Here is a 51481-nt window from a genome sequence, read left to right on the forward strand (position 1 = left end):
ACAAACCTGTTGTTGCTCCAAATTCAAGTATCAAAACGGTAATTGTAGAAATATCTGAAAAAAGACTTGGTGTAACCGCAGTAGTTGAAGACGAAAAAGTTATCGGAATTATTACCGATGGCGACATCCGAAGAATGCTAAACAAAACCGAAACTATTGCAGGATTAACCGCCAAAGAAATCATGACGGTTAACCCAAAAACCATAAAATCTACCGATTTGGTTAGCGATGCTCTAAATATTCTAGAAGACTTTTCGATTACACAATTGGTTGTTGTTGATGGAAATGAATATAAAGGCGTGCTTCATTTGCATGATATTTTAAAAGAAGGTATCGTATAATGGCAAAAAAGAATAAAAACGAAATGTCCTTTTTGGATCATCTGGAAGATTTAAGATGGCTATTAGTTAGAAGTTCGGCTGTAATTGTAATTATGGCAATTGTAACTTATGCTTTTAGCGATTTTATTTTTGATGATATCATTTTTGGACCAACGCATACTGATTTTATTACCTATCGCTTTTTTTGCGATTTAGCTCAATCACTTGGAGTTACTGGAGATATTTGTGTAAATGATTTACCTTTTACCATCCAAAACACTTCCATGGAAGGACAAATTAATGTTTTCATTTGGACGTGTATAACTGCAGGATTTATTCTCGCGTTTCCTTATATATTGTATGAATTATGGAAATTCATCAGTCCAGCATTGTATGAAAAAGAGAAAAAAGGTGCCATCGGTTTTATAGTAATGTCATCTGTGTTGTTTTTTCTTGGTGTGCTTTTTGGGTATTTTGTCATCGTGCCGCTTTCCATCAACTTTGTCGCAACATTTTCAGTAAGTAGCGTGGTAAAAAACGAATTCAATTTAGATTCCTATATAGGTATGATAAAAACATCGGTTATTGCAGCAGGATTGTTTTTTGAGTTACCTATTATCATTTACTTTTTAACCAAATTAGGATTAGTAACCCCAAATTTCCTTAGAAAATATAGAAAATATGCCATTGTAATTGTGCTAATTGTTGCAGCAATCGTTACACCACCAGATGTGGTAAGCCAAATTACAGTTGCTATTCCAATGCTTATTATTTATGAGTTAAGTATATTTTTATCGGTATTTGTAGAAAAAAAGAGATTAAAAAATGGCTGATTTAGTACAAGAATTTAACGATTATCGTTCAAAAATGAACGAAAAATTATTGGCAGATAACAATTTAGTTATCAAAAGAATTTTCAATTTAGATACTAATGCTTATGCCGAAGGCGCATTGGATGTAAAAACTAAAGAACTTCTCGGATTAGTAGCTTCTGCAGTTTTACGATGTGATGATTGCATCAAATATCATTTGGAAACCAGCTATAAACATGGCGTAACCAAAGAAGAAATGATGGAAAGTATGGGAATTGCTACCTTAGTTGGCGGAACGATTGTCATTCCTCATTTACGTCGAGCTTATGAGTTTTGGGAAGCATTGGAAGAAAATAAATAATTGTTAAAGGGTTGATTTGGTGATTAGTTTATTTGTTACTTTGCCTAAAATCTAACTTTCTAAAAATCGGAACATCAAGATATGAAATTAAGAGCTGAAAATTTAATCAAAACCTATAAAAAACGAACGGTTGTAAAAGGAATTTCGGTGGAAGTAAATCAAGGAGAAATCGTTGGGTTGCTTGGTCCAAACGGTGCCGGAAAAACCACTTCGTTCTACATGATTGTAGGTTTAGTAAAACCAAATTCGGGAAATATTTATCTTGACGATAAGAACATTACCGATTTTCCAATGTACAAACGTGCGCAACATGGAATTGGTTATTTAGCTCAAGAAGCTTCGGTTTTTAGAAAACTAAGCATTGAAGATAACATCCTGAGTGTTTTGCAGTTAACCAACCTTTCTAAAGCCGAACAAGAAGCAAAAATGGAAAGTTTGATTGACGAATTTAGTTTACAACATATCAGAACCAATCGTGGTGATTTACTTTCGGGTGGTGAACGTCGTAGAACCGAAATTGCTCGTGCCTTGGCAACCGATCCTAAGTTTATTCTTTTGGACGAGCCATTTGCAGGCGTTGATCCTGTTGCCGTAGAAGACATTCAGCGAATTGTAGCGCAATTAAAAAATAAAAACATCGGGATTTTAATTACCGATCACAACGTTCAAGAAACTTTAGCAATTACCGATAAAACCTACTTAATGTTTGAAGGCGGAATTCTAAAAGCCGGAATCCCAGAAGAATTGGTAGAAGACGAAATGGTTCGAAAAGTATATTTAGGTCAGAATTTCGAACTTCGTAAAAAGAAATTGGAGTTTTAATTTCAAGAGAATAGATTTTTAGAGATTATTTCAATATGCAAAATCCATCTAAAGAATCATTAGAAGAATGGCAAAAAAATCCAAAGTATTGGAAATGTAAAGGTTTGTTCTATTACAACAAAGAAGACAAACGACTGATTGTTGACAAACCTAATCCTAATTATGGGACAACATTAAACTTTGCCCATAAAAAAGCCTATTTATTTTTGATTGGAATGTTGTGCTTTTTTGGATTTGTTATTATTATGATTACAATGGCTAAAAAATAAAAATTACTTTAAACTTTACATTTGAAATGAAAAACATTGACAAAATAAGTTTAGAAAAAGCCTACAATCTATTTGAAACAGGCAAAATAGATAGTCTTGAAATTGGAACAACCAAAGGTTTACAACAAATTCATCACCATTTATTTGATGGTTTATATGATTTTGCCGGTCAAATTAGAACATTGAATATTTCAAAAGGCGGTTTCCGATTTGCAAATTCACTTTATCTGAAAGAAATTTTAGAGAAAATTGAACAAATGCCCGAAAGAAATTTTGAAGAAATCATTTCAAAATATGTTGAGATGAATATCGCTCATCCATTTATGGAAGGCAACGGAAGGACAATGAGAATTTGGCTAGATTTAATTCTAAAATCAAGATTAAAAAAAGTTATAAATTGGCAATTTGTTGGTAAAGAACTTTATCTTCAAGCGATGGAAAGAAGTCCAATTAACGATTTAGAATTAAGAACATTACTCATTGCTAATCTAACAGACGAAATTGACAACAGAGAAATTATCTTTAAAGGAATAGAACAATCCTATTACTATGAAGGTTATAAAAAAGAAAACGACGATGAATAAAAAAAGCTTCCTTAAACGGAAGCTTTTTTGTTTACTATATTATTGATTACTGAAAGTAAAACATAAATCAAGATTATCAGTGGAACAGCCACAATTTGAAGAAAAATCAGCATCAAAACTGAAATGGCTAAAAAGAAAATCTGCAATTTATATTTAGCAAAACTAAAATTCTTAATCTTTAAAGAAAACAACGGAATTTCAGCGTTCATGACATAAGCACTTAAAAAAGTTAGTGCTATCAAAAACCATTTACTATAAGAAAAACCTAAATCAATTTCATTATGAAAATAATCGGCTACTAATGGCAAACTAGTAAAAAACAACGCATTTGCAGGTGTTGGCAATCCAATAAAACTATCGGATTGTCTTGTATCAATATTAAATTTTGCTAAACGATAACAAGCACCAAGTGTGATGATAAATCCTAAAAAAGGTAAAACAATATTATGCCATTCTAAAACCAAAAAAACTCTTGAATTCAACAACATTTGATACATCACATAACCTGGAACAACTCCACTAGTTACCATATCGGCTAATGAATCCAATTGAACACCAAGCGGACCAGCAACATTGAATTTTCTAGCAAAAAATCCATCAAAAAAATCAAAAAATATACCCAAACTAACAAATAAAAAAGCTAATTCAAATTCAGCATTGGAGACAAAAACTAAAGCCACGCAACCACAAAACAAATTAAGCATCGTAAAGAAATTGGGAATTAGGGCTTTGATATTCATTGGTTACTTGTATTTATTTTTAAATTTTTACAAATTTAATACAATATGTTAGAGCATTCTACGTTTTATATTAGAGATTTTTATATGATATTTGTAAAAAGAAAAATTGCCTTGAAAAAAACACTGCTTTTACCGCTAATTTTATTTAGCATTTTCACTCATGCTCAATCAGTTAGGAAATATTCTAATGAGTTTATGAACATTGGTGTTGATGCTGCTGCATTAGGAATGTCGAATGCAGTTACGGCTTCAACTGGCGATGTAAATTCGGGTTATTGGAATCCGGCAGGTTTATTTCGAATTGAAGATAGCGAAGCAGCGTTAATGCATGCCAGTTATTTTGCTAATATTGCCCAATATGATTATGCGGCTTACGCCAAAAAAATTGACGACCGAAGTGCTTGGGGAATTTCATTAATTCGTTTTGGAGTTGACGACATTTTAAACACCACCCAATTAATTGATAATCAAGGAAATATTGATTATAATAGAATTAGTCTTTTTTCTACTGCCGATTATGCCTTGACGTTTTCCTATGCTCGAAAATCGCAACTAAAAGAAATTACCTATGGCGTAAATGCCAAAGTTATCCGGAGAATTATTGGTGAATTTGCCAATTCTTGGGGTTTTGGAATTGATGCTGGTTTACAATATCAAAAAGACGATTGGCAGTTTGGTGTTATGGTTCGCGATATTTCTACAACCTACAATGTTTGGGCAATTGACGAAGATAAATTCAACGAAATTAAAGATGCTGTTGTAGGTCAAAATCAAGAATTACCCGAAGATACCGAAATTACTTTACCCAAAGCGCAACTTGGAATTGCCAAAAAATTTGAATTTCATTACGATTATACCTTATTAGCTGCTGTAAATTTAAACATGCAATTTGCTAGAACCAACGATATTTTGGCTTCTGATGCGGTAAGTATTGATCCAGCCATTGGGTTTGAATTTGGTTATACTGATTTGGTTTTTCTTCGTGCTGGCGTTGGAAATTTTCAAAATGTAGAACAAATTGACGGTTCAAAAAAAGTAAATTTTCAACCTAATATTGGTTTAGGATTTAAGTACAAAGGCATTCAAGTGGATTATGCCTTAACCGATTTGGGCGATCAAAGTGCTGCTTTGTATTCCAATATATTTTCGGTAAAAGTGGATTTAAGCATTTTCAGATAAAACAATATGACCAAAAAAATACTCTTTATCCTTTTACTATTCAGTAGTATTTCGTTTTCACAAAACCCAAAACTTTCGCCTACAACCGAAGTAAGTATTTTTACCTGTGGACGTGGCGATCAATTGTATTCTACGTTTGGACATACGGCTTTACGAATAAAAGACACTGAAAATCAACTGGATGTTGTTTACAATTATGGCACATTTGATTTTAGAACAGAGAATTTTTATCTAAAATTTGTGAAAGGCGATTTGCAATATTTCATGACAGCAACTTCGGTAGACGATTTTATCATGGAATATCAAATGGACGAAAGAGAAGTTATTGAGCAAAAATTAAATCTTCCGTTAGAAAAAAAACAACAGCTTTTTGATAACTTGAATGCCAATTTATTTTCAACCGAAAAATATTATACCTATAAATTTATCGATAAAAATTGTACCACAATGGTTGCCGATAAAATCAATGGAGTATTTGAAAAAAAATTGATTGAAAAAGTAGATGATAAATCGATTACGTATCGCGAGTTGTTATATCCTTATTTTGATGATTATTTTTGGTACAAACTGGGAATTAACATCATTTTTGGTGCAAAAACCGATGCTAAAGCGGAAAAATTATTCTTGCCAGTTGAACTTTTAAATAGTTTAGACCAAGCAAAAGTGGATGGAAAATCATTAGTTTCTGAGAAAAAAGTAGTTGTAAAAGGTAGCAAAAAATCGGTTTCGTTTTCTTTTTTCAATAGTATTTTTGTAGTTATTTCGGTACTTTTATTTATCGTTTTAATCAATAAACGATTTATGTTTCTAAGTTATCTTTTTGTTTGTGGAATTTTGGGAATTTTTCTTTGCTTGGTAGGATTGTATTCGCAGCATCAAGAAGTTCTCTGTAATTATAATGCGTTATTATTCAGTCCATTATTTGTGCTTTTACCTTTTATAAAAGGTCGTTTTTTGAAGAAAATAGTAATGTTAAACCTATTTCTTTTGTTGATTTATATAGTTGTCATCATCACAAAACCTTATTTGGTTTTAATGATACCTTTTGTAGTAACAAACCTATATATTCTGCTAAAATTGAAGAAAAAAAGTCAAGAGAAATTATTGACCTCTGTAGAATAAAACGGTACTAAGCGTTTTAAAGATGATGTTGAAATCGAGAAAAAGACTTCGATGTTTGATGTAATACAAGTCGTATTGAAGTTTTATCAAACTGTCATCAATCGTTGCTCCATAAGAATAATTAACTTGTGCCCAACCAGTTAATCCTGGTTTTACAACGTGACGAGTTTCATAGAAAGGCATGACTTCGGCAATTTCTTTAACAAAAACTGGTCGTTCTGGTCGTGGACCAATCACTGCCATATCACCTTTTAGTATATTGATAAACTGTGGAAATTCATCCAATCGTGATTTTCGTAAAAACTTTCCAAATGGAGTAATTCTTGTATCGTTAGTCGTTGCAAAAACTGCTCCATTTTTCTCAGCATTTTTTATCATCGTTCTAAATTTTACGATTTTAAAAACCTCTCCATTTTTCCCAACACGTTCTTGAACATAAAACAAACTTCCTCTATTACCAATTAGGTTTCCTATGATAATTATGGGCAAAATTGCAATTCCAAATGCAATTCCTACTAATGAAGTTAATATTTCTAAAAACCGAACTGCAAGTAAGTATAAATGGTTTTGATTACTTCTGCTAAAGGGGAAAAAACGATAAAAATCTCTAGAAACATACTGTACAGGAATTCTGTGCGTTATCGATTCATAGACTTGAGTATATTCTCTAATAATAAAACCATTTTCTAACAAATAGATTAATTCATTGTATAAATCAACGGTAATTCCATCTGTTTTTTGAGAAGCAACTACAATTTCAGAAATGGCATTTTCTTTGACAAAAATATCTAATTCGTTAATTGGGATAACGCTCACCGAAATATTTTGAAGTGGTTTTGCACTACTATCAGAATTCACAAAACCTAAAACACGATAATGTGGATCAACCGTAACTAAGCCGTTTATTAACTCTTCGGCTTGGTCTTGGTCACAAACTAGAATTACTTTTTTCAGAAACCTATTGGATGCAAAAAACTGAAGATAAATCATTCTCCAGAAGAAAAGCGCTCCAAAAATAGCAAAGAAAAAAATTAAAATTTGAAGACGATTATTAGGCAAAACAGGTGTGTAAATTGGCGTTAACAAATACAATAATACTGTTGTTGATGACGTCAATATAATACTTTTTATTACCTGAAATTGATTACTCGCTACTTGGAGATTGTACATTTCGAATACAGAACCAAAGAACAATAGATATAAACAAAGTACAATAGTCCAATAGTAATTGGTTGTCGAAATATTGAAATAATCAAATTTAAAAACTACTCCAACAACATAAAGAGCTAAAAACACGAAAAAAACATCAAAAATTCTAAGAAGAACTTTTCTTTCTGAAACTTCAAAATGTATGTTTTTATACTTTTCCACGTTGTTTTAAAATCAATTATTGCACAAAAATAACCATTTATCTTGGGTTATTTCAACAAAGATTTCCACTCCTTTTTAACAATTTCCCAATCAAAATTATCAACCATTTTTTTGGCACCTAGACTCAAGCTATTGGCTAATTCTTTCTCCTCAAAAAGTCTGTCAATTTGATGAACCATATCTTTTAAATCATCATCAGCAACTAATAAAGCAGTTTGATTATGAGTTAACAAATAAGGAATTCCGCCAACATTGGTTGAAATAACGGGTAAACCCAATGCCATGGCTTCAATAACGCTAACTGGCGTATTATCAAAATGAGTAGTATTTATAAAAACATTGAAATCGGTTGAAAGAGTAATCCATTCTTTTTTTGACAATCTTCCGGTGAAAGTAACCTCAACGTTGCTTTCTTTGGCAAATTGAACGGTTTCTTCGAAGCTTTCATCCTTTTTTGGTCCAACCATAGTTAGAATAGCATTAGGATATTTTTTTTTGACTTCGATTAAAACCTTTACTGCCAAAATTGGATTATAAATCTTAGCAAAAGAACGAACCCAAAGCAGTCTTGGATAATCATATTCTCTTGATTGGAATGGATAATTATCTATTTCAATGGTGTTTGGAATGTATTTTACATTGGTATATCCTGCTTTTTGAAACGTTTCAAATAAATAACGTGAAGGCGCAATATTTACAAACGCATTTCTAAAAATTAACTTGGACAAATAGTGATTATTTTTCAATCGATTAGGCAAATCACCTCCGTGCAAATTTGGAATATAATTTACATTCAACAATCGGCAGATTTGTGAAACAATCACAGCATACCAAAAATTGGATGTGCTGTAAGTATCAATTAAAACATAATCTACTTTTTTGGAATGCAAAATTGTCTTGTAAAACATATCCAACATTCTGGCTGCTTTGTTTTTTTTTGAAGAAGCAAAATATAGCTTAAAACCTTCTTTTTCTAACAAAGTTCCCAATGTTTCAATGGAAGTTACTGTTAATCCATGGGAAGATAATTTATTGCCTATGTATAATATCTTCTTCATTAAAATAAACTTTTAATAGTGACAACGAGTAAATGAAAGCTGGCGCAGCAATTCGCATCGCAGCATGATTGATGGTTAACAACCAAAAAATTAAAAAGCTAAATAAAAATATATTCTGCTTATTATTGAGGTATAAAATAGCTGGAGTAAAAAGCAATATTAACAAAGCCATTATTCCAAATGAACCATGTTCTGCTAAAAGTCTTGTAACCTCATTATGGGAAGCGGCTTTGATACCAGTAGTTTCAAATCGCTCTTCTTTATTTTTTCCAACACCAACACCAAAAATTGGATTATCTACAAACATTTGGATTTCAGTTTCCATCAACTGTTCTCGTCCCGATAATACACTTGCCTTTTCTTGTCCAATTGCGTCTTGATTAGCATAACGCTTATTGATCATTCCGCCTGTTTGAATAGAACTATAACCCCAAACAGCAATTCCTAAAAACAATGAAGCTACTAATGCTATGTTTATTTTTTGTTTTCCGTTTTCATTAATTCTACTATACAAGAAAAACACAAGTATCAATATCATTAATAATCCAACATAAACGCCACCTCTTGAAAAAGTAATTATTCCTCTATTAGAACAAATAGCAAAAAGGATAACGTTTATAATCAATATTTTTTTTGTAGAAGAATTTAAAAGAATTTGAACAAAAAACACAAACATACCCAATCCTAAAATTGTAGAAACTTGATTAGGACCAAAACCTCCTGAAGTAGCAAAATTTGAACTGGTGTTTGTAATTGTATCTTTAAGGTTATCTGGTGTATATAAAAACAAATAGGTTATTAAGCTAATTATAGGAAATCCAAGGATAGTAATTATATTTTTTATTTGATCAAAACTTATAACTCTTTTATAACAATACAATGCTGAAAAAAACAAAGTTACTTCACCCAATAAATTAAATGCTATTGCTTTTCTAAAATCGGTATCATAATTGAGTGTTTCTGTAGAAATAAATATAGCAGGAACTAAAAGCAATAAAAAGACAACATAAACGAAAGCTTTTTTATTTGTACCACTGTAAAAAATTCCTAGTATCATATAAATAATAACGGAATATTTTCCAAACTCATGTAGAAAAACACCTTTGGTCATCCGCAAAAAAACCTCCAAGCCCACAATATATGCTGAAAAAAACAATACTTCATTATTCTTATTATTACTTCTAGCAATATGTATAACGCCAAAAAGAAATGCTACAACACCATATATTTTAGAAAGAAAAGGAACATAAAAAATTACTATTCCCAAAATAATATGAAAAAGGATAAATGGAATGTAAAGTGATTTTTCTTCTTTCATTGGTTCTTAAAAAACGGTATTTTCAAGTTTGGATTTGTAATTTTCAAAAGTAAACAATTCCGCTACATTAGTTCCTTTACTAGATATATTCTTTAAAAGAGTTTCATTTTCGGTTACTACACTACATAAAACATTTGAAAATAAATCTGTTTCAACTAAATATCCATTTTGATTGTTTATATAATGAGAAATACTTCCAACATTAGAAACTATTGGAATTGTTCCATAACAACAAGCTTCTGCTATTACTTTTGGAAAACCTTCCGATTTTGATGGAAGTAAAAAAAAGTGAGAATCAGCTAAAAGTTGATGAACTCTACCCGATTCAAGAAAGCCATGAAAATTAACTTTATCACCAAGAAAAGAACTCAATTGCTTATATTTTTCCAAATTTTTGCCATCACCAACAAAATGAACTTTATTAATTTTACTTAATGGAATATGTTTCAAAGCTTCTATTATTTCTGGAACTCCTTTTGCTTCATTCAATCTTCCCACAAAACAAAAAGTAAAAGGTAAATGAAATGATTTAGTATTAGCGATTTCTTTTCCTCTTGAAATATCCTGTTCTGACAAACATGGATTTTCAAATGACAAACAATTTTTAGGTTGATTGTCCCAAAATCCATTTATAGTTACTTTACACTTTGCTATATTTTTTTTGAGCCACCATCTTTGAATGCGATAAGACAAAGGCGGATTTTGTTGTTGCCAATTTCCAGCATATTTAACCCAAAAAGTATATTTTCTTGGGAGAAAGAAACTAAACAAGGGAAGCAAAAATAATCCCATACTTGTAGGAAGTCTGAGTTGTATTTCTGTTGCATCTTTAACATTGGTTACAACTCTATTTATGATAATTGGAATTTTAAATAAAACACCTATTTTACTCCAAACCGTTATTCCTCCATAAGGAGGAATCGGAACAAAGCGAATGTTTGTTTTAATATAAGGTAAAGAACTTTTTGGTGCTTCAGAATGATACAAACAACCTATATGAACTACTTCTTCCCAGTAATCCGCCAAAAAATTAACTTCATTAATGGTTGCACCCCAACCCACAACTTGATTGTTTTTATCTTTATAATGCTGTGTATGAGAAATAATAAGAAGTTTTTTACGCCTCATTTTCTATTATTTTGATATACTTTTCAACGATGATATTCCAATCAAATTTTTCGCTCCATTTTTTTGCTTGCTCAGAAAAAACAGAATAATTAGCCATAATTTCAGAAATTGCTTTTTCTATTTCTTCAGGATTATGTTGATTCACTAAAAATCCAGAATATCCATTTTTAATTGCATCTGAAATCCCTGAATCTTTTGAACCTATAGCTGGAATTCCTAATATATTGGCTTCAAGAAGTGCTATTCCAAAACCTTCAAAATCATTTTTAATATGCTCACTCAACATTACAAAAATAGAACTCTTAGCTAACATCTCATTTTTTTCAACATCTGATAAAGCACCATAAAATGTAATATTTTCCAAAACTTCTAAAGACTTTGCTAGTGCTGTAAATTTTTCTTTCTCTGTTGGAATTCCAACACAATGGTAATGAATATTTGGATATGTTTCTTTTAAAAAAGATAACGCATTAATCATGTTTTGTTGTCCTTTTCTAAACGTAAGATTCCCTACTGTTATCAAATTCAAACTCTCTTGTTTATTCACTTTAATGTTTGAGAAATGACTGACTTCAATTCCGTTGTTAATCACTTGTATTTGCAGTTTTGGATTTATTTCCAAAGCATTTTTCTTTGTAAATTCTGAAACTGCAATTAACGAATCAAATCGCTGCAAACTCCATTTTGTAAACTGCTGTGAAAAAAAACCTCCAGACTTAAGTTCTGAACCATGAAGTACTGCAACACATCTTTTACTTGAAAAAAAAGAGCGCAAAAATGCGCCTAACCACAACGAAAATTTCCCGGAACAAAGTATTATTTGATTTCTCTTTGCTAAATAAAATGCCTTTTTAATTCTATTAAAATAAGTCCATTTATTTCGTTTAATTCTAAAAATTTTAAAGGATTGTTTTTCATCAAATTCTATATCTTCAATTTCGGAACGATGGTCGGTTACTACTGTAACTTCAAAACCTTTCTTTTTTAAATATTTTGACAAAAAGTAAGCATGATTACCAATTCCACCAGGAAGTGGAGGAAATTCAGAAGATAATACCAGTATTCTTTTTTTATAATCTATCAACTTTTGCTCCTACTTTTAATTTTTCACTCGCCAAACTCCATGATTTACCAACTTGAAACAAAATTAAAGGCAACAACAATGGTAAAACAAGAAATGATAACAGTTTTAATAATTTACTTTTTTTAAACTTATAAGGTATAAAGGAAGGGAAAACATTTACCAAAATCATGAAAACGCTATTTCTATTTCCAAAATATTTTCTAGAAAGATATAAAACACTTGGTACTGGTCGTGGTCCAAAAAGTTTTTTTGGTCGCCAACCATCCCAACTTCCCATCTGTCTTAATCCGCCTTGACTAACTTTTAAATGTATTCGTTTGGCTTTTGGATTTGAAATGTTTTTATATCCATTTAAGTAAGCACGAAGACCAAATTCTCCATCGCCCATTCTTTGTTTTTCAAATTGTAAATCAAATAAACCAATTTTTCTAAAAATATCTTTTTTAAGTAAAACATTTCCTGTATCCAATTGATCACTCCATCTAAAAAAACTATAATGAACAGGAACTTCTGCTCCTATTGTACTGATGGATACTCCACTAGACAAATCGGCATTAAAAAAATCTAATGTTTTAAGATGTTGTTCTATCCAATCATTTTCTACTAGAGAATCGTCATCATAAAGTAAAATATATTCTCCTTTTGCTGATTTTATAGCTTCGTTTCGTGCTTTCCAAAGTGCTTTTTCTTCTTGATACCAATATTTTAAGTCAAGTTTCCAACCTTTATAAAATTCTTCTTTGAAATTATCGGTTTGATCAACTACTATCACTTCAAAATTTTTATAGGTTTGATTTTCCAAATCCCTAAAAACATCTTTTAAATATTCATATCGGTTTAACGTTGGAATTACTACAGAAATCAGCGGATTTTCTTTAACTAAAGTGCTTTCAAAACTACTGTAATCTTGATATTGAATAAAGTTTTTTGAAAAATTATTTCGCTTTGCTTTTTGAGAATTCAAGAAACCCGAAATTTCTTTAAAAGGATTTTTTAGAGAAATTAATCTAAAAAACAATATGTAAAAAACCCAAGCTTTATGATAGTTTTTCCGAACAAAACGATATTCATCCTGCACAGGCAATTTACATTTTTCCCAAACATCTATACCTTTTTGTTCTTCATCTGAAATAAATCCTAATTGAAAAGCTCTCCAAGCCAAATCTCTTTCTTGTGCTTCTTGACTTTTATAACTTATATCTTTTTCTAATAAAATTTCATGCTTGTGAAGTGTTTCTTCAGTGGGGAAATAAGAAAAATTCTTGGTCGATTTTAAATTAAAATACCATATTGGCTTTATATATTTTAAAAAACTAAATATCATTTTTTATAAACTCAAGTATATTTTTTACAGAAAGGGTTTCTTTCCATAATTTTCTGTTTTCAATTTGCATTTTGACAAAATCTTTATCCTCAATATTCTGATGAAACTTTGCCACAACGTCTGCAATTTTTTTTCTTTCTTCCCATTCAACCCAGACTACGTGTTTTTTCCAATCAATAAAATTATCAAATGGAAGAAGACAATCCGTATTAACAAAAACAGGAATTCTTCCCATCATTAGTGTTTCGTACAAACGTACTGAAAAATTTCCGGCTCCACGAACACATACTACATAATCGGAATTTTTAATATTATCATAATATTCTAATGTAGTTTTAGTGCGTTCTTGTTCTGTATTGGCTCCAGCTCTGTAATTTTTACGATAAATAAAATTGGTTTTAACTTGATTAGATTGCTCAAAAGAGTGCAACAATTTTGCCCGCTCAAATGCCGAAGCAAACAATGGTTCATAATCTTTTCGGAATGGTTTTTTAAAAAATCGTTTTATATTTTCTTTTAAAAACTTTAAATATTCTTTATTTTTTTTGACAAAAGAAATATCGGCGTGACCACAAAAACCAATAACTGGTAATTCGCTTTTGGTTCGAACATCAATTTCTTTTTTATTATAAATTCGTTCAAAATGATCAGAAAGAGAAACGGGAAAACCTTTATTATTAGATGATAATTTTGACTTAAAACCGCCCATTCTAAAAAAAATAATGTTTTTAAAATGTCCAAAATCCGAACCAAAATCGCCTGAAACATATCCAACCGCTTTTATGTTTTGTGCTTGACAAATTGAATTTATTTCAACTAGCTGTGATTTTGTATACGTATTTATCGGTTTTGGTATCAAATACACTGCTGCGTTAGAAATTTCATTAGTGTATTGATAATCATTACTTATATTCCAATTAGATTTCTCTTCAGATTGATTTGTCCAACCTTTGCTTGACCAAAAAGGTCGAGTTATTACAAACAAAGTCTTTTTGTTTATCTTTTCAAAATCGATATTTGGAATAAAAATTAGCATTTTTAATTTTTAACATAAACAGAATTTTCTCCATTCTCTTTAACTAATTTTTTAGCCACATCATTAGAGATAAACAATATGTTGGTAATTATTGCTTCTCGAAGTTTGTTCTCGTTGATTCCATAAAAATTATAAGGAATATAATTGAAACTTCTCAAAAAAGAAATGATTTCTTCCATTAAACATTGCCCCTCATAGGTTGGGATTAAATTAACTTCGGAAAAAATAAAATCAATTTTATTATTTTCTAACATTTGCTTGCATCCTTTTAATGCTTTTAACTCATATCCTTCGATATCTAGTTTAAGAATATCAATTTTATCAATATTGTTTTCTAAACAAAAATCACCAATAGAAATAATTGGCACATTTAATTTTTGGTACTTTCTTGCTAAATTCGATTTATGAAAATCATTTGGCTCTAGAAATGAAGATGTTCCTGTATTGTTGTTTTTATAAAATTCTAAATTATTTTTTTCATCTCCAATTCCAACATTATTAACCGAAATGTTTTTATTAGTTTCAACACTTTTTTTTAATTTATTGAAAACAGAAGGATTAGGTTCAAATGAATAAATTTTTGAAGATTTAAAACGTGAACTAAGTTGATAAGTGACATAACCTATATTTGCTCCACAGTCAAATATTACGTTGGGTTGGTGCTTTAATTTTTCATATAAAAATACTAAATCATCATACTCATTTTTAGTAATTTTTCTTTTCTCTCTAAGCAACCTCATTTTAACTCTCCTAAAGAAATTTTTTCTGAAAATAAATCGGGTAAAAATATTTTTATAATACATAATTCTAATTATTGATAAAATTCTATAAATCTTTCTTTTTGTTTCTCCAAACTAAACTCATTTTGAACTCTCAAAATAGCTTGTTCTTGAATATTTTTTTTTTCGGCTTCTGGTAATTGTATGACTTGCTTTATTTTTTCAAAAAGCAATTTTGAATTTTGTTTAGCCACTACAAAACCGGTTTGATTATGTAACACATTTTCGCTCAAACCTTCAGCATCAGAAACTATACATACCAATCCCATGGCTTGGGCTTCAAGTACCGCATTACAAAAACCTTCCTGAATACTGTATTGTAAATAAATATCGGTTTTTGACAACTCTTCTTTAATTTCTTGCGGTGATAGTTTTCCTGTAAATGTTACATTTTCAGACAATCCCAATTGATGCACCGCAAAAACCAAGCGTTCTTTTTCTATTCCATCACCAATCATAGTATAATGAAATTGAATTCCATCAGTTTTCAACAAAGCTAAGGCTTCAAGTGTATATTCTAAACCTTTTATCCAATGTAATCTAGCGATGGTCTTGATTTGAAGAATTCCAGTAGATTTTTTTATTATCAATGCTTCAAAAAGATTTATATCAATTGCAGGAGTAATTTTTGAAATATTTGCTTCTGAAATACCCTTTTCCTCCAAACTTTTTTTCATTCCATCAGACAAAACATGATACTTTACACTTTTAGAAGATAATATTTCATAACAATTCTTATTTTTTTGCGGATAAACATAATGGTCATAACCTCTAAAACTCACTGCCATTTTTGCTACTATGGCTTGAGCAATATTTTCTCTTTCTATAGCCATAGTTCCAAAACCAAAATGCAACCAATCTAATTTTTGAGTTAATAAAAATTGATTTGATACTATACTTTTGAAGTTTTTTATAAAAGAAACATTATCTTTTTTATTGAATTTATACAACCTGTAACTTCTCTTGGGATTTATAAAAATCATCTTTAAAAGTTCCAAAAGTAAATTCCAAAGAACTATAATTTTGTTTCCATTTAATTTTGGAGCTTTAACAACAGTACAATTATGATACTTACTTTCGGCTTCAGAATTGTTTACAAATAAAATAACCGTATGTCCATTTTGTTGTAAACCAACTATCTTATTCTTAAAAAAAGTTTCAGAATAAGAAGGAATATTAGGCAAAACAAGTCCTATCTTCATTGGTTTAAAACGGTTTTATACAACGAAATCATATCGTTAATCATTTTATCTTCGGTATGATTTTTATTGATGGTTTCCTTTGCATTCGAAATTATGTTGTTTTTTTCATTTTCTGTAAGCTTCATTATTTCGAGTACTGCATCGGCTATTTTTTGAGAATTTCTAACAGGAACAATAAATCCATTTTTCTTGTGCTGGATCACTTCATTCATTCCACCACAATCAGTTGATAAAACTAAAGTTCCTAACTGCATTGCTTCTAAAACTACATTTGCAATTCCTTCTTCAACGCTTGGCAATAGTAATAAATCCGAATTGTTCATCATTTTTTGAACTTCTGAAAAAGGAATATTTCCTAATAAAACAACATTATTCTCAAGCTGATAATTCTTTATTTTAAACAATAATTCTTCTGAATTTTGTCCACCAATAATAGTGTATTTTACATTAACTCCATGACTGACCAATATTTTTACAGCATCAATAGAATAAGTATAGCCTTTTACCCAATGGTTTCTTCCTACTGAAATGATTTTAAATTCACCTCCTTCATTTTCTTCTCTTGGATTATCATTTTTAATTTCAGAAAGTCCACTGTAAACCACTTTTATTTTTTCAGCAACTGCGCCATATTTTTGAGCTTCTAATGAAATTGCTTTGGAAACGGCATGAAAACCATCAACTTGTGGAAAATACTTTCGATAGATTTCAGCTAATTTTGGATCAAAAATTGGAGAATAATTTATATGAACGCCTCGAAAACTTACAACCAACTTAATACCAAATTGTTGCACCCAATACCAATCGGAAATACTTTTTGCCCATTGAATATGAAAAACATCAGGTTTATACCAAAGAACTGGATAATACTTTATTTTGGACAACGTTTTGTTTTTTGTGTTTTGATTTATAAATATATCAAGTGTCTTTTTATCTTTTCTATTAAACAAAAACAAAAGCACGCTATATTTTATCAATAGTAAAAATTTAAAAAATCGATTATCCGAGTAACTTTTTACAAAAATTGATTTACTTTGATAGTTTACTTTTCTTTTTTGATAACCAAACAAATAAACTAAGTAATCGTTTTTTGACATACCTAAAATAAGTCTTTCAATAAAAACAGTACTTGGTATTTCACCCGAATAAATTGCTATTTTAACTTTTTTACTCATTCTTTATTTTTGAAAAACAATGAAAGTGTTAACAGCATGCTAACCGAATGCGAATAATAAACATCATCAATTGTTTTAAATTTTTGATAAAAATCTTTAGTAATTGTTGAATCTAAAATATCATTCATTTTAGGATTATTGAATAGCCAATTTTGCAATTGCTTTTCATTTTCGGCTCCTAAAAACTGTAGTTCCCAATTTCTTTGAATAAACTTTTGAGGATTAATAGTTCTTTTTACTTTATCAAAAATTCTATAAGGTAAATTATAAGGCGTTTTATTTAAATGATAATTGTACAAATTAAAAGGCTTTTGACTTTGCCATGTTATCTCTGCTAATTTCGAGTTTCTCATTTTCAGATATTCAATCTGAATTTGCCTTTTGGCTAAATATTTTTCGGGAACAGTACAAATAAATTCACACATTCGGTTATCATAATACGGAAGTGAAATTGGGCGCTGACTTTCAAAAATAGACAAATTTGTACTTGTCCATCTTGGTGCCCAATACAAACTTTTGAAAGCTCGAATTTGTGCATTGGCACTTTCGGGAATATTGATTTTTACTAATAAATCCTTTAGCCTTTCGTATAGATAATCTTTAAAATCTCCTTCAATATTCCATGCTTTCCAAAGCGAAGTAGCCAATGCTAAACCTCCTTTTTTGAGTACTTTTTTGAGTAAAATTTCAACTTGATTTTCTACCGATAAATCATCTGGAATTCCCATGTCATCAAAAAGTACATCGCCCCAATGTCCTAACGAAAAAACATCACCCATTGCCGCATATTTTTCGATAAAAGCCATTTGCCTTGGATGTGTAAAATCGGAATAACAGCCGTTAATTTTGGCTAAATCTTCAATTTTATCCCATAAATAGCCATTCGGAATTTTCCAATTATGAAACGGAAAACCGCAAACTTTTGCTATTCTTTCAGAATATTTGGTTTCATCGTGTCCACCTGAAAAACTGTAACTATACGAATTTACATCTGCCTTGATATGATGGAGTCCACACGCTTGCGTTCGACTATCCAAACCTCCTGACAGAGCGAGAATTACTTTTTTGTTTTCGGATTGTTCTTTTAGAATTTGTTCAAAAAGAAATGCGAATTCTTCTGTAATTTGTTTTAAAGAACGTTCTTTTGGATTGTAAAACCATTTGAAATATTCTTTTTCTGAAATGATTTTATCGTTTTCGATTTTATATTCCGTAGCCGGTTTTAGTGCTTTTTGTTCTACAAAATAAGAGTCGTCATCCAAAAAAAAACCCAAAGCCGAAAAAACACAAATGGCTTTCAGGTCAAGTGTTTTTTGCTCTCCTGTAAAAATTACTTTTGACGGAATTATGTTGGTTTTAATTTCTCTCATTTATTTTTTGACTAATGACAAATATAATTTTTCGTGTTCTGAAATAAATTTTCCCATTGAAAAATTTTCAATGACATAACTGCGTAATTTTTGGCTTATTTCCGTTTTTTCGTCTGTTGTTTTTTTATAAAATAAATCGATTTTTTGAGCTAATTCGGAACTGTTTTTTGCTTCAAATAATAATTCTTTAAAATCTTTTAAAACAAAATTTATCCCTGTAATATTTGAACCCAAAACCGGAACTCCCATACTCATTGCCTCAACCAAAGCCATAGGCATTCCTTCTTTTCTACCTTCGTTTAAAGTTGGAATTACATACAAATCGGATTTTGCTAAAAACGGACGAACATCATTGTGTTTTCCTAAAAAACGGATTTGATTTTCTTTGTTCAGTTCTTTTACTTTTTGTTTTAGTTCAGTTGCATAATCGCTTCTGTCATCACCTAAAACAGTAAGATTTATATTAGAATTATTTAGTTTTAAAACTGCATCTATCAGTAATTCAACACCTTTTACCGGAACTAAATTAGCAACCGTTATTATGTTTAATTTTTCCGAATTTGTTTTTTTAGAAAAATGTTCAGGGCTGTAATATTCGGTATCCAAACCCAAAGGAATTAGTTTTTGCTGTTTTTTATTTGGAAAATAATTTTTCATTTCTTCATTTATCGTAATTATAAAATCTGAAAGATAACTTCTGATTTTCCAATGGATATTTCCCCAAGTCATCGCTTTTTTTGTATAAACAAATTTTGCTCCTCCCAATTTTGCTCCCAAAACTTCTGTCCAGTCACTGCTCCAATGCCACGAATGAACTACATCAAACTGATATTTTTTAATAAAATCTCTATAAGGTTTTATTCTCTTTAAAATGGTTAAATAAGGTTTTGGTTTGCAAGTTGTTTCGATAAGATGTATCGGAAATCCTAATTTTTCAACTTCCTGAAAAAAAGTTCCTCTGCTGTGAGAACAAGCAATGTGAACTTCAAATTTTTTCTTATCTAAATTTGCCGCCAAATCATACAAAACCTTACCACTTCCGGCAGTATCAAAATTAGGAATGGTATAAAGGATTTTTAGTTTTTTCATTTGCTTATTTAACCATTTAAGACATATAAGTTCATATAAAATTTATTTTTTCACAAAACGTTTAACTCTGTTTTTCAGGTAGTTTTTCCATCTTTTATCTGTAGGATTTTGGAAAAAAGCACATAAAAAAGGAAATATAAAATTCTTTATGCTTTTTCCTGAAAGTTCCATCAGATGTTGGGTTGTCATTGCAAATTTGTAATCTTTTTTTGTGATGAGATTCGGGTATTCGTATCTGAAAGAACGTATCAGTTCTCTTGCTGCTTTGTGTTGCTTTTCTTTGTGTGTAGTAACGGAATTTCTATCTACTCTTCTGTCTAAACGGACTAAGGATTCTGGAATTCCGTAAACCTCTGAAACTAACGAAAAACGTAAAAAGTAAGACCAATCTACAGAAATACTCGGATAGTGCTTTGAAAAATACAAACCATTATCTGTATGAACTGATTTACGGAACATCATACAACTATTAGCAATTTTACTTTGCTCTCTGTACATCCACAAAAAAAGTTCTTTGTTTTGAGGATACTGTTTTTTATTTACTAAAAGTCCGGGAAATCGAGAAGTAATTTTGTCTCCATTCCAAAAATCTGCAATACCCGAAACTAAACCAATACTCGGATTATTGTCTAAAATTTCTGTTTGTAGTTTTAATCTTTCGGGATAATAGAAATCGTCTTGCTCTGCTACTGCTATATATTCTCCCGAACTGCAGCTTACAAGCTTGTTCATTGTAGCTCCCAATCCCATATTAACGGGATTTTCGAGAATAACCATCTTTTTAAACTTATCCCGATACTGATTTAGTATGTTTAGCGAATTATCTTTTGTCCCATCAATACACACCACCAACTCAAAATCCTGAAAAGTCTGGTTGACCAAACTATCCAACGTTTGAGGCAAAGTGCTTTCGCCGTTGTAGATGGGAAGTACGATTGAGAGTTTCATAAATCATTTATTGATTTGTAAAAAGAATTCACTTTTTTAGGCAAAATTTAAACCATTTTTTTATATAAATCTATTAGTCGTTCTATCTCTTTTTCTGTAGAAAAATTATCATTAACAAAATCAATAGCTTTTTTTGAAAAAGAATAGTATCGTTCTTTGTCTTTCCAAAGTTTTATGGTTTCATCAGCAAAATAATCAATTTGATTGTAATTGTTTACAATTATAGTTTCGCTTTTAATCCCTGCTTCTGGCAAGCCTCCTGAATCAGACACAATACATGGAATTCCTCTAGATTGTGCTTCTAAAATTGTTGTAGGAAAAGCATCTGAAAGACTGAGTTGAATCATAAAATCATATTCAGAAAGTTTTCGCAACAAATCTTCATTTGCAACTTTTCCTTTAGGAAATACGCAATTATTTAAACCTAAACAATCTATTAAATAATATAATTCTCCTAAATCATTTCCATCTCCATATATATCAAACTCAAAATCAATATTTTTTTCTTGAAGAGCTTTTGCAAACTGTAAAGTTCCTTCAATGTTTTTTTCCCATGTCATTCTGAAAGCAGAAACAAGTTTTAGTTTGTCGCCGTTTGGGTATTTTGGTTTTGTATCAGATGGGTTTCCAAATGAAATAGGAATAACAACTATTTTTTCTTCAGAAATACCCCATTTGGTAAGATATTCTTTTTGATTTTGACTCATCACCACAAAAACATCTACCAAATGTGATTTTTTATTATAAAATTCTCTCCAAGATTTGCTTATCCAAGGTTTTATATAAGTATCTCCGCCTCTTAGTGTAATTATAATTTTTGGTTTATTTGGTAATTTTTCAAAAACTAAAAGTTTCCTCCATAAATAGCTGTGTTGAATGTGAACAATATCAAATTTTGACATTATCTTACTATCTAAAGAAGGAAATTTTGATACTCCTAATTTATATTTTAAGCGTTGTATTTTGTCTTTAAATCCATACGAAACCACATTGTAATCCGTTTCTGGACTTTTGGAATAAGTAAGAGAGGAAACAGATTGCTTTTCACGCAATTTCTTTAACAATACCAATAGATACTTTTGGTACGTTTGCGGATAATTATCATATATGTAGAGGATTTTCATAATTCTTTAACCGTAATCAATTTAAATCTATATGAACTCTTCTTTAAGAAGAAAAAAAAGATTGTGTAAAAAAATAGTCTAACTTTATTTATAGAGGTCAAATAATTAGCCTCATATACATGTTTAATTACAAATAAGTACTTTTTATTTTCTAAAATAGATTTTAAATCTGTTAAAAGAAGCTTTACATACTTCATGTATCCTAATTTGTTTTTCTCTTCCCTAAAATAATTCATTATTTTTTCGTGAACCAAATATGAGGATATTAATTGTCTCCCATCAATATCAGTATGAGAACTTACAGATAACTGATGTTTCCTTACATAAAACAAAATTTTTTTTTCAGTATGACAAATTTTTATATTTTTTCTTTGAATAAAAAAATTAAAGAAAAAATCCAAATCTTCATTCCTGCTTAATCCTTCAGAAAAACGCAGTTGTTTGAGACAACTTTTTTTTATTAAAAATGGTAGAGGTGAAAAGTTTATTTTATTATCAATCAAATCATTAATGATATTACCGGAAAATGATATGTTTGATACACGGTTTTGAATACCATTTACATCAAAGTAACCATAACCACAAAATACAATATCTGCATCAGGTTGTTTTGTAATAATATTCATTTTTTCAAAAATGAAATTTTCATCCATAACATCATCACTATCAAACCAATTGATATAATCTCCCTTGCTTAGTTCTAATCCGTAATTCCTACACGAACCAACTCCTTTATTGAAAAAATGTGGTCTATGGTAATATCGAAAACGACTGTCTTTTTCAACATATGCTTCTACTACTTCATCAGTATTATCAGTACTTCCATCATCTACAATGATGCATTCCCAATTTGTGTAGGTTTGTGCCAAAACGCTATCGAGCGTTTCGCCTATCAGGTGAGCACGGTTATAGGTTGGAATGATTATGGAAACGAGAGGTTTCATCTTTTAAACTTTACGAAATTTTAAAATAATTCTTTTAAAAATTTTATTAATACTATTTTTCAATACCGATACTTTCCAACTTATCGGGTTATTTATTTTTAAGTATTTATTTAAAATATAAAACTCATTTAAAAAACATAATTTACTAATTTTCTGAAAAATAGGATCTTTATATATAATCTTTAAAGATTCTATCAACTCTTCTTGACTAACTGATATTTGGTGATAATTTAAATGATCTTTTATAGATTGAATATTTTTAATTGTTCTTAAAAACCCCAAATGAATACCATGTATAGGTCTTTGAAAACTTGCTAATAACGATTCGTCAAAATCAAAAGCGATTTTATTCATTTCATATAACAATTGTTCATCTCTTACAACATCTTTCATTATTTCATCTCTATAGACTTGATTGTTGAGTATTTGACAAATAATTGGATTTATCTTTTCAAAATATTGCTTTGTTTCTACAAAATGAAGTCCTGATAGCCGATTTAAAATTACCCCTTTATCATTCTTCCTGACCATATTTGAAAATGGGACTTTAAAATCCTTAATTTTTCTAACATGTAATTCTAACAATGGTTCTTTTTCGGGCAAAATTAATATGTCAACATCTCCATAGTATAAATAATCAAAATCAATAAAATACTTGTAATCAAATAGCCAACGAAATAAAGTTTTCGTCCCTCCTCCCCTGATTTTATAATCATTGAAGTAGTCTAAATTTTGAAAATTAACCGGAATTATCTCAAAGTTCACAAAACCATTGGTCTTTATGGTATCAAGACATTTTAAAACTTTATTGTTTAATGATTTATCAATAAAAACTTTAACATAAGCTTCTGGATAAGTCCTCCCAATTGAGTATATGTAATATGGTATGTATTTCTGATATGATCCAAAAATAAATGTTGTAAAGCATAGTTTTTTCATTGAAATAATAGAATGTTTTTTAAAAGCTTTTTAATCGAAAATCTACTTTTATCATTAGCTTTTATCTGTTTATAAAAAAAATGTTTGTAATCTTTCACTAGTTCGGGGTAATTTTTTTTTACCATTTTATAAACCCTCTGAATAGATGATTCAACGAAAGGAATTTCATTAACTTGATATCTTACCTTCAAATATCCATAAATTAACTGCCAACTATATATACTACTTTCAACTCTACTCTTATCTTTTAATAAGCTTAAATTATCTTCTCCGTTTAATCTATACCAAACACTTGATTCTTCACAATAAATAATTTTTTCAATATGTGAAATTATCCTTACCATAAATTCTGCATCATCATTATTAGTTAAAAATTCATTCCAACATCCCGCTTTGCCAATTATTTCTTGTTTAATTAAATATGAATGAATTGGTAAAAATCCTCTAGAGTCTTTCATTGCATCAAAAAACATATAACCATCATCAAATTCGTTATATACCTTAAAGTTATCATAGCATTTTTTTACATTTATATTGCTAAAATTCCCCCATTTACAAAAAGCAATACAAAGACCTTCTATTCTAATCAATTTATCAATCTGCACTTCAATCTTATTATCATCCATTAAATCATCAGAATCCAAAAACTGGATATATTCTCCATTAGCCAACTCCAACCCAATATTCCTACAACTACTTGCTCCTTTTCTTTTATTAAAATCTCTTTTATGATATTGAAAACGACTGTCTTTTTTTACATATTCTCCTACCACTTCATCCGTATTATCGGTACTGCCGTCATCTACAATGATACATTCCCAATGGGTGTAGGTTTGTGCCAAAACGCTATTAAGCGTTTCGCCAATGAGGTGCGCACGGTTGTAGGTTGGAATGATTATGGAAACGAGTGGAGTGTTCATTTAAAATGAATATGATTTAAGATGTTTTTCTATACGATAACTACCCCTGTTTAAAAAAACAGATAATTTCCCAAAACAATAAATTTGAAAAGAAAGTTTTTTGTTCAATTTTTTTATTAAGTCTGGCAAATTATCTAAAATATACTCTGCATTCTGTTTATGGTTATTTTCGACAGCTCTGAAAAATAAATCTAATAATCCTTTATAGTAATAATTTATTAAAAGTTTGTTTTCTATTTTTATGCTCTTTTTTAGATTTTCAACAGCAATAAATGTCTGTGATTCTTTATACGATTTAATATATTTATTATTACTATGCGTTTTTGTCTGTTCGTGCTGCCTATATAAAAATAAAGGAATGTTGATGATTTTGTATTTATCTTCAGGAAGTTCAAAAAACAATCGGGAAAACAGTTCTGTTTCCTGTCCTCTGGTAATCTTATCGGAAAAAAGCTCTTTATCTGATAAAAAATGTTTTTTTATTAGTACAGAAGGAGTTAGTATATGTGTCTTCCACATAACATAATCCTGAAATAAACAAGAATTTACTTTTAATTCAATATTCTCTTTTGAGTTATCATTAGAATTCCAATAAGATCCCGAACATATAACAAAATATAATTCATCTGTAAAAGCCTCAATCTTTGCTTTTATAAAATCCTCCAACATCAAATCATCACTATCAAACCAATTGACATATTCTCCTTTACTTAACTCAAAACCGTAATTTCTTGCGCCGTTTCCTCCGGGTTTGTGGGTTTCGGGACGATGATGGTATTGAAAACGTTTGTCTTTTTTCACGTATGCTTCTACTACCTCGTCGGTATGATCACTACTGCCATCATCTACAATGATACACTCCCAATTGGTGTAGGTTTGAGCCAAAACACTATCAAGTGTTTCTCCTATTAAATGAGTGCGATTAAAGGTTGGGATGATTATGGAAACTAATGGAGTATTCATTGAATTTTTATTCTTTAAAAAGAATAACTTTCTTTGTGTTTAATTTGTTTCAAATATAAGAATTGTGAAATACTTTATCGTGCATTAAATTTTTATTATGGTGTAAAATTCTCTTTTACTTATCAATAATTTGGATCAACGTTTTAATTTTTTCATGCACTGCTTTTCTTGAATATAAACTATATAAAATATCTCTATTTTGAGTTGCAAATCTTTCGTTTAAAGGGTTAAAACTTTTTTTGGAAACCTGGCTTGTAGAAAAAACTTCAATACCTATAGATTTATAATATTTATATACTGGACTTTTTTTGTTAAGAAAAAGAGTCGCTCCTAAATAACCTGAAATAATTATATTTCCAACTCCTTGTTGTCTGATATGATTAAAAATCAAAGTTCCACAACTTAACAAAATTTGATTGTATTTTTCAAGAGGCATAAAATCTATCAATGGATGAAAATTAACACCAAGTAATTCACGTCCTGCATTCAAAACATGATTTTTGTAATTTTCATTTCCCCCATAACTTAAAGGAACATAAACGATTCTATCTTTCAAATCTAATTTGGACAATTTTAAAAAAACTTCAACATGGTTGTTGGATGGATCAGCTGAATTGCCTACTAAAATATTAGGTTGATTTTTAACATTCTTATCTAATTTATCGTCTAACAAATCTTCAAGACAGCCATAAGTAAATGGAGCATACTTAACTTTTGAATTGATTTTTTTTACTAATGAAAATTCCGTTGGTACAACTGGTACGACAAAATCAATTAATTGAACCGATTGATAAAATTTTGTATTAAAAGTATTATCAAGTATTTTGTAACTTTTTAAATTTACTTTTCTAATTAATTTTGAATTTTGAAATAACAAAAACGCGAACCAGCTATTCAGTATTTTGTATTTAAAATTTGATTTAATTTTTAGAAACGATTTAGTTTTAGATTGGTAAATATCTTTTTTTAAAAGAGACCAATTACTATACAAATCATATCCCCATATAAACCATACTTTTTTTATAATGGGTAAAATTTCAATAACTAAATTTTGTTTGTCTTTATCTAAAGCATGAAAAAACACAACATGATTTAATTTGGAATTTATAAAATCTAACAATTCCTTTTTTTCTTGATGTAATGATAAATCTATTTTTTTGACATTTGTAGATTTAACATAATGTAATGAGACATCACTTCTTTTGATTATGAAGTAAACAGATTGATTTGGAATAACTTCCTCAAACAATTTAATACTTGGATCAATAAACTTATCATCGTTAAAAATATGAATAATTGAAGTTGGCATTAAAAATAATTAATTTAAAGGTTCTAATTCTTTGATTATTTTAGCTGGAATACCTACAACCAAACAATTATCAGGCACATCCTTAGTTACAACTGAACCCGCTCCAACGATCACATTTTCTCCAATGCTTACTTTTGGTAAAATTGTGGCATTTGAACCTATTTGTGAATAATTACCAATATTGCAATTACCTAACAATGTTGCTCCGGGTGATATTTCAACAAAATCTTTAATAATTGTATCATGCGTTATAATAGTATTAAAATATATTAATGCTCCCTTACCAATTTTAACATTATTAGAGATTAAAGCATTTGTCATAATATTACAGCCATCATCAATACAGTTTCCAAAATGACCAATGTGTGCATTAGGACTTATAGTACTTGTAAAAACACCTCCTATGGCTTCAAATTTTACAACCAACTTTTTTCTTAGAACAGGATTACCAACACCTATTGTAAATCGATTATCAACTGTTTTAAAATAATGAGCAGCAGCTTCCTTAGTTTTCAAAACTGGAAATTGTTCGTATAATAAATGAGGAGTATCTTCATTCACATCATCATAAAATACCAAATGATCCAGTTGGTTCAATTGATGTAAAACCTCTAATACTTCTTTTGCAAATCCTTTAGCACCTACTAGAATCATAAATTAGCATTTAATATGGAAACTATCTGTTGTAAATTATTTTGATCTAGCTCAACAAATAAAGGCAAACAAAGTATCCTTGAAGCTATACTTTCGGAAACTGGCATAATCGTATTATCAATATATGGCAAGGTATTCAGAGACGGATAAAAATAACGTCTTGGAAAAATCTGAACTTCATTCAACGCTTTTTGAACACGTAGTAATGTAGTTTCATCTTTAAAAATAACGGGATAATAACTATAATTCCATTGCGTATTTTCTCTTATTTTTAATGTTTGAATTTGTGTTAAGTCTAAATTTTCATTATAATAATCAACCACTCGCTTTCGCTCTCTTAAAATAATTACCATATGAGACAAAACAGCTAATCCCATTGCCGCTTGTAATTCAGATATTTTACCATTAATTCCTAATCCATGAAATGCTAACGGTCCATTATGTCCAAAATTATGGCTATAAAATAATTCATGCTGTAAAGTTGTATCTTTTGTAAACAATGCGCCTCCTTCAGCAGTGTGAAACAACTTTGTTGCGTGAAAACTACAGGTACTCACATCTCCATAATTAAAAATAGATTGATTATTGTAGGTTACACCAAAAGCATGAGCGGCATCATAAATTACTTTTAAATTGTATTTTTTAGCAATAGCTTCAATAGCTTCTACATGACAAGGGTTTCCATAAACATGTGTTGCTAAAATACATGTAGTTTTTTCAGTGATAGCGGCTTCAATTTTTGTTTCATCAATTGTTAAATAGTCTGGATGGATATCTACAAAAATTGGTGTACAGTTTTCCCAAACTATCGCAGCTGTTGTTGCTACATAACTGAATGGAGTAGTTATAATTTCGCCTCCAATTCCTAATAATTTTAATGCTATTTGAATAGGTACTGTACCATTATTTGTGATTAGAATATGCTCAACGGATAGATATGCTTTTAACTTATCTTCCAACTCCAATATCAATTCTCCACGATTTGTTAACCACTGGTTGGACCAAATGCGTTGCAATTGAGCTTGATACTCTTCTATGGATGGAAAAAAAGTTTTTGTTACGTTGATCATAGTTTTATTTTCTTCTTGCTAAACACCAAATACCTGTTATCATTTGACCTTCGCTAAAATTAGATTTTGTAGTTGCTAAATCTTTCTTCATTAAATATTTAACTAAAGGGAGCAGCAAAGTGGAAAGTAATTTTCTATGTTTAGATGGACAACCTCTTCTTGCATACAATGCTAACATGGATGCCATACTACCATGCCAATTATTGAAACTTTCTAAATTAATAATTTCAAAATTATTATCCTCTAACATTCTCTTTAAAGAAAATGGTGTATATCGGTACTCATCATTTGGTATATCGTGTAAAGTCCATAAAAAGGGAACTGTAATTAACAAATTTGCATCCTTTTTTAACAATCTACTTAATTCTTTTATCGTATTTTCAGGTTTGGTCATGTGTTCCAAAACCTCAATTAATATTGCATTATCAAATGTCGAACTTTCAAGTGGAACTTCAAAACCATCCCAAAAAAAATCGGGCTTTAGTGTTTTTTGATATATTGGATTTTCAATATCAACACCAACATAACTTGTAACACCTGAGTTTTCTAATATTAATTTTTTATAAGGCATTGTTCCACAACCCAAATCGAGAAGATTTCCATTTTTAAATACATTTTTTGAAATTCTTTTAATCAATTCTTTCTTTTGGGTTAATGGATAATAAATATCCATATTTTCTATTGTTAATCTATCGATATTTCTCATCTTAATTTATTAATCATCCATTTTAATTCTGGTCTAACTACACCTCCAATTTTACCAAACCAATTCATTTTTCTTTCTTCAGTTTCAACTGCGCTCCATGAAAAAACATCATCAAGATCTATTAGTATTTTAGATTGATTAACAAAAATTAATCTTAATTTATACTTCAAATCGTTTAAAAAATTTTCAGGAATTTCAAACAATGCATCATAATTTCCTACTTTAATATTTTCAACATCAGATATTGAGTTTAATATAAAAATATCATTAAAATCTTTCAACACAAGACTAAAATTAAAGGCACTCAAATCAGACAAAACATCATAATTTATCTTAACAAATGTTTTATTCTCAATGGAAAAAAAATTGTCTGAACATAACTCTAGTTGGTTAATCACTATTTTATCCGAACTATACAATTGGTCTAATTCTTCTTTTTTATATATTACTTTTTCAAAAGATTCTTTTTCTAAATAATAATTTACCGCACTTTCGGCATCACTGCTAAATACTACTTTTCCATGCTCCAAAACAATCCCCTTTGTGCACAAACTCTTCACCGCAGCCATATTGTGACTAACAAACAAAACGGTTCGCCCTTCATTTTTTGAAATACTCTGCATTTTACCAATGGCTTTCTTTTGAAACTCGGCATCACCTACAGCTAGTACTTCATCTACTACTAAAATTTCGGGTTCAAGAAATGCAGCAACAGCAAATCCTAATCGAACAGTCATTCCGCTGCTGTAGCGTTTGGTTGGCGTATCAATATAGCGTTCGCATCCACTAAATTCGATAATTTCATCTAGTTTTGACGTAATTTCTTTTTTGGTCATTCCCAAAATGGCACCATTCAAATAGATGTTTTCTCTACCGGTAAGTTCTGGATTAAATCCAGTACCTACTTCGAGCAAAGACGCAATTCTACCACGCGATTTGATAACTCCAGTGGTTGGCGAAGTTACTTTGGACAAAATCTTTAGTAAGGTAGATTTTCCTGCACCGTTTTTACCGATAATACCCAGAACTTCTCCGCGTTCTACTTCAAAATTAATGTCTTTAATTGCCCAAACATAATCACTATCGGCTTTTTTTGTTCGGTCGTTTACTTCTCCTAGTTTTAAATATGGATCTTCTTTACCTCTAACTTTATGCCACCATCTATTGAGATCATGGCTAATAGTTCCTGTTCCAACTACTCCTAAACGATATTGCTTAGAAATATTTTCGGCTTTTAATATGATATTCTTATCAGACACTTTCTCAAAAATTATAAATTATACGGTATCGATAAAACTTTTCTCCGTTCGATTAAAGATTACCAATCCTATTAGAAAAACAACAACCGTAATTAAGGCTGTATAAACTATTCCAAACCCTGAAACTGAACCTTTATCTAATAATAAATAGCGTGAGGCTTCTATAACATAAGCCAATGGATTGTAGTCTATTAACCAACCCAATTGTGGTAGTTTTTCTCTCATTAATTCCATAGGATACATTACTGCTGATACATACATCAATAATTGAACTCCAAAAGTTACTAAAAATGATAAATCCCTATATTTAGTTACCATAGAAGATATTATCATTCCTAATCCTAAACCTAAAATACCCATGATAATGACTAAAAAAGGAAACAACAAAACTTTCCAATCCAGCACATTATTCATTCCGTTTAATAAAAAATAAACATACACACTAAAAAAGATTAGTAACTGAATACCTAATTTTATCAAATTAGTAATAACGGTAGAAATAGGCATAATTGCCCTAGGAAAATAAACTTTGCCAAAAATGGATGCATTTTTCTTAAAAGTATCCGAAGTTTCATTTAAACAAGCTGTAAAATAATTCCAAGTGATAATTCCAGCCAAATTAAATAAAAACGGAGGAATTCCACCTGTTTGAATTCCGGCTACTTTGTTGAAGATAATAGTAAAAGTAATAGCCGTAAAAAGCGGCTGAATAAAATACCACAATGGTCCTAAAACAGTTTGTTTATAAACAGTTACGACATCTCTTTTTACAAATAGAAATAACAAATCGCGATATTGCCAAATTTCTCTTAAATTCAAAGAAAATAAACTCCTTTTTGAAGTTATCTCATACAACCATTCGTTTTTTTCGAACTGTTTATTATTCATATTTTTCCTTGATTTTACTACGATTTCAAAAGTAATTCATTTTACTAAAGTGGCAAATTTATTTATTTGGAAACTTTTGTAAATGTTTTCTAGCAAGTAAAAACAAAATATCGCTGTAAAAAATCTACTTTTGTACTACTTATTTTAATGAAATGCTATCGTTATTTAAACAGAAACCCGTTTTAAAAGAATTAATCCCAAACCAATTTGTTGATATTCATTCGCATGTACTACCAGGAATTGATGATGGCGCAAAAACGATTGATGACACGATTTCATTACTTTCCCAAATGAAAGAAATGGGCTTTGAAACCGTTATTACAACGCCGCATATCATTACAAATATTTGGAACAATACTGAAACTTCTATTCGAGATAAACATATTGAAACATCAAATTTAGTTTCAGAAACGATTGTAGCTACTAACTTTAAAGCTGCCGCTGAATACATGATTGATTCGTTTTTTTTAAAACGTCTTGCTTCCGAAAAATTACTAACTATTAAAGACAATTATATTCTGATTGAAATGTCCTATCTCAGTCCGCCTATTCAATTATATGATATTTTATTTGAAATTCAATTAGCAGGTTACCAACCTATTTTAGCACATCCTGAACGTTATTTGTTTTATCACAACGATTTTAAAGAGTACGAAAAGATAAAAAATTCGGGATGCTTATTTCAATTAAACTTATTAGCAACGGTTGGTTATTATGGAGAAAAAACAGCCCTAATTAGCGACAAACTTTTACAAAATGATTTCTATGACTTTGTTGGAAGTGATATTCATCATCAAAATCATGTTAAAGCTTTTTCTCGAAAAGTTAACGTTAAAAATGTAACCCAACTTGAAAGTGTTATTCAAAAAAATCTATTTTTTTCGGAATAGTTTCTCTTTCAACGTTTTTACCTCAGGTTCCACGCCATAGCCATAGCCATAACCATACGCGTAACCATATGATTTTTTCAAATCGGTGTCGTTTAATATCAACGATAAATTAGGTAATTTCTTTTGTTGGTATAAATCCTCAATAAAACCAAGCATTCGTTTATCAAGATAGTTCGCTCTAATGACATATACAAAGGCATCAGCATGTTTCGCAACAAGCAATGTATCAGTAACTAAACTAACCGGTGGTGTATCTACAATAATATAATCGTATTCTTTTTTCAAAGCGGTGAAAAGTTCATTGATTTTATTACTACTTAATAATTCAACAGGATTCGGAGGAATAACTCCCGATGGTAAAGCATATAAATTATCAAATTTATCTACTTTAACGATGTAATCATGTATATCTTGATCATTTTTGGCTAAATAATTAGTTAATCCGTTAGTTGGTATAGTAATATAATTATTCAACTTTGGATTTCTAATATCCATCCCTATTATCAATACTTTTTTAGCGGTAAGTGCAATAGTTGCAGCCAAATTAATAGATATAAAAGTTTTCCCTTCTTTTGGAATAGAAGATGTTACAAAAATAGTTTTGCATTGATTTTCAGCCACATTACCTAGTATAAAATCAAGATTCGTTCGAATCATTCTAACGGCTTCCGCAGAACTCGATCTACTTGCTACTTCTATAATTTGATCACTACTTTCGGAAGCAGGAATATCACCCAAAAACGGAATAGTCACCACTTCTTCTACATCTTTTCTATTCTTAATTTTTGTATCGAGTAAATCACGAATAAAGATGATTAAAAACGGAATAAGTAATCCTGCCATTAAAGCAGCAATCCATATTATGCTTCTTTTTGGAGAAACTGGAAATTTTGATGCGCTTGCTGCATCTATAATCTTTGCATTTGGTGCCGTTACTGCTAATGTAATCCCAACTTCTTCTCTCTTTTGTAACAAATAAAGATATAAGGCTTCTTTTATTTTTTGTTGTCTGTCAATTATCTTGAATTCTCTTCCTTGGCTTGGAATACTAGAAATTTTGCTGTTAATTAAATTATCCTGAATTCTTAAATCATTTCTCTTAATTTTCAAGGATTCCAATAAGCGATTAAGACTTTCCTTTATGCTAATTCGCATATCATCAATTTTGTTATTCAAATTGATAATAGTTAAATTTTTATCTGTTCCTCCGTTATTTAGATTTCTATTTCTTTGATTAATCAAACTATTGTACTCATTAATTAAAGTAGCTGTAGCATTGGAGTTTTGGTTATCCATTGCTGGTACTATATTATTAGGAATAATACCGTCTTTGGGCGAATCATTCAAATAATCAATTAATGAATTTACAACTTTTACTTGTGTCTCAGCTTGAATTAATTCTTTTTCAAAAGATACTGAATTTTGAACTAACGTTTGAGCATCGGTTTCAATATTGGTCAATCGATTCTCTTTCAGGAAACTTTCTCCTGCTTTTTCAACATCACCCAATTCTTTGGTAATATATTTTAATCGTTCATCAATGAATTCCTGAGTGTTTTTAGAAATAAAGTTTTTATCATCAATGGCATCTTGATTGTATATTTCGACCATAGCATTCAAAAAATCAGCAGCTTTTTGCGGAATTTCATCTGTTAAAGTTAAGGTAACAACACTTGTAGTCTTGCTTATTGGTTCAACAGATATTCTCGATTTATAGCTTTGTGCAACTTGTTCTACACTTCTTATTTGTAGCGTAACAGGATAGTTGTCAAATTTATTTTCGGGCAATTGTGGTCGTTTGGTAATAACCATTTTGGCATCAGCCAATTGGATTGTTTCACCATATTTATAAACTCCAATATTTTTATTATCAAAAGTTTTGAGTTCAAAAGTGTTTCCCTTTTTGTTATCTATTAAATAGGTTTTGTTTTTTTCGTAGAAATTTTTATTTACTTCAAAAAATGAAATATCAAAAGGCTTGCTATCATACAATTCTATTGTTTTAACTCGTGCTTCTGTATAAAAAGCAACGTTAAAATTCAGTTTTCTAACCGCAGCTTCTACAATACTTCTTGATTTTATTACTTCTATTTCGTTATCAACATTGCTTTTAACATTCATTAATCCTAAATCGTTGAAAGCACTCATTTCTGACGATAAACTACCTTTTCTGTCGTCTTTTACCAATATCGTAGCCGTTGCTCTATATTGTGGTTGTGCATATCTCAAATAAATAAACGCAACGAGTAATGCAATGAATACCGAAAGCGCAAACCATCTCCAATACTTCAAGTATTTTTCAAGCTGTTCTCTTAAATGGATACTTTCGTCCTGCAATTGATGCTGAAAAGAATGTTGTTCTTGCATTTTATCTTGTCAATAATACGATTAATGAAATAATAACCGAAGTTGCTGATATTATTGCGGTTACATTTGGTCCAAAAGCCGATGCATTTACTCTGGTTTTATTAGGTTCAACCACTACAACATCGTTTTGCGTTAAATAGTAAAATTCCGAATTAATAAAATCCGATTTCGTTATATCTATTCTATTATAAATTTTGTTTCCGTCTTTTTCGCGTATTACTAAAATATTATCTCGCTTTCCATATATAGTTAAATCGCCAGCATTAGCAAGAGCTTCCAATAAAGTTACTCGCTCACTAGGAATAGTATGACTTCCTGGATTTTTAACTTCTCCTAAAACCGAAAACTTAAAATTAAGTATTCTCAAATTTACCGTTGGATTTTTCTCAATATAAGGTCGCACTTTATCGGTAAGCAAAGCTACTGCCTGTGTACGGGTTAATCCAGCTAATTTAATTTTTCCTAATACGGGATATGTAATTTCTCCGTTACTATCAATGAGATAGGTTTTGGTGCCTTCTTGGTTTTCAGTAACCTTATAATTTCCCTGAACTTTAGGTACATTAAACATATAAGTCAGCTCTGGATCATCGGCAGAAACAATAATACTCAACAAATCATCATTTTTCAATACAGGTTCATAACTAGCTGTTGTACTAGAATTCGTATTGCTATTAATATCTTGAAGATAAGCAACCGATTTTCTGGATGCACAAGATTGCATAATAAGTATTGAAAAAAGGAGTATTATTTTGAAAATTGAGGAATAACGCATTCTTTATTTTAATTTAGTTGGAGCAAAGATAGAGTATATTTGCAAAGGTTAAAGAATTCTTTGAGTGTCTAAAATTTCAAACTCAGAATTCATACTTTTAAATTCGGGTACAATTTTTTTCATCATACCAACAATCTCTTCATTACTAGCCGATTTAGAAATAATCAATAATTCTTCCACAAATGCACTGATGGTATCAAAACTACCAATTCGTTCATGCCCAATCGTGATTTTTTCATTATGAGTTGGCAAGGTTTTACCTGTATCATTTAATAATTCTTCATATAACTTTTCGCCCGGACGAAGACCAATGATTTTAATCTTAATATCTACATCAGGTATAAAGCCTGCTAATCGGATCATTTTATTAGCTAAATCAACAATTTTAACTGGTTTTCCCATATCAAAAATATAGATTTCACCTCCATTACCCATAGCACCAGCTTCCAAAACTAGTTGACAAGCTTCTGGAATAGTCATAAAATAACGGATAATCTCTGGATGTGTAATTGTGATTGGTCCACCTTCTTGAATTTGCTTGGTAAACAACGGAACGATTGAACCATTAGAACCCAAAACGTTACCAAAACGTGTCGTTATAAACTTAGTCTTATTGGTCGTTTGTTGCATATACGATTGCACATACTTTTCAGCAATTCGTTTACTGGCACCCATTACACTACTTGGATTTACCGCTTTATCAGTAGAAACCATTACAAATTTTTCTACACCATATTGACTGGATAAATCGGCTAAATTTTTAGTTCCAGCAACATTGGTAAATATAGCTTGCGCAGGATTTTCCTCCATCAAAGGAACGTGTTTGTAGGCTGCCGCATGATACACAAAATGAGGTTGAAAGGTTTGAAAAACCTTTTCAAGAACCGCATAATCCTTAATATCAGCGATAACGGTTTTAATATCAATATTTGTTGAAATAGCCGCTATTTCCAAATTCAAACTATGCAAAGGTGTTTCGGCTTGATCCAAAATCACCAACTGACTCGGTTCATAATTAATAATTTGTCTAACTATTTCACTACCTATAGAACCTGCACCGCCTGTAATTAAAACGGTCTTATTTTTTATTTGATAGGAAATCGTCTTGGTATCTAAAACAATTGGCTTTCGTTCCAATAAATCTTCAATATCAAAATTCTTTAATTGATTGGATATTTGCTTTTGATCTTCCCAGTCGGTAATTAGTGGAACAGTATAAACTTTAAAATTATATTCGATACATTCTTCAACTAGAGCAACAGTTTCTTCTTTAGTCAAACTTTTTTCGGCTATAATCAAGGCTTCTGCTCCAAGGCTTCGCAAAAGAACATGAACGCTTTTAGTTTGATTCACTATAGGTAAATCGAGTATACTTTTGGAAGCTTTAACGCGATTGAATTTATCCAAGAAAGCTACCAGTTTGAATCGGGATGGTTTTTCGGTTTTCAATGCATTAGCAACCGAAATAGCATTAGCATCGGCACCATAAATTACCGCTTTTATTAACTTACTGCTATCACTTTTTTGGATGTAAATTTCAAATAAATTTTTTACTAATATTCGAAACAAAAATAGGGATACAAAAGAAATGATGTAATTGATAAACAATCCTGTGGATAAAAACAAAAGTTTCGTTTCAAATACAAAAGCAAAAAAATAATTGGCTAAAAATAAAGTGGCATAAGAACAAGTCGTTGCTATCAATAATTTTACGCCGTCAATAAAAGTAGAATGTCTAATAATTCCGGCATAGGTTCTAAAAAAGATAAAACTCAATCCATGAATAAACAAAATCAGCAACGCACTGATTGGCTTTTCAAAAAAAGCATTGTGCGATAAATTATTAACAATAAAATAAGTCACCGCCACCGAAATAGCTACTAGAGTTACATCAATAGTAAAAATAATCCAACGAGGTAAATAGCCTATATTTTGGAATTTATTGTTAAAAAAAGTGGCTCTAAGTTTTGGGGTAGTATTCTTACTCATATACTATTTTTATGAGGTTCAAAATTAAGATATTTTTAACACCAAAAGTATTATTAACCAAAAAATCGATTAAAAACGGCTAAAATTCGCTCTCTGTCAGAATTTACTAAGTTAGAACCTGATGGCAAACATAGTCCATTTTTAAAAAGATGCTCAGAAACTGTTCCGCCATAGTAGTCATATTTTTCAAACACAGGTTGCAAATGCATGGGTTTCCATAGCGGTCGAGACTCAATGTTCTCTGCTTCCAATGCCAATCGCAAATCTTCTGCTGTTTTACCTAAGACAGTAGCATCCAAAACAATACAAGACAACCAATGGTTAGAATAGACACTATCATTTGGTTCATGAAAAACGCTAACACCTTCAATTGTTTCAAAATAATCCAAATAAAATTGGTGCATTGCTCTTCTATAACCAATATGCTGTTCTAAAACCTGCATTTGCCCACGACCAATGCCTGCAGAAATATTACTCAATCGGTAATTATAACCTATTTCAGAATGCTGATAATGAGGTGCATTATCTCTAGCTTGTGTGGCTAAAAAAACGGTTTTTTCTTTTATTTCTTTAGAATTGGTTACCAAAGCGCCACCACCAGAAGTGGTTATTATTTTATTTCCATTGAACGATAAAATACCGATATCACCAAACGTACCACATTTTTGACCATTATACGTACTTCCCAAAGCTTCCGCACTATCTTCTAGAATTGGGATTTGATATTTATTGGCAATTGTCCTGATTTCATTTACTTTAAAAGGCATGCCATATAAATGTACCGCAATAATAGCTTTCGGTTTAGTGCCTTTTTTTAGTTGCCCTAGAATAGCTTCTTCCAAAGCAATCGGACAAATATTCCAAGTTTCAGGTTCGCTATCTACAAAAACAGGAATCGCACCTACATAGCGAATAGGATTTGCTGAAGCCGAAAAAGTAAAACTCTGGCAAATAACTACATCGTTGGGTTTAATATCCAACAAAACCAATCCCAAATGAATGGCTGCCGTTCCCGAACTCAAAGCAGCTACATGAGAAGTATTCCCTAAAAAAGTTTCTAAATCGTTTTCAAATCCAGTAACGTTGGGACCAAGTGGCGCAACCCAATTGGTATCAAACGCTTCGTTAACAAACTGTTGTTCGTTTCCACCCATATGTGGTGAGGAAAGCCATATTTTTGGTTTAGTCATTAATTGTGAAATTTAATTGGTTTTGCAGGAATACCGACTGCTGTACAATATTCTGGTAAACTTTTAGAAACTACTGCTCCAGCCCCTACAATTGTTGAAGTTCCAATGGTTAATTGATTAATGATTTTTGCACCTGTACCAACATAAACTTTTTCATAAATATGGACTTCGCCAGAAATATTTACCGAAGGCATAAATGAAGAAAAATCATCAATTATTGTATCATGACCAACAGTACACATTAAGTTCAAAGTAACAAAACTTCCTATTCTTATATTACAAGTAATAATTGTACCAGCACAAATTATACATCCATTTGAAATTGTTACATCATCATCTGAAATTTGAACTGAAGGATGAATAAGAGTTGGAAAATCTAAGTTATCATTTGACAAAAAACTAATAATTTTACTTTTTGTAATAGGATCGCCAATCCCTATAAGCACTGAAACTTTTTCATTAATAGCATTCAAATCCGACAAGTTACCTAAAACAGAAAAATTGTTAATCTTCGTACCCTTTTCAATTCCATCATCATAATAACCTAAAAAAACATACGTCTCTTTTTCTCTATTTATTGCATCTATAATAGTTTTCACTTCACGACCAAAGCCTCCCGCTCCAATAATTACAATGTTTTTCTTCATAATCCTAATTTATTCTCCATTAAACGGTTCAATTGTTGCTGCATTTGCTGCATTTATTCCTTCACTTTTCACTACTTTTTGAATGGTTTTTAGTAAAATTTTACAATCAAGCCCAAAACTAATATTATCCACATACCAAACATCATATTCAAATTTTTTATCCCATGAAATAGCATTTCTGCCATTAACCTGTGCCCAACCCGTAATGCCTGGTTTTACTTCGTGGCGACGATTTTGAAAATCATTATACAAATGCAAATAATGTGTCAATAATGGTCGTGGTCCAATGAGCGACATATCGCCTTTAATAACATTCAGAAGTTGTGGAATTTCGTCCAAAGAAGTTTTTCTAACAAAACTTCCTACGGCAGTTAATCGTTCTGCATCAGGTAACAACTGTCCATTGTCGTCCTTTTTATCATTCATCGTTTTAAACTTAACAATACTAAATATTTTGCCATTTTTACCTGGTCGTTTTTGAATAAAAAATGGTTTTCCTTGATTGGCAAAAAATAAGCAAATGGTTATGATAAGGAATATCGGACTTACAATTAAAAAGCCGATTAATGCTAGAACGAAATCTAGTATAGGTTTGATAATGGATTTATACATTATATCCTTTCTCTTTTAACAATGTATTGTATTCATTTAACAAAGCATTCCAAACAACTGATTGCTCATAGCGACTAACAATCATTGATCGAGAATTTTGTTTCAGTTTTTCATACAAAACTTCATCTTCTTTTAGCTTAATCATAGCCAATTTTAAACTATCTTCATCCTTAACTGGAATTATGATCCCATTTTCGTTTTGAACAATAATCTCATTACATCCATTAATATCTGAAACAATACTTGGCAACTCCATAGCCCCAGCTTGCATGACTACGTTAGGAAAACCTTCTCTATAACTAGGAAAAACCAAACAATTACTAATTGCTAAATAAGGACGAACATCGTTTTGAAAACCAACAGAAATAATATTTGCATTGGATTTTATTTCCTCCAATGTATTTGGCAATAACGGATCTAAATCAGATTCTTGAGAACCTACTAGCAATAACTTATTATTTAGAGTTTGAAGTATAGAAAATGCTGAAACTAATTCGTTGATACCTTTATCTCTTACTAATCTTCCAACAAAAACAAAAACAAAATCAATTTCGGCTATATTTAAGTCTATTCGTAATTGTTTTTTTTGCTCATCAGTAATTTTAGAAAGAGAAAAGTAATTAGTATTTATTCCGTTGGAAGATCCATTTCCAATAATTTTCAATTTCTCTTCTGATGTATATCTATTCTCTATAATAAAATCGAATAATCCTTTAGAGTTTGGATAAACTTTAGTAGCATAACTATATGTTTTTTTTTCTACAAAATCTAATATTACTCGTTTAATCCCTTTTGCTTCCATCAAAGGCAAACCCGCTACCGTATGCAAACGAATGGGTACTTTAGCTAATTTAGCTCCTAACATTCCAATAATTCCAGCTTTAGGGGTATGTGAATGCACAATTAATGGCTTTTCTCTTTTACATAAATTATAAAAATTCCAAAGTGTAATTAAATCTTTAACAAGAGAAATAGTTCTTGTCATTTCGACTGATATAGTTCGGATATTTTCTTCTTGTTCAACATCTTGCAGTTCCTGTCCACTCGAAGAAACACCAATAACTTCAAAACCATTTTCAGACATAAAACGATGCTGTCCCTTTAGTAAAATCTTAAGCGACATTGGAACGGTTGTAATACGAATGAGTTTTGGTTTAATAGGATTCATCCAACATACTTTTTAGTATCTCATAAGGAACATTCATCGGTTCATCATACCATTTACCATTTCTGTCAAAATATCCATTAGCATCTAAAAGTGCTTGATGAGAAAAACCATAACTTATCTCAATAATTATACTTTTTTCCGTTTTTAAGTTCACCACATAATCATATCCCATACATAAAAAACCTAAATCATCAGAAGTTTTAAATGCTGAATCAATTATATCTTTAGTTACTTTATTTCTATCATAAAACAAATCTCCTCCTCCAGATGCTCTGAATTCTCCTTCACGAATATTTCTCCCTATGAATGATAATTTATCTCCCACAACAACAACTTTTAAATCATATCCTTCATTCGGTATAAATTCCTGTAAATAGACATAACCTCTCTCAATATTGAATTTCTTTGCATTTGATAATGACCTTAAAAATTCAGGAATTCTTTTTGCACGATTTATTAATGTTTTTAAACTTTTGGAAGATTTAATATTAGAGGAGGCTTTATATAATAAACTTGGTGCACTGCTAATTCCCGATGTAAACATTTTCTTGGCATACGATAAAAGCTCCTCTTTTGATTTTATCATTTTTACATTATGAGAACCCGAACCATTTCTCAATTTTGCAATGATTGGAAAAGATAAATTATTAGTTTTAATGTCCGTTTCTAAACTTAACATATCATAATAGTAAAATGATTTAGGAATTGGTGCTTTTATACTTTCCAAAAGATAAGTTTCTGCCAATTTATCATCAAAATGCCAGGCATCTTTGAAAGAAGGAAAGACTTTTTTGCCTTGTTCTTCCAGCGTAAACAAAATATTTTTTGCCATCAGCATATCCTTAAAAGAATAGTTACTATAATGCCACAAAATAATATCAAAATCTAACAATTCCTTAATAACTTCTATTCTATAAGGATTTATTATTTCATAGCTGAAATTATTTTCTTTGCAATATTCTACCCAAGCTAAACTCCAATTGGTTGAATGTAACTTTTCATTTTTATCAAACAGAATTGCTATTCTCATTTCTCTAATATCTTTTTTAGAATTTCACTATGTGCTTCGCATCTTGTAAGATTAAGGGCTAATATATTATGCTTACTTTTAAGCAAATAAACAGGTAATATTCCTTTCATAAATAAAGCTCTCAACAGGAAATTTTTAATATACAAACTCGGCAAATAAAATCTTTCTTGGGTTTTAATATATTTTTTCCACTCCTCAAAAAAAACTTTATCATTTACTATTTTATCACTTAAATTATTAACTTTTTCTAAAAAATCTTCTTTTTCTTTATTTTCTAATAAAACAAATGCACTGTTATTTTCACGACCTTGTAAATGAGGAATTAATTCTATGGTAAAATTATCATCTTTATTATTTAAAGATAATATTACACTCATTCCTTCTGTCCATATTCCCTTTTGATATTTCTTTTTATAATCAAAAATAAAATTCCCCAAACTATAAATAATCGGTTTTTTATTATGATATTCAAAACCACTAACACAATGTGTATGATGAGCAACAATAGCATCAACACCGCTGTCTATAAAATATCGGAATCGTTTTCTTTGTTCCGGAGTGGGTAATTGGTAATGTTCTCTACCTCCGTGATATATTAGTATAATTTTATTTACTTTACTCTTTAGTTCCTTTATAACTCTAGTATTCTCTATAAAATCAAACGTATTTGCTCCTGGCATAGTATCTGTAGCTGCACAAAATTCATTTTCAGCAATATTGATAAAACCAATTTTTATTCCTTGAATTTCTGTTACAAAAGGTTTAGATGCCTCAACACTATTTTTACCTGCACCTACTACATCAAATCCATTTTTTTTAGCAACCTCAATCGTATCCACAACACCCTGTCCTGAATAGTCCTGAATGTGGTTATTCGCAAGTGTCAATAAATTAAATCCTGCAAACTGTAATGCTTTTAATGAATTTAGGTTTTCAGTTTTTATACAAGGTCCGGTTTTATCAATCTTTATTTCAGATTTTGTTATTGGACACTCAAAATTAATAATTGAAAAATCACATTTTTGAATTACTTTTTCAAACCCATTAAAAAGTTCATCATATTTCTCTTCTTGCAAATATTTATCCGTTCTGCCAATAGGACAATAATCTCCCGCTATAAGTATTTTCATAACCTAATACTAAATAAATTACACATAAAAATCAATTCCCTCTATAATAATCCAGAATACATTTCCATACCAAAAAGTGGGGGTTAAAATCATTAAAGGCAACATACCATTAATAAAAGCAATATTAAAAGCAAATACAGGTAATGACCATAAGATTAAGTTTTGATAACTTTTTGTTTTATAAATTGCATAAAATTTCACCAAAAGCACAAATAAAAACAAATGGGCTATATCAAAGAAACGACTTCCTGAAGGAACTGATGATGCTAAAAACGCAAAAGCATAAAAAAATAATACAAAAGCAAAAAGATTGGTATATATTGTTTTGTCTCCTTTCATTCTTTTAATCAATCTATTCAAAAACAAAACAGCCACAAAAACATAGATTTTGATTCCATAGTCAAAATACTGCTGTACATTCAAAAATAAAGAAGTTTCTTTTCTACCTTCTACTAAATTAGCTATTTCTTCACTGTTAACATAATCGATTCTTTCGACTACTTCTCCTGATAACATATAAGATGTCAGAAAAGTTAAATTAATAGAATTAGTTTTTAAAACCCAAGAAAATCCAAATGCTATAATAAACATATATAGTAATATCGGATTCACTCTTTTACTATTATATAACATAGGGTGTACAAATCTATATAATATCAAAACTGGCATAATAAGCATAAAACCATAATGAAACAAAGGAGCAACCATTATCCCTATAATCCACCTTGTTTTCTTTAGAATTATACAGTTGTAAACAGCATAAAACAAGACTAATGCTCCTGTCCAAAAGCGAAAACCATTGATATTTGCTAAAGAAATATATGTAAAGAAAACCAATGCTAACACAAAAGTATATTTATCCCATTTGTTTCCCTGTTCTTTTACAAAAATACGTAAGTTGAGATAACTGAAAACACCATAGACCAGTCCTGCAAAAGCATACATTACTTTCGGATTGTCAGAAAAAATAGATGTAAAATAAAAAAGTAGTAATTGGTATGTGTCTCTCAATTCTCCATTTCGATACATCTTTACAATTGTATCATAATCCAACGTATTGTCGAATCGGGCAAAAGCCTCTGCATAACGATACGAATCTGCCGAAGAGTCAGAAAATGAAATCGCATAGCCAAACAACGTCGCAAAAGCAACATATACAAAAGCACTCGTTTTTGATTTAATATCAAATAACGAAGTTAAAAATCCTGCTATTGGCAAGAGAAAAAAAAGAGGAAATCCAGATCCTGCGATTTTTTTATTCATTCTTTTATATTATTTCTTCCAACAACCTAATTTGGTACTCCCAAGTAAAGGATTCTAAATTTTCATTAGGCATAAGTTGATTAAAACCCCTTTGTTTATATTTCAAAAGTAAATCTTTAAAAATAGCATAACTTTCTTCTACGTTAAAATCCAAGGTATTAAAATTATATCCTAAATTCTTTTCCTGAATAATCTGCGATGATTCCGAAATTATTGGGGCAAAATTAACGATTGGTCGTTTTGCTGCAATATACTCAAATAATTTGATAGGAATGGTCTGATAATGCGATTTAATATTAGCAACAATCAGCCATAAAAAAGTGGTTTTACACATATACTGCAATACTTCCGTTCTTGGGAGATTTCCTAAAAAATCAACACAACAATACGATTTATAATCCCTCATTACCTGTTTTTGTTCTTCATCAATATTTCCTGCAATTTGTATCTGCACTTCGTCTTTAGTAAGTAGATTATCCTCAAATGCTTTATCCAAAAGTTGCATTAAGGGCAAAGGCGACCGTAATCCGTTATAAAAAGTTCCCGCATAAAAAAAAGTCAATTTATCATTATCTGAATACTTGGGACTGTCAATGAAATCAGACCTGTCAAAACCATTATAACTACAATGCATCTTATCCCAGTGTTGTGGATAGAATTTCTGATATGCTTTTTGCATAGTTTTAGTTACAAAACTTATACTTGTAGCTTCCTTAATAATCGAATATTCAAGTCGCTTATGTAAAAATGCTTTTATCCCTGTTTTATTTACCCATCCATCAACATAATAAAAATCACTAAAATCAGCAATCCATTTAATCCTATCACTACGTCTTTTAACATAGCGTGCTATACGATGATTATTAATCATTGGAGAAAGAGAGAGTACTACATCAGTGTGCTTAAGTAATTCTTTATTCTTTTTTAAGTAGCCTTTTACTTTTGGATACCAAAACATCCCTCTATCAGGAAACACTAGCTTTTGAGCAAAATCAAAAATACTTTTTTTGATACTAGCCATAAAGCTTCCTTTTTTGATATTAACACTATTATTACTTACATTTTTTTTACTACTTCCGATATAGCTATTAATTTTGATTACAGAAACATTATCCAAAGTTGGATTAAAACATTTATTAAATCCAAGATACGACATAGGATTCTTACAGGTAATAACAGTTATATTATACTTTGATTTATCTAAATATTTTGCAAGAGCATAAGGTCTTTGAGCAGCAGGGACATTTAAAGGAGGGTACGAATATGAAATTATCAGAATGTTTTTTTTCATTATATGGTAGATTTAAGTTAATAAATTAAGTTTATTTTTTTTGAATTTCATAATCCATACAAGATAACTATATTGGATAATTGTATGAGATATATATGAAATTAAATATGAGTAACATAGTCCAATAACCCCTTCCTTACGCAAAATAAGATAATAATAAGATAACAATAGAATTATTACACCCCATAACATATTAAATATAAACCCCAACCACATTTTGTCTAAACTTGCTATTGCTTGTCCTACAACATTATTAATAGCAATTAAAATAGTTGTCACAAGCATTATAGTCATTGGCAAAACTGCATTCCTATATTCATCTCCATAAAAACTTAATATAAAGGGGATAAAAGCAATAACTATCATTACGATTATAAATGCTACAACAAAATTAAGTAAAATGTTTTTCTTTAAAATTTGAAAATAATTTTCATTTTTCGCAGTAGCTAACATAGGTAAGGCTATTTGGCATAGTGCAACAGGTATAAATAATACCGTAGTTCTCCACTGCATTGCAATATCAAATATTGCCATTTGTTCATAACCTTTGGGCAAACTAACTAGAAATTTATTAGTCAACCAAGTAACAGGACTAACCATCAATCCTGAAAGAACCGCAGGAATACTAAACTTCCATATAATATTTATTTCTTTAAAATTTTGTTTACTAAAAATACGAAATTGATACTCTTTATTGGTAATTTTGTTAATTGAAAAGTAATTTAAAATATATAAAATAAAAAAATTAACTCCAAACCCTATAATTATACCATCTAAACCATAAATCTTCGCTCCAATAATTTGGCAAAATAAAGAAATAACTGATGCTATAATACTATTTATTGCTATAATCTTAAATTTTTCAAAGCCTGATAAAATACCTTTCTGTACACCATTAAGGGCTGTAAAAAAAAGTAATATACCTGCTATTTTAAGTTCATAATCCAAATGTGGTGCATTTATTTGATATGACAATGATTTTGAAAAAACTAAAAAGATAATCAAAACAAAAACACTTATTAAAACAGAAAAAACATTAGAAAGACCTATAATTCTTGATGTTTTTTGTTTATCTTCATTTTTATATTGTGCTATATATTTTGTTGCAGTCAGTCCCAATCCCAATCCTGCAAAAACTGAAAACATATTGATGGTTGATTTTATAATTCCAAATTCACCATAAACCTGTTTAGGTACAAAGTCAGTAATTAAAACTGTTGCTATCAATAATAGAATATTTGATAAAAAAGAACCTAATAAAATCCAAAAACCAGAATTTATAATATTTTTATTGATATCGGATATATTTTTAAATTTATCTATCAATTTACTCATTTAATTTTAGTATAAATTTCAAAATCCTATCACAAGCTTTCCCATCTCCATAGGGATTGTGTAATTCACTCATTAATTGATATTTGTCAGTATCTACTAATAAACTATTAGCTTCTGAAACAATTTTTTCTTTGTCCGTGCTTACCAAAATAACAGTTCCTGCCTCTACTGCTTCAGGTCTTTCCGTTGTATCTCTCATAACCAAAACGGGTTTACCTAAACTTGGTGCTTCTTCCTGAACTCCTCCTGAATCTGTAATGATTATATAAGATTCATTCATCAACCACACGAACGCAGGATAAGCCAATGGTGCGATTAGATTAATATTTCCTATTCCTGAAAGAATCTCACGTACTGGCTTCTGCACATTAGGATTGAGATGAACAGGATAAATAATTTGTACATCAGAATGAGAAAGTGCAATCTCTTTCAATGCTTCACAAATATTAATAAACCCTTGACCGTGATTTTCTCTTCTATGTCCTGTAACAAGAATAAGTTTCTTATCAGAATCCACAATCTCTTTCAACTGCTGAATTTCTATGCTTTTTAGATGTTTTACTCTCTCTGTACTATCTAACAATGCGTCAATAACGGTATTACCTGTAACTAGAATAGTATTTGCATCTACATTTTCTTTCAATAAATTTTCTTTTGACTGAATAGTAGGTGTAAAATGATAGTCTGCAATACGTCCTGCTACCTGACGGTTTATCTCTTCTGGAAATGGAGAGTGCTTATTATTCGTTCTTAAACCTGCTTCCACATGACACACTTTAGCTCCAGAATAAAATGCTGCAATACTTGCTGCCATCGTAGTCGTTGTATCTCCGTGAACATATACATAATCAGGATGAAATTCTTCCAAAACAGATTTCATTTCAACTATAATATCCGCTGTGAGCGTGTAAAGACTCTGATTAGGTTTCATTAAATTCAAATCAAAGTCTGGTTTAATATCAAAAAACTCCAATACTTGGTCAAGCATTTCACGGTGTTGTGCTGTTACACAAACTTTGGTTTGAAATTCTTTATATTTTTTAAATTCCTTCACCAATGGAGCCATTTTTATTGCTTCAGGTCTTGTTCCGAAAATGATTAAATGTTTTGTTTTTATCATTTTATTTTTTTAGAAACATTTTTTATTTTTTGCGATAGCCTTTGTTCATACATAATTCCAAAATCACTTGGCATTAATAAGTGATCTAAAATAATTGAGCCTACAAAAGAAACATCTTTTACTAAAAAGTAATCGATGAATACCCAAACCATTCCCGAAAAAGCTTCTTTTTTCAGCTGCATTATTCTATAAATATATACTTGTCTTAAAAATTATTCTTACTATCTGTTTTTCCTCCAAACATTCCTTTATCTCGTTTTTTTTAAACTTTCATAAGCTCTTTTTTTATTAAACCAAGTATTTTTTTACATATAAATTATCGAGTTGCGAACCCTGATAGCACAAGTTTTGCTATTGAACTGATTTAAACAAATTCACCATTTCAATCACTCGTAATACTTCTTTATTAGTCATTACTGAACTAATAGGCAAACTCAAGACTTCTTCGTGAATAACATTGGTAATTGGAAAATCAAGGTAATTCATTTCGGCATAAGCCAATTGTTTATTCGGTGGAATTGGATAATGAATTAAGGTTTCTATTCTTTTTTCGGTTAAATAATTTTGTAATACATCACGCTTTTTGCAACGAACCACAAACAAATGCCAAACATGTTCTTTATTTTTTAAAACCGTTAATTCTTTAGAAACTGGAAGTGGTAAAAGAATATTTGGGTTTTTAATTTCAGCTAAATAACGTTCTGCGATAGTTCTGCGATACTCGTTTTCAGCATCAAGATATTTCAATTTCACATCCAAAATTGTGGCTTGAATTTCATCTAATCGACTATTTAACCCTTGATATTCATTAACATATTTTGTTTTACTGCCATAATTTCCCAAAACTCGAACTTGCTCTGCTAATTCATCATCATTAGTAGTAACAGCTCCAGCATCGCCCATGGCACCTAAATTCTTGGTTGGATAAAAACTAAAACCCGCAGCATCGCCAAGATTCCCTGTTTTAACGCCTTTCCATTCAGCACCAATAGCTTGTGCATTATCTTCAATAATTTTTAGATTGTATTTTTGGGCAAGAGAAACCAATTTTTCACTCCAACAAACTTGTCCATAAAGATGAACAACGAGTATCGCTTTTGTTTTTTCAGTAATGGCTTGTTCTATTTTATCAATATCCAAATTGAAGCTATCAATTGTTGGCTCAACCAAAATAGGTTTCAAATGATTATCAGTAACCGCTAAAACCGAAGCAATATAAGTATTGGCAGGAACAATAACTTCGTCTCCAACTGCCATAACATTCATATTGATATAAGCTTTAAAAATTAATCGTAAAGCGTCTAAACCGTTAGCAACTCCAACCACATGCTTGCATTGGATATAATGCGCTAAGTTGCACTCAAAAGTTGCGGTCTTTTCGCCTTTTAAATACCAACCAGAATCAATGACATTTGCCATAACATGTTTCAGTTCATCAGCATACTGTGCGTTGATTTTTTGGAGATCTAAAAATTTTATTTCTTTCATTGATAAAAAAAAGGTCTTTTTTTTCCACGGCTTCGCTTGGTCAGTCACAGTAGTGCAACCAACAAAACAAAAAAACAAGCTCTAAAAAATTACTTTTGGTCTTGTTCAAAAACTAACAATCCACTTTCATCGTGCTGATTCGTCAGGTAAAACACAACTTCGCGCTGGATTTCCTGTTGCAATCTATCAGACAAATGTGAAATGTACTGTTCATTTAAATCGTTCCCTTCCAAAACTACTTCAATCTTACCGCTATCAATACCATTAACATAATCACCGATAAGAAAAACACGACTAACCGTTCCCATTTTTTCCAATACCATTTCAACAATAGTATCAAGCCCGATATATTTTCGAACTATTTTTTGCAATAAAATAAAAAAGGGATTGTGTTGATTCGCCTTATAGGTAATCTTCTGATGGGCTTCAGTTCTAATCAAATAACCAGCATCCGTAAGGTTATTCAACTCCTTTCGGATAGCATTAGTAGACTCACGCATTTCGGATGCCAAACCTCTAAGATAACCCTCATTAGCAACGTTTATAAAAAACTTTACCAACAAACGCAACCTTGTTTTAGAAGTAATGATGTTCTCTAGCATCGGGAAAACGATTAAGCGAGTAACAAAGGTACTCTTTAAATTGATAGTACCAATAATTTTTCAAAAAAATCGATGAAAGCAACATCACAAAAAATCAAAAGCAATTTCATTAAAGAAAAAATGCATAAATCCACTCAATCCGCAGCAAAAAATAACCTTAATTTCCTTAACTCTCTATATGGTTCAAAAAGAAACGAGCAAAGCGAGTAAATCCGTAAAATCTGTATAATCCGTGGCAAAAAAACCACGAGCAAAGCGAATACATCCATGAAATCAACCAAACCATTTCGTGCCAATTCGTAAAATTTGTATCAACACCACAAACTTAACTACTCTTAACTCTCTACATGGTACAAAAAGAAACGAGCAAAGCGAGTAAATCCGTAAAATCTGTACAATCCGTGGCAAAAACCAACGAGCAAAGCGAGTACATCCATGAAATCAACCAAACCATTTCGTGCCAATTCGTGAAATTTGTGTCAAAATCACAAACTTAACTACTCCTAACTCTCTACATGGTTCAAAAAGAAACGAGCAAAGCGAGTAAATCCGTAAAATCTGTACAATCCGTGGCAAAAAACAACGAGCAAAGCGAGTACATCCATGAAATCAACCAAACCATTTCGTGCCAATTCGTAAAATTTGTGTCAACATCACAAACTTAACTACTCTTAACTCTCTACATGGTTCAAAAAGAAACGAGCAAAGCGAGTAAAT

Annotated in this window: 50 protein-coding genes (1 of these 50 only partly in view); 9 read left to right on the forward strand and 41 right to left on the reverse strand. The window is 30.3% G+C overall.

Annotation, left to right across the window (positions count from 1 at the left end; translation table 11 throughout):
* The 6 genes from G6042_RS08490 to fic form a co-directional block, all read left to right on the forward strand.
* On the forward strand, window positions 1-341 hold the 3' portion of the coding sequence (locus tag G6042_RS08490; protein ID WP_169523876.1) for a KpsF/GutQ family sugar-phosphate isomerase. The gene continues 625 nt to the left of window position 1, outside the view; 341 of the gene's 966 nt are visible here — the last part of the coding sequence; its start codon lies beyond the left edge, outside the window; the stop codon is at window positions 339-341.
* On the forward strand, window positions 341-1153 hold the full coding sequence (gene tatC, locus G6042_RS08495; RefSeq protein WP_169523877.1) for a twin-arginine translocase subunit TatC: 813 nt from the start codon (window positions 341-343) through the stop codon (window positions 1151-1153). The genes G6042_RS08490 and tatC overlap by 1 nt, the downstream gene beginning before the upstream one ends.
* Window positions 1146-1493 carry a carboxymuconolactone decarboxylase family protein gene (locus G6042_RS08500; protein WP_169523878.1) on the forward strand — a complete coding sequence of 116 codons (348 nt, stop codon included), beginning with the start codon at window positions 1146-1148 and terminating at the stop codon, window positions 1491-1493. The genes tatC and G6042_RS08500 overlap by 8 nt, the downstream gene beginning before the upstream one ends.
* Before the next feature lie 81 nt (window positions 1494-1574).
* Window positions 1575-2315, forward strand: a complete 741-nt coding sequence (gene lptB / locus G6042_RS08505; RefSeq protein ID WP_169523879.1) for an LPS export ABC transporter ATP-binding protein — start codon at window positions 1575-1577, stop codon at window positions 2313-2315.
* Window positions 2316-2350: 35 nt separating this feature from the next.
* Window positions 2351-2584, forward strand: a complete 234-nt coding sequence (locus tag G6042_RS08510) for a DUF5808 domain-containing protein (protein WP_169523880.1) — start codon at window positions 2351-2353, stop codon at window positions 2582-2584.
* A 26-nt stretch (window positions 2585-2610) separates the two neighbouring features.
* Window positions 2611-3168 carry a protein adenylyltransferase Fic gene (fic, locus tag G6042_RS08515; RefSeq protein WP_169523881.1) on the forward strand — a complete coding sequence of 186 codons (558 nt, stop codon included), beginning with the start codon at window positions 2611-2613 and terminating at the stop codon, window positions 3166-3168.
* A gap of 11 nt (window positions 3169-3179) precedes the next feature.
* Here the strand turns inward: fic and G6042_RS08520 are convergent, their stop codons facing one another.
* Window positions 3180-3908 carry a CDP-alcohol phosphatidyltransferase family protein gene (locus tag G6042_RS08520; RefSeq protein ID WP_211161663.1) on the reverse strand — a complete coding sequence of 243 codons (729 nt, stop codon included), beginning with the start codon at window positions 3906-3908 and terminating at the stop codon, window positions 3180-3182.
* 111 nt (window positions 3909-4019) lie between these two features.
* Between G6042_RS08520 and G6042_RS08525 the strand changes: the two genes are divergently transcribed.
* Complete coding sequence (locus G6042_RS08525) at window positions 4020-5087, forward strand: putative type IX sorting system protein PorV2 (RefSeq protein WP_449404252.1); 1068 nt, start codon at window positions 4020-4022, stop codon at window positions 5085-5087.
* Window positions 5088-5093: 6 nt separating this feature from the next.
* Complete coding sequence (locus tag G6042_RS08530; RefSeq protein ID WP_169523889.1) at window positions 5094-6209, forward strand: lipoprotein N-acyltransferase Lnb domain-containing protein; 1116 nt, start codon at window positions 5094-5096, stop codon at window positions 6207-6209.
* On the opposite strand, the gene G6042_RS08535 is transcribed toward G6042_RS08530, so the two are convergent.
* The 24 genes from G6042_RS08535 to G6042_RS08650 all read right to left on the reverse strand — a co-directional run bounded on the left by G6042_RS08535 (window position 6189) and on the right by G6042_RS08650 (window position 31867).
* Window positions 6189-7580: an exopolysaccharide biosynthesis polyprenyl glycosylphosphotransferase gene (locus G6042_RS08535; protein ID WP_169523891.1), complete on the reverse strand. Its 1392-nt coding sequence runs from the start codon at window positions 7578-7580 to the stop codon at window positions 6189-6191. The two genes, G6042_RS08530 and G6042_RS08535, sit on opposite strands and share 21 nt — an antisense overlap.
* Before the next feature lie 47 nt (window positions 7581-7627).
* A complete protein-coding gene (locus G6042_RS08540) occupies window positions 7628-8638 on the reverse strand; it encodes a glycosyltransferase family 4 protein (RefSeq protein ID WP_169523892.1) in 1011 nt (336 codons plus the stop codon).
* Window positions 8610-9956, reverse strand: a complete 1347-nt coding sequence (locus G6042_RS08545; protein ID WP_169523894.1) for an O-antigen ligase family protein — start codon at window positions 9954-9956, stop codon at window positions 8610-8612. Before G6042_RS08545 ends, G6042_RS08540 begins: the two co-directional genes overlap by 29 nt.
* 6 nt (window positions 9957-9962) lie before the next feature.
* The gene (locus G6042_RS08550) at window positions 9963-11084 is read right to left on the reverse strand and encodes a glycosyltransferase (protein ID WP_169523895.1); all 1122 of its coding nucleotides are present in this window, start codon (window positions 11082-11084) and stop codon (window positions 9963-9965) included.
* The gene (locus tag G6042_RS08555) at window positions 11074-12168 is read right to left on the reverse strand and encodes a glycosyltransferase family 4 protein (RefSeq protein WP_169523896.1); all 1095 of its coding nucleotides are present in this window, start codon (window positions 12166-12168) and stop codon (window positions 11074-11076) included. The genes G6042_RS08550 and G6042_RS08555 overlap by 11 nt, the downstream gene beginning before the upstream one ends.
* Window positions 12155-13492, reverse strand: a complete 1338-nt coding sequence (locus G6042_RS08560) for a glycosyltransferase family 2 protein (protein ID WP_169523897.1) — start codon at window positions 13490-13492, stop codon at window positions 12155-12157. The genes G6042_RS08555 and G6042_RS08560 overlap by 14 nt, the downstream gene beginning before the upstream one ends.
* Entirely contained in the window at window positions 13482-14528 is a 1047-nt protein-coding gene (locus G6042_RS08565) for an exostosin domain-containing protein (RefSeq protein ID WP_169523898.1), read from the reverse strand. The genes G6042_RS08560 and G6042_RS08565 overlap by 11 nt, the downstream gene beginning before the upstream one ends.
* A gap of 2 nt (window positions 14529-14530) precedes the next feature.
* Window positions 14531-15262 carry an FkbM family methyltransferase gene (locus G6042_RS08570; RefSeq protein WP_169523899.1) on the reverse strand — a complete coding sequence of 244 codons (732 nt, stop codon included), beginning with the start codon at window positions 15260-15262 and terminating at the stop codon, window positions 14531-14533.
* 77 nt (window positions 15263-15339) lie between these two features.
* Complete coding sequence (locus G6042_RS08575; RefSeq protein ID WP_169523900.1) at window positions 15340-16509, reverse strand: glycosyltransferase family 4 protein; 1170 nt, start codon at window positions 16507-16509, stop codon at window positions 15340-15342.
* The gene (locus tag G6042_RS08580) at window positions 16506-17684 is read right to left on the reverse strand and encodes a glycosyltransferase family 4 protein (RefSeq protein ID WP_169523902.1); all 1179 of its coding nucleotides are present in this window, start codon (window positions 17682-17684) and stop codon (window positions 16506-16508) included. The genes G6042_RS08575 and G6042_RS08580 overlap by 4 nt, the downstream gene beginning before the upstream one ends.
* Complete coding sequence (locus G6042_RS08585; RefSeq protein ID WP_169523904.1) at window positions 17681-19054, reverse strand: asparagine synthase-related protein; 1374 nt, start codon at window positions 19052-19054, stop codon at window positions 17681-17683. Before G6042_RS08585 ends, G6042_RS08580 begins: the two co-directional genes overlap by 4 nt.
* The gene (locus tag G6042_RS08590; RefSeq protein WP_169523905.1) at window positions 19055-20143 is read right to left on the reverse strand and encodes a glycosyltransferase; all 1089 of its coding nucleotides are present in this window, start codon (window positions 20141-20143) and stop codon (window positions 19055-19057) included. It lies immediately after the preceding gene.
* A 42-nt stretch (window positions 20144-20185) separates the two neighbouring features.
* Window positions 20186-21091, reverse strand: coding sequence for a glycosyltransferase family 2 protein (locus G6042_RS08595; protein ID WP_169523907.1), 906 nt, complete (start codon window positions 21089-21091; stop codon window positions 20186-20188).
* Between the two features lie 47 nt (window positions 21092-21138).
* Entirely contained in the window at window positions 21139-22215 is a 1077-nt protein-coding gene (locus G6042_RS08600) for a glycosyltransferase family 4 protein (protein ID WP_169523909.1), read from the reverse strand.
* Window positions 22212-23159, reverse strand: a complete 948-nt coding sequence (locus G6042_RS08605) for a glycosyltransferase family 2 protein (RefSeq protein WP_169523911.1) — start codon at window positions 23157-23159, stop codon at window positions 22212-22214. Before G6042_RS08605 ends, G6042_RS08600 begins: the two co-directional genes overlap by 4 nt.
* A 3-nt stretch (window positions 23160-23162) precedes the next feature.
* Window positions 23163-24098 (reverse strand): hypothetical protein, encoded by a 936-nt coding sequence (locus tag G6042_RS08610; protein ID WP_169523913.1) that lies wholly within the window; start codon window positions 24096-24098, stop codon window positions 23163-23165.
* Entirely contained in the window at window positions 24095-25018 is a 924-nt protein-coding gene (locus tag G6042_RS08615; RefSeq protein ID WP_169523915.1) for a glycosyltransferase family 2 protein, read from the reverse strand. Before G6042_RS08615 ends, G6042_RS08610 begins: the two co-directional genes overlap by 4 nt.
* Window positions 25019-25981, reverse strand: a complete 963-nt coding sequence (locus G6042_RS08620; protein WP_169523917.1) for a glycosyltransferase family 2 protein — start codon at window positions 25979-25981, stop codon at window positions 25019-25021.
* Window positions 25982-26096: 115 nt separating this feature from the next.
* Entirely contained in the window at window positions 26097-27290 is a 1194-nt protein-coding gene (locus tag G6042_RS08625) for a TDP-N-acetylfucosamine:lipid II N-acetylfucosaminyltransferase (RefSeq protein WP_169523918.1), read from the reverse strand.
* A gap of 9 nt (window positions 27291-27299) precedes the next feature.
* Window positions 27300-27944 (reverse strand): acetyltransferase, encoded by a 645-nt coding sequence (locus G6042_RS08630; protein WP_169523920.1) that lies wholly within the window; start codon window positions 27942-27944, stop codon window positions 27300-27302.
* Window positions 27941-29014, reverse strand: coding sequence for a DegT/DnrJ/EryC1/StrS family aminotransferase (locus G6042_RS08635; RefSeq protein WP_169523921.1), 1074 nt, complete (start codon window positions 29012-29014; stop codon window positions 27941-27943). Before G6042_RS08635 ends, G6042_RS08630 begins: the two co-directional genes overlap by 4 nt.
* A gap of 4 nt (window positions 29015-29018) precedes the next feature.
* Entirely contained in the window at window positions 29019-29720 is a 702-nt protein-coding gene (locus tag G6042_RS08640; RefSeq protein ID WP_169523922.1) for a class I SAM-dependent methyltransferase, read from the reverse strand.
* Window positions 29717-30979 carry an ABC transporter ATP-binding protein gene (locus G6042_RS08645; protein ID WP_169523923.1) on the reverse strand — a complete coding sequence of 421 codons (1263 nt, stop codon included), beginning with the start codon at window positions 30977-30979 and terminating at the stop codon, window positions 29717-29719. The genes G6042_RS08640 and G6042_RS08645 overlap by 4 nt, the downstream gene beginning before the upstream one ends.
* 18 nt (window positions 30980-30997) lie before the next feature.
* Window positions 30998-31867: an ABC transporter permease gene (locus tag G6042_RS08650; protein WP_169523924.1), complete on the reverse strand. Its 870-nt coding sequence runs from the start codon at window positions 31865-31867 to the stop codon at window positions 30998-31000.
* A gap of 152 nt (window positions 31868-32019) precedes the next feature.
* Here G6042_RS08650 and G6042_RS08655 point away from each other — a divergent pair, with 152 nt between their 5' ends.
* Window positions 32020-32757, forward strand: a complete 738-nt coding sequence (locus tag G6042_RS08655) for a tyrosine-protein phosphatase (protein ID WP_169523925.1) — start codon at window positions 32020-32022, stop codon at window positions 32755-32757.
* Here G6042_RS08655 and G6042_RS08660 read toward each other — a convergent pair.
* The 16 genes from G6042_RS08660 to G6042_RS08735 all read right to left on the reverse strand — a co-directional run bounded on the left by G6042_RS08660 (window position 32740) and on the right by G6042_RS08735 (window position 50764).
* The gene (locus G6042_RS08660) at window positions 32740-35124 is read right to left on the reverse strand and encodes a GumC family protein (protein WP_169523926.1); all 2385 of its coding nucleotides are present in this window, start codon (window positions 35122-35124) and stop codon (window positions 32740-32742) included. The genes G6042_RS08655 and G6042_RS08660 overlap by 18 nt on opposite strands.
* A gap of 1 nt (window position 35125) precedes the next feature.
* Window positions 35126-35848 carry a polysaccharide biosynthesis/export family protein gene (locus G6042_RS08665; protein WP_235933247.1) on the reverse strand — a complete coding sequence of 241 codons (723 nt, stop codon included), beginning with the start codon at window positions 35846-35848 and terminating at the stop codon, window positions 35126-35128.
* 99 nt (window positions 35849-35947) lie between these two features.
* Window positions 35948-37888, reverse strand: coding sequence for a polysaccharide biosynthesis protein (locus tag G6042_RS08670; protein ID WP_169523929.1), 1941 nt, complete (start codon window positions 37886-37888; stop codon window positions 35948-35950).
* 53 nt (window positions 37889-37941) lie between these two features.
* Window positions 37942-39078, reverse strand: coding sequence for a DegT/DnrJ/EryC1/StrS family aminotransferase (locus G6042_RS08675; RefSeq protein ID WP_169523930.1), 1137 nt, complete (start codon window positions 39076-39078; stop codon window positions 37942-37944).
* Complete coding sequence (locus tag G6042_RS08680) at window positions 39078-39725, reverse strand: acetyltransferase (protein WP_169523932.1); 648 nt, start codon at window positions 39723-39725, stop codon at window positions 39078-39080. The genes G6042_RS08675 and G6042_RS08680 overlap by 1 nt, the downstream gene beginning before the upstream one ends.
* A 9-nt stretch (window positions 39726-39734) precedes the next feature.
* Entirely contained in the window at window positions 39735-40337 is a 603-nt protein-coding gene (locus G6042_RS08685) for a sugar transferase (RefSeq protein WP_169523934.1), read from the reverse strand.
* Window positions 40330-41505 carry a glycosyltransferase family 4 protein gene (locus G6042_RS08690; RefSeq protein WP_235933248.1) on the reverse strand — a complete coding sequence of 392 codons (1176 nt, stop codon included), beginning with the start codon at window positions 41503-41505 and terminating at the stop codon, window positions 40330-40332. Before G6042_RS08690 ends, G6042_RS08685 begins: the two co-directional genes overlap by 8 nt.
* A complete protein-coding gene (locus G6042_RS08695) occupies window positions 41492-42535 on the reverse strand; it encodes an ATP-grasp domain-containing protein (protein WP_169523937.1) in 1044 nt (347 codons plus the stop codon). The genes G6042_RS08690 and G6042_RS08695 overlap by 14 nt, the downstream gene beginning before the upstream one ends.
* Complete coding sequence (locus tag G6042_RS08700; RefSeq protein ID WP_169523939.1) at window positions 42532-43665, reverse strand: CapA family protein; 1134 nt, start codon at window positions 43663-43665, stop codon at window positions 42532-42534. Before G6042_RS08700 ends, G6042_RS08695 begins: the two co-directional genes overlap by 4 nt.
* An 18-nt stretch (window positions 43666-43683) precedes the next feature.
* Window positions 43684-44928, reverse strand: coding sequence for an EpsG family protein (locus tag G6042_RS08705; RefSeq protein WP_169523941.1), 1245 nt, complete (start codon window positions 44926-44928; stop codon window positions 43684-43686).
* Window positions 44929-44932: 4 nt separating this feature from the next.
* Window positions 44933-46219, reverse strand: coding sequence for a glycosyltransferase family protein (locus G6042_RS08710; protein ID WP_169523944.1), 1287 nt, complete (start codon window positions 46217-46219; stop codon window positions 44933-44935).
* 12 nt (window positions 46220-46231) lie between these two features.
* Window positions 46232-47554: an oligosaccharide flippase family protein gene (locus G6042_RS08715; protein ID WP_169523946.1), complete on the reverse strand. Its 1323-nt coding sequence runs from the start codon at window positions 47552-47554 to the stop codon at window positions 46232-46234.
* Window positions 47547-48674 carry a non-hydrolyzing UDP-N-acetylglucosamine 2-epimerase gene (gene wecB / locus G6042_RS08720; RefSeq protein ID WP_169523948.1) on the reverse strand — a complete coding sequence of 376 codons (1128 nt, stop codon included), beginning with the start codon at window positions 48672-48674 and terminating at the stop codon, window positions 47547-47549. The genes G6042_RS08715 and wecB overlap by 8 nt, the downstream gene beginning before the upstream one ends.
* A complete protein-coding gene (locus tag G6042_RS08725; RefSeq protein WP_169523950.1) occupies window positions 48671-48856 on the reverse strand; it encodes a hypothetical protein in 186 nt (61 codons plus the stop codon). The genes wecB and G6042_RS08725 overlap by 4 nt, the downstream gene beginning before the upstream one ends.
* A gap of 169 nt (window positions 48857-49025) precedes the next feature.
* Window positions 49026-50162, reverse strand: coding sequence for a DegT/DnrJ/EryC1/StrS family aminotransferase (locus G6042_RS08730; protein WP_169523952.1), 1137 nt, complete (start codon window positions 50160-50162; stop codon window positions 49026-49028).
* An 89-nt stretch (window positions 50163-50251) separates the two neighbouring features.
* The gene (locus G6042_RS08735; RefSeq protein WP_169523954.1) at window positions 50252-50764 is read right to left on the reverse strand and encodes an ArsR family transcriptional regulator; all 513 of its coding nucleotides are present in this window, start codon (window positions 50762-50764) and stop codon (window positions 50252-50254) included.
* Window positions 50765-51481 lie beyond the last annotated feature (717 nt).

Source organism: Flavobacterium solisilvae (genome assembly GCF_012911605.1).
GTDB lineage: Bacteria > Bacteroidota > Bacteroidia > Flavobacteriales > Flavobacteriaceae > Flavobacterium > Flavobacterium solisilvae.

Excerpts from the sequence above, each read along its gene's own strand:
- tatC (WP_169523877.1), top strand. The coding sequence starts at position 341 with ATGGCAAAAAAGAATAAAAACGAAATGTCCTTTTTGGATCATCTGGAA.
- G6042_RS08500 (WP_169523878.1), top strand. The coding sequence starts at position 1,146 with ATGGCTGATTTAGTACAAGAATTTAACGATTATCGTTCAAAAATGAAC.
- lptB (WP_169523879.1), top strand. The coding sequence starts at position 1,575 with ATGAAATTAAGAGCTGAAAATTTAATCAAAACCTATAAAAAACGAACG.
- G6042_RS08510 (WP_169523880.1), top strand. The coding sequence starts at position 2,351 with ATGCAAAATCCATCTAAAGAATCATTAGAAGAATGGCAAAAAAATCCA.
- fic (WP_169523881.1), top strand. The coding sequence starts at position 2,611 with ATGAAAAACATTGACAAAATAAGTTTAGAAAAAGCCTACAATCTATTT.
- G6042_RS08520 (WP_211161663.1), bottom strand. The coding sequence starts at position 3,908 with ATGAATATCAAAGCCCTAATTCCCAATTTCTTTACGATGCTTAATTTG.
- G6042_RS08530 (WP_169523889.1), top strand. The coding sequence starts at position 5,094 with ATGACCAAAAAAATACTCTTTATCCTTTTACTATTCAGTAGTATTTCG.
- G6042_RS08540 (WP_169523892.1), bottom strand. The coding sequence starts at position 8,638 with ATGAAGAAGATATTATACATAGGCAATAAATTATCTTCCCATGGATTA.
- G6042_RS08545 (WP_169523894.1), bottom strand. The coding sequence starts at position 9,956 with ATGAAAGAAGAAAAATCACTTTACATTCCATTTATCCTTTTTCATATT.
- G6042_RS08550 (WP_169523895.1), bottom strand. The coding sequence starts at position 11,084 with ATGAGGCGTAAAAAACTTCTTATTATTTCTCATACACAGCATTATAAA.
- G6042_RS08560 (WP_169523897.1), bottom strand. The coding sequence starts at position 13,492 with ATGATATTTAGTTTTTTAAAATATATAAAGCCAATATGGTATTTTAAT.
- G6042_RS08565 (WP_169523898.1), bottom strand. The coding sequence starts at position 14,528 with ATGCTAATTTTTATTCCAAATATCGATTTTGAAAAGATAAACAAAAAG.
- G6042_RS08575 (WP_169523900.1), bottom strand. The coding sequence starts at position 16,509 with ATGAAGATAGGACTTGTTTTGCCTAATATTCCTTCTTATTCTGAAACT.
- G6042_RS08580 (WP_169523902.1), bottom strand. The coding sequence starts at position 17,684 with ATGAGTAAAAAAGTTAAAATAGCAATTTATTCGGGTGAAATACCAAGT.
- G6042_RS08585 (WP_169523904.1), bottom strand. The coding sequence starts at position 19,054 with ATGAGAGAAATTAAAACCAACATAATTCCGTCAAAAGTAATTTTTACA.
- G6042_RS08590 (WP_169523905.1), bottom strand. The coding sequence starts at position 20,143 with ATGAAAAAACTAAAAATCCTTTATACCATTCCTAATTTTGATACTGCC.
- G6042_RS08595 (WP_169523907.1), bottom strand. The coding sequence starts at position 21,091 with ATGAAACTCTCAATCGTACTTCCCATCTACAACGGCGAAAGCACTTTG.
- G6042_RS08600 (WP_169523909.1), bottom strand. The coding sequence starts at position 22,215 with ATGAAAATCCTCTACATATATGATAATTATCCGCAAACGTACCAAAAG.
- G6042_RS08605 (WP_169523911.1), bottom strand. The coding sequence starts at position 23,159 with ATGAAACCTCTCGTTTCCATAATCATTCCAACCTATAACCGTGCTCAC.
- G6042_RS08610 (WP_169523913.1), bottom strand. The coding sequence starts at position 24,098 with ATGAAAAAACTATGCTTTACAACATTTATTTTTGGATCATATCAGAAA.
- G6042_RS08615 (WP_169523915.1), bottom strand. The coding sequence starts at position 25,018 with ATGAACACTCCACTCGTTTCCATAATCATTCCAACCTACAACCGTGCG.
- G6042_RS08620 (WP_169523917.1), bottom strand. The coding sequence starts at position 25,981 with ATGAATACTCCATTAGTTTCCATAATCATCCCAACCTTTAATCGCACT.
- G6042_RS08625 (WP_169523918.1), bottom strand. The coding sequence starts at position 27,290 with ATGCCAACTTCAATTATTCATATTTTTAACGATGATAAGTTTATTGAT.
- G6042_RS08630 (WP_169523920.1), bottom strand. The coding sequence starts at position 27,944 with ATGATTCTAGTAGGTGCTAAAGGATTTGCAAAAGAAGTATTAGAGGTT.
- G6042_RS08635 (WP_169523921.1), bottom strand. The coding sequence starts at position 29,014 with ATGATCAACGTAACAAAAACTTTTTTTCCATCCATAGAAGAGTATCAA.
- G6042_RS08640 (WP_169523922.1), bottom strand. The coding sequence starts at position 29,720 with ATGAGAAATATCGATAGATTAACAATAGAAAATATGGATATTTATTAT.
- G6042_RS08650 (WP_169523924.1), bottom strand. The coding sequence starts at position 31,867 with ATGAATAATAAACAGTTCGAAAAAAACGAATGGTTGTATGAGATAACT.
- G6042_RS08655 (WP_169523925.1), top strand. The coding sequence starts at position 32,020 with ATGCTATCGTTATTTAAACAGAAACCCGTTTTAAAAGAATTAATCCCA.
- G6042_RS08660 (WP_169523926.1), bottom strand. The coding sequence starts at position 35,124 with ATGCAAGAACAACATTCTTTTCAGCATCAATTGCAGGACGAAAGTATC.
- G6042_RS08665 (WP_235933247.1), bottom strand. The coding sequence starts at position 35,848 with ATGCAATCTTGTGCATCCAGAAAATCGGTTGCTTATCTTCAAGATATT.
- G6042_RS08670 (WP_169523929.1), bottom strand. The coding sequence starts at position 37,888 with ATGAGTAAGAATACTACCCCAAAACTTAGAGCCACTTTTTTTAACAAT.
- G6042_RS08675 (WP_169523930.1), bottom strand. The coding sequence starts at position 39,078 with ATGACTAAACCAAAAATATGGCTTTCCTCACCACATATGGGTGGAAAC.
- G6042_RS08680 (WP_169523932.1), bottom strand. The coding sequence starts at position 39,725 with ATGAAGAAAAACATTGTAATTATTGGAGCGGGAGGCTTTGGTCGTGAA.
- G6042_RS08685 (WP_169523934.1), bottom strand. The coding sequence starts at position 40,337 with ATGTATAAATCCATTATCAAACCTATACTAGATTTCGTTCTAGCATTA.
- G6042_RS08690 (WP_235933248.1), bottom strand. The coding sequence starts at position 41,505 with ATGAATCCTATTAAACCAAAACTCATTCGTATTACAACCGTTCCAATG.
- G6042_RS08695 (WP_169523937.1), bottom strand. The coding sequence starts at position 42,535 with ATGAGAATAGCAATTCTGTTTGATAAAAATGAAAAGTTACATTCAACC.
- G6042_RS08700 (WP_169523939.1), bottom strand. The coding sequence starts at position 43,665 with ATGAAAATACTTATAGCGGGAGATTATTGTCCTATTGGCAGAACGGAT.
- G6042_RS08705 (WP_169523941.1), bottom strand. The coding sequence starts at position 44,928 with ATGAATAAAAAAATCGCAGGATCTGGATTTCCTCTTTTTTTTCTCTTG.
- G6042_RS08710 (WP_169523944.1), bottom strand. The coding sequence starts at position 46,219 with ATGAAAAAAAACATTCTGATAATTTCATATTCGTACCCTCCTTTAAAT.
- G6042_RS08715 (WP_169523946.1), bottom strand. The coding sequence starts at position 47,554 with ATGAGTAAATTGATAGATAAATTTAAAAATATATCCGATATCAATAAA.
- wecB (WP_169523948.1), bottom strand. The coding sequence starts at position 48,674 with ATGATAAAAACAAAACATTTAATCATTTTCGGAACAAGACCTGAAGCA.
- G6042_RS08725 (WP_169523950.1), bottom strand. The coding sequence starts at position 48,856 with ATGCAGCTGAAAAAAGAAGCTTTTTCGGGAATGGTTTGGGTATTCATC.
- G6042_RS08730 (WP_169523952.1), bottom strand. The coding sequence starts at position 50,162 with ATGAAAGAAATAAAATTTTTAGATCTCCAAAAAATCAACGCACAGTAT.
- G6042_RS08735 (WP_169523954.1), bottom strand. The coding sequence starts at position 50,764 with ATGCTAGAGAACATCATTACTTCTAAAACAAGGTTGCGTTTGTTGGTA.